Source organism: Streptomyces sp. NPDC051921, from assembly GCF_040680975.1.
Lineage (GTDB): Bacteria > Actinomycetota > Actinomycetes > Streptomycetales > Streptomycetaceae > Streptomyces.
The window spans coordinates 57,672-114,305 of record NZ_JBFAXU010000021.1; the positions used below are offsets into that span (position 1 = coordinate 57,672).

Below are 56,634 nucleotides of genomic sequence, written 5' to 3' on the forward strand. Positions count from 1 at the left end.
CCCGGGACGGACCCCGGCACCCCGGTTCGCCGACCGGACCGCAGCGCTCGGCTGGCTGGACGAGGAACGGGCCAACCTCGTCGCGGTCATCACCACGACGCCCGGCCCCTCGGGGTCGTCCGTCGTCCGGGCGATGGCGGCGCGCATCGGCCCCTACCTCAAACTGCGCCGCGGCTACGCCGAGTTGACGGCCGTCTACGACAGCGCGCTGCAGCACGTCCCCCCGAGCGGCCCCGCCGGCTTCCGTGCCGCGTTCCTCGACGCGCGGGCCGGCGCCCTGAGAGGACTGAGGCGGTTCCCCGAAGCAGTCGCCGCACACGAGGAAGCCCTCCGCGTCCACACGGCGGAGGGATCCGTTCTGGGCGAGGCGGAAGTACTGACCAACCTCGGGTACACCCTGCACGAGATGCGTGACATCGAGCGGGCGGTGCCCCTGCTGCACAGGGCCGTCGTCCTGCAGGGCAGGGCGGGAAACCCCCAGGGTCAGGCCGCCGCGCTCAACAACCTCGGACGTTCCCTGAGCGAGTCGGGCCGCCACGAGGAGGCGGTGGGCGCGTACCGCCGGAACATCGAGATCTGCCGTCTCGTCGGTGACTGGTACAACGAGGCGATCGTCCAGAACAATCTCGGCATGGCCCTCAGGGAACTGGGGCGGGCCGGCGAGGCCGCGACCGCCCACGCGGCCGCTCGCGACGGCTTCCGACGGGCCGACGACCACCATGGAGTCGCCATGGCCCTCAACAATCTGGGTACGGCGCTGCGTGAGGGCGGACTCGGTGACGGGTCGGACGTCCTCGAGGAGGCACTCGCCCTCTGTCGCGACCTCGGGGACAAGCGCGGCGAAGGCATCGCCCTCGGCAACCTGGCGACCGTCCGGAGCGAGGCGGGCGCGCCCGCCGAGGCCGCTCGTCTGCTGACGAGGGCGAGCGACCTCCTGGAGGAGGTCGGCGACCCCCACGCGCAGGCCACGGTGCTGATGAACCTGAGCGACGCGTGGGAGGCGCTCGGGCTGCCGGACCGCGCCGTCGAGGCGATCCGCGAAGCGATCACGCTCTTCCGGGCGGTCCGGGACCGCCACGAGGAGGGGAGGGCACTCCTCCTGCTCGCGTCGGCCGTGCGGGCGACCGACCCGGAGGAGGCCGTCTCGCTCGGTACGGCCGCGGTCGCCGCGCTCGGCGGGACCGACGACGAGGCGCTGACCGAACAGGCGACGGCACTCGTGAGCGCGCTGCGGGAGTCCGGCGAATCCGACGGACTCCCGGCGGGCACCCGGCCCGGCCCGCCGCCGCCGACGGCGTGCGCGCACTGTCGGGGCGACGGGGGGTGAGCCGGCGACCCCTCGCTCCCGGGAGCGAGGGCCAGGGGTGTCCTCGGCACGGGCCCCGCACCCCGCGCTCCGCCTGAGCTCGGGAGGTGGTCAGCCCACGTACTTGTCGGCGGCGTACAGCGCCTGGTCGAGCACGGCCAGTCCCTCGCGGGCCTCGTCGTCGGTGATGGTGCACGGCGGGACGACGTGGATGCGGTTGTAGTTGTACACCGGCCACATGCCGCCCTCCTTGCACGCGGCGACCACCTCGTCGACGGGGCGGGCCAGCTCGCCACCGGCCGCGTACGGGACGAGCATCTCGCGGCTCTCGCGGTCGCGGACGAGTTCCACGGCCCAGAACACGCCCAGCCCGCGCACCTCTCCGACCGACGGGTGCCGGTCCGCGATCTCGCGCAGCCCCGGGCCGATGACCTCCGCTCCTACGCGCGCGGCGTTCTCGTTCACGCCCTCCTCCCGCATCGCGGTGATGGTGGCCACCGCGGCGGCGCACGCCAGGGGGTGGCCGGAGTAGGTGAGCCCACCGGGGTAGGCCACGTCACGGAAGGTCTCGTGCACGGCGTCGGAGAGGACGACCCCGCCGAGCGGCACGTAACCGGAGTTGACCCCCTTGGCGAAGGTGATCAGGTCCGGAGTGACGTTCCAGTGGTCGACGGCGAACCAGGCGCCGGTGCGGCCGAAGCCGGACATGACCTCGTCCGCGATGTAGAGGATGCCGTACCGGTCGCAGAGCTCCCGGACCCCCGCGAGGTAGCCCGCCGGGGGGACGAGGATCCCGGCCGTGCCGACGACCGTCTCCAGGACGATCGCCGCGATCGTGGACGGCCCCTCGAACGCGATGACCTGCTCGAGGTGGGCCAGTGCGCGACGGCACTCCTCCTCCTCGGTCGTCGCGTGGAAGTGCGAGCGGTACAGGTACGGGCCGAAGAAGTGGGCGACGTTGCCGGACGCGCTGCCGGAGTTCTCGTTGGCCCAGCGGCGCGGGTCACCGGTGAGGCTGATCGCGGTCGCCGTTCCCCCGTGGTAGGAGCGGTACGCGGAGAGGACCTTGGGACGACCGGTGTGGATGCGTGCCATGCGCACGGCGTGCTCGTTGGCCTCGGCCCCTCCGTTGGTGAAGAACACCCGGTTGAGGTCGCCCGGCGCGATCTCCGCTATCAGCCGGGCCGCCTCGCCGCGTCGGTCGTTGGCGAAGGTCGAGGCGATCATGCAGATCCGGTCGGCCTGCTCCTTGATGGCGGCGACGACCTTGGGGTGCGCGTGGCCGATGTTCAGGTTGATGAACTGCGAGGAGAAGTCGAGGTAGCGCTTGCCTTCGTAGTCCCAGAAGTAGCGGCCCTCTCCCCCGGCGACCGGCACCGGGTTCACGGCCCCCTGCGCCGCCCAGGAGTGGAACAGGTGGGCCCGGTCGTCGGCGACCACGCGGGCGCCGGCCTCCGGATCGGGCAGACCGGGGACGGGGACGGAGGATCCGGGTGCGGTGCTCTTCATGGGTACCTCGATCGATGGTTGGGCGAACGATGCGCGAGAGGGGTGGGGGGGTGGGAGCGGGTGGGCGTCGGGGGGCGGGTGGCCGGGGAGGAACAACGACTTCTCCCTGGCGAGGAAGTAGTGGATGTCGGCGTGCACCGCCGCCATGCGGGTCCGGGGCGGGCTGTCTTCCGCCGCGTGCGACAGCGCGGCCTGGCGGCGCCGTACGGGGCCCGAGAAGGGCAGGTTCCCGCTGTCCCCGTACCGGATCGCGCCGTGGACGTCGCGGCGCGGGACGATCCCGGAACGGGCGTGGACACTGGCGCTGAACGGGATGTCCAGCCGTCCGTCCCGGAAGGCGCGCTCGATCCCGTCGAAGAGACCGCCGGCCGCCAGCACCGGTTCGACGAGCTCCGCCACCTCGCGTTCGATCCAGTGCTGTTCCTCGGCCACGCGGTCCTCGTCGACCCGGACGAAGTCCAGCAGGTCCGACGCGCCGAGCGCGGTCGTCCGCAGTCCGGAGGCGTTCGCCTCCGCGTCGGGGATGCCGTGCGCCTCCTGCACGGTCTTCGTGATCACCTTGGTCGCCCCGCCGAGCCGGGCGGTCAGCCCGCCCAGCAGGATCAGCCCGCCCGCGTACTCGGGTGTGGTGGGGAAGACGCCCATGAACTCGTGGAGGACGGGATAGATTTCCACGTCCGCGCCGAGGTAGCGGCGGCCCAGGGTGCGCGTCGCACGCAGGGCCGCGACGTCCTGGTGGACCTCGCCGCCCTGGGGGTAGGCGACCGAGAGGCAGCGGACGCCCTCGGCGACGGCGGCGATGCCTTCCAGCAGCGTCATGGCGAGGCTCACCGAGGGCGGGACGAGCACGGCGGTCAGCGTGCCGAAGAGCTCGCGGTCGACGACGACCCCCGAGCGTGCGAGCGTGCCGCACACGGCGTCGACCCGCTGCCAGGCGCGCAGGGAGCGGGACAGCGGAACGTCCTTGGAGTAGGGCAGGTTGTAGCCGATGCCGCCCCCTTCGAACGAGGTGATGCCCGATGCCAGGGAGACGGCGAACAGTTCGCGCGGGTCCGGTGAACCGTGGCGCACCTCCAGCGGCACACCCACCGTGCCGACGAGCTGGCGGCCCCGTCGCCATCCGTGGGTGACGAGCGGGTAGCCGTTGAGTCCGGCCGGGTCGCGGCGCAGCACGTCGCGCGCCGCGTCGAACTTCCGCAACCGGGTGTGCGAGTCGATCGTGACGGACAGGATGTCCGGGCCGGCGCCCTCCAGTTCGCGCAGCAGGTCCCGCATCGGCTCGTGTCCCCCCACTCCGCAGCGCGGTTGGAGGGCGGGGCGCCCCCGCGAGTCCGCGGCGCGCAGGACGTCGACCACGCGGGGCAGCCGCGGTGAGGCGAGATGGGCCACGACGTCGGGCCAGTCGGGGAGCGACGCGACGACGTCCGGGGGCAGTTCGAGTACGTCGAGCTCAGTCATGCTGGAGTTCGGCCGCCTTGCCCGTGCTCAGCAGCCGGTCGAGAAGCAGCACGATCTCGTTGCCGTCGGCGAGGATGTGGTCGACTCCCAGGTCCCGCAGGCGCCCCAGGTGCGCCTCGGTGGTGCGGCTGCCCACGGACAGGTTCCCCCCGACGATCACGGGCAGGCGGAGCCGGCCCGCGGCCCGCAGCTTCGGCAGGTCGCGCAGGTCGTGGTGGGCGTGACCGTTGAGGCTGCCGATGAGCACGGCCTCGGCCTGCGGGTGTGCATCCACGGCGTCGGCGAAGTCGCGGAGCGGGGTGCAGACTCCGAGGTTGACCACGGTGAAGCCGTAGTCCCGCAGTTGCAGGGCGATGAGCTGGTTGGCGACGGCGTGGGCGTCGCTCTCGGCGACGCCGAGGACGACGAGGCGTTCGCCCCGGCCTGGCAGCGCGTGCATCGGCAGCTTCCTCTCGGATTCCGGTGTCCTGCGGACCCGGGTGTGGTCGGTCAGTCTTCGAACGCCATGAACAGGGCGCGGTGGTTGACCTCGGCGAGGCGGTCGGGGTCGAACTCCTCGGGATCGGCCGTCCGCAGCGAGTCGAAGACGTGGTCGATGGCCGCGACCAGTCCCCACACCTCGTGGTACGGGGGCCAGCCGGGCGCTCCCCGACGGTGGTCCTCCTCCCGCGCGAAGAGGTACGAGGCCCATTCCCTGCTCATGGGATGACGGTGGTGGTAGTCGTGCACGACCGTGTCCCCGGTCAGGACCAGATAGCGGGTGGGGAAGTGGACGAGGAGCATCCGGAACCACCAGCGGGCCCAGGCCGCGTGACGCCGCAGCGCCGGGAGCCGCGGCGACGGCGCGCGCTCTCCGACGAAGATGGCGTTGGTGAGGCTCGCGAAGTACGCGCGGCCCCGGCGGGGAGCCTGGCCGGGCTGCGGGAAGCTGTGCTTCACGCAGAGCCGGAAGACGTTGCTGATCTGGAAGAACAGCGTCATCGGCAGGATCCAGACGACGAGGACCGGCACCCACAGGTCCCGCCACGTGACGACCGCCGCCGTGAGCAGGTAGGCCACGGTGGTGCCGGCCCGCCAGGCGGGTGGGGCGTAGGTGTAGTACGAGCGGATCCGGGCGACCAGGAAGCGGACGTGGAACCAGGGCGAGACGCACACCCCCAGGACCCTGCGCCACATCCGGCCGCGGCTCATGCCGGGCCGTAGCTTCAACGTCACCAGGAAGGCCTGGACGGTCGGGTCCCGGGTCGTCATGTGGTGCAGGGCGTGGTGGTCGCCGACGTGCTCGGCGCTGTAGCGGTCGAAGTCCTGGATCACGAGCGCCGCGGCGATGAGCCGGCCCACCAGGACGTCGGGCCTGCGCTTGCGCCACATGTTCTGGTGGGCGCACTGGTGGTAGATCATCATCCGCAGATTGCGGGCGCCGTGCAGGGTCGCCGCCCAGCCGGGCACCAGCAGCACCAGCAGCGGACCGCCGGCCGCCAGCGCGATCGTGCCGAGGGCCACACCGAGGGCGCACGAGACGAGCGCGTTCACCAGGTGCCGGGTGGGCGTGTGGCGGACGGGCCGCTGTCCCGCGTACGGTCGACCGGTCAGCAGGGTGAGCGGTGCCGCGAGGACACGTGGCAGGACCTGCATGGATTCGCGTACGGGGTCCGGCTCGCCAGGGCCGGCCGCGGGCACCGTACGCGGGGCGTTCACCTCGGACATTCCCGTTCTCTCTCCCGTGGACTCTCCCGGCGCGGCACGCGTCGCGTCACGCGTGCTCTCCGGTCTCCTGCTCCTCGGCGGCGGCGAGCAGGTCGTCCAGGACGTGGTCCAGCTGCTCCGGGGTGGTCTCCGGGTTGAGCAGCATGAGCTTCAGGTAGACACGGCTGACGCCGTCCTCGCCCGTGAGGTGGGTGCGGGCGATGAGGGAGCGGCCTTCCTCCATCAGCCTCCGGCGCAGCCGCCCGTTGAACGCGTCGGCCTCCGCGTCGCCGGCCCCCGGCGGGAGGTAGCGGAAGAGCACCGAGGTGAGCGGCGGCTCGGCGAAGAGCTCAAGCCGCGCCTCGCGGTCGATCCGCGCCGCCGCGTGACGGGCGAGGTCGTGGCAGGTGTCCACCATGGCCGCCATGGTCCGGGCGCCGAGGGTGCGCATGGTGACCGCGATCTTCAGGGCGTCGGACCGGCGGGTGGTCTGCAGGGAGCTGCCCTGCAGACCGATGAATCCGGCGCAGGTGTCGTCGTCCGCGCTGAGGCACGTGGTGGGCTGCAGGCCGAAGGACACCAGGGTCTCGGCGCGGCGGACCAGCAGCACGGCCGAAGAGGCCGGGGACCAGCCGAACTTGTGCAGGTCCACGGTGATCGAGTCGGCCTCGGCCAGGCCGTCGAGGAGGCCGCGCAGACGGGGCGAGAAGAGGGCTCCGGCACCGTACGCCGCGTCGGCGTGCAGCCAGACGCCGTGGCGCCGGGCGACGGCCGCCAGTTCGGGCAGCGGGTCGACGATGCCGAGGTCGGTGGAGCCGGCCACCGCGACCATGGCGACCGCGATCCTGTCCTCGGGCAGCTCGCGCAGGATCCGGTCCGCTTCCTCGGGGATCATCCGCCCGGTCTTGTCCACGGGAACGGTGACGATGTTCTCCTCTCCGATGCCGAGGAGGCGCACCGCCCGCTCGACGGAGAAGTGCACACCAGCGGGACAGAGCACGACCGGCTGTCCGGAGCACGCGCGCATCCCGCCGAGGAAGGGGTAGACGCCGGTCTTCTCCGCGAGGACGGTGTCGCGGGCCATGGTCATGGCCATGAGGTTGGACACGCTGCCGCCGGGCGTGAGGGTGCCGCCGGCCTCCTCGGGGTCGTAGCCGGCCAGTTCGGCCAGCCGGGCCACGACCCAGCGGTCGAGCTCCAGGGCGAAGGGACCGCTCTCCCATGCGTGGAGGGACTGGTTGAGCACCGCGGCGACCAGCTCGGCGACGGCGGCGGCGGCGATCGGGGGCGGCTGCATGCGGGCGAGGGCGGCGGGGTGGGTGAGGTCGGCCGACCACTGGGCGTACGGGCGGATCAGTGCCGCCAGGGCCGTCCCGGGATCGGTGCCGTCCTCCGGCAGGAGGGGCCCGGTCAGCACCGCCAGGGCCGCGGCCCTGGCGCCCTCGGGACCGCCGGCCGCCACCGGTCCGGTGCGCTGCGCCGACACCTCCTGGAGGATGTCGAGGGCCGAGTTCATCAGGGTCCGGACGCTCTCCAGACCGGCGGCGGTTCCTGCGGTCCGGAACTGGGGTCCGGGTGCGGACGTGGACACGAGGGATCTCCTCTGCGATGGGGGGTGCGCCGTGCTCGGGGACGAGGACGGTTCACGGCGATGACGAGGAGCCGTGGAGGGCTCCTGCGCGGGACGGGGCCCCGGGAGGGCCGGGGCGGACGCCGCCGCGCGGTGGAACACCGGAAGGGGGCGGGTCACGCCCTCTCGTCGACCGGCTCCGGGGTCGGCTGGGCGGGGAAGTCCTTCAGCTGGGGCACGGGCGAGAACACGATCCACAGGAGGGCCGTCAGGAAACCGAAGGCCGTCACGTACAGGGTGTTGCGCAGGCCGATCGCGTCGCCGAGGAGTCCGCCGACCAGGGCTCCGAGCGGCAGCGGTCCCCACGCGATGAACCGGCAGCCCGCGTTGACCCGGCCCAGCAGGCGGTCGGGGGTGATCGCCTGGCGCAGGCTCACGACGTGGATGGTCGACATCGTCGAGCCGACACCGCAGCAGGCGAAGGCCGTGACGTACATCGCGTACGAGAGCGGCCCCGTCCCGGGCGCCAGCGGGATGAGGAGCGGGGCGGCGCAGCACAGCACGAGTTCGGCGACCACGGCCCGGCCGAGTCCGAGCCGGTTCTTCAGCCACGTCGCGGCGACGGCGCCGGTCAGTGATCCGACGGCGCCCACGCCCAGGACGAGCCCGATGGTGCCGGGGTTCATGCCCAGTTCCCGCGCCGCGTACAGCACGAACACGGTCTGCAGGGACATCCAGCAGAAGTTGTAGGTGCCGGCCTCCAGGGCGATCGCCCGGATGGAGCCGTTGCGCAGCACGACGCCCAGCCCCTCGGCGATGCTCCGCGCGGTGGAGGTCTTCTCGTCCGGGACGTCCGGGGCGGGCTCCGGCCGCCGGATGGCCAGCAGGCTCGCCACGGAGACGGCGTACGAGAAGGCGTTGGCGAGCAGGGCGACCGGTGCCGTCAGCCACCCGACGAGGAGTCCGGCGAAGCCGGGTCCGCCGATCTGGGCCAGGGAACTGCTGGCCTGCAGCTTGCTGTTGCCCTCCACCAGATGCTCCCGCTTGATCAGCGAGGGCAGGTAGGACTGGTACGCGACGTCGAACACGACGGTCAGCAGGCCGACGAGCAGCGCCGTCAGGTACAGGTACTCGATCCTCAGCAGGTCCAGGAAGGCGCACAGCGGCACGCTCGCCACGAGCAGTCCCCGCCCGACGTTGCTCCAGATCATCAGGGGTCTGCGGCGCCGGCGGTCGACCCAGACCCCGATGAAGAGGGTCGCCCCGAGGAAGGGCGCGAAGCCGGCCGCGTTGAGGAGTCCGAGTTGGGTGGACGACGCCTGGAACTGGTAGACGGCGGCCAGCGGCAGTGCGAGCTGGGTGATCTGAGCACCCATCAGGGAGACCGACTCGCCGCCCCACAGCTTCAGGAACTCGCCGTCCCGCCACAGTCCGCCGGGCCGCGGGGCGCTCACGCCTCGCCCCCGGGCTCGCCGGTGACGTGGTAGCAGCAGCCGATCTGGGCCCCGTTGGACATGCTGACGATGCCGACCCGCGGGTCGGGCGTGCCGCGCACCAGCATGCCGGCGTAGGACCCGCCGACCATCAGCACGCCGTAGGCGACGACCATGCGGGTGAATCCGGGTCCGTCCTCGGCCGCGAAGCGCTCCGCGACGGGCAGCACGCGCTGCTGGACGACGAACGGTCCGCCGACCGCGCCCCTGATGTGCTCCTCCCATTCCTCCTGGCTGACCGTCCAGCCCGGGATGACGCCGACCCCGCCGTACAGCAGCGTGGGCTTGAGCGCGAGCTCGTCCTTGTTCGCCAGGACGTACGGGAGCAGGTCCACGGTGGCGCCGGAGCGGTGCACGGTCTCGTCGCGCAGGAACCGGGTCCAGGGCAGGATCCGTTCCACCAGGGCGAGTTCGTCGGCCGTGAAGGCGCTCCGGTTCCGCTCGTCGCTGAGCATGGCGAGGCTGCCCTTGTTGCCGTACAGCTCGCAGTCCAGTCCGGCGAACAGGAAGGTGTGCCCCGCGTGCACGGCGTCGAGGAGCGGGTCGACCAGGTCGCGGCTGCGCTGCTCGTCGGCCATCTCCCCGGGGAGGAAGATCCGGTACACCACGTCGACCTTGCGTCCGTGGACGTGGGGGACGCCGTCGCGGTACTCGAACTCGGCGAGGCTGCACACCACGGCGTCGAAGCCGTGCCGCAGCCAGTCGGGGACGACGAAGTCCAGCCACGGCTTGGTGTAGGTGTATCCGTCGGGCCACTCGGTGAGGGCGAGGACCGGGCGGGCAGGCAGGTCGAACCCCGCGTCGGCGGCCTCGGCGCGCAGCACGTCGGCGATCCGGCCGATGGGGTCCGGATGCGTCAGCCGCTCGGCGTGGACGAAGTCCTGGAAAGCCCTGTTGCGGTCGGCCGGCCGGGAGAACTCGCCCATCTGCCAGCCGCCGAGGGAGCTGCCGGTGTTGAGCTCCATCAGCTTGAAGCCGCCCGGCTCGCGGTACATGTCCGCCCGGGACATGGCGGGCATCCGACGCCCCGCCCCGCGCATGACCAGGTCGACCTGGGTGTCCGTCATGCCGACGGCGCGGGCGAAGGCCCTGCGGTCGCCGTCGAAGAGACGGTCGGGGATGGTGGTCAGCAGCTCGAACAGGCCGTTGAGGTCGGCTTCGAGTGTGACCCGGTCGGAGGCGTCGAGGAAGACGGGACGGTTCAGCGCCTTGCCGCCGCCCGCTCCGTAGCTGTTCCACTCGTTGCGCAGCTCCGGGACGACCATGTCCGCCTGCTCCCGCTCGGTCGACAGGTAGCGCCGGGTGACCGGGTTCTCCATGAGCGCGCCGAGACCGTCGAGGGGGGAGCCGCCGAGGACCGGCCGGATCTCCGCCTCCGCCCGGTCGAGCGCCGTGGTGCAGGCACGCTCGTCCGGGCCGGCCGCGATCAGGGCGGCGGTCCGCGGGGTGAGCGCCTGCGGCGGCAGCAGCAGTTCGTCGCCGGGGCCGGCGAGCGGCACGACGTCCGTCACTCCGGGGACCTCGGCGGCGTGCCCGAGGTCGAGCCGCTCCAGGACGCCGTCGTGCGGCGGGTAGAGGAAGCGCACCTCGGCGCACCCCTCGTGCCGGGGCGAGAGGTCCGGCGTGCGGCCGGCGGCCAGGGCGGCCCCGGCGAGCGTGAGGTCGATCCCTCGGGCGAGCGTGCCGAGGTACGGGATGAGGTCGCCGCCGAGGCGCCCGTTGAGCTCGATGAGGCGGCAGCCGGAGGGGGTCAGGCGGATCTCGGTGTGGGTGATGCCCCGGTCGACGCCCAGGGCCCGGTGGGCCGCCTTGACCAGGGTCTCGACCTCCTCGGCCCACGCCTCGTGCCGCCAGGGCCCGATGAGGTGGCCGACCTCCTCGAAGAACGGGTCGAAGCCCAGGCGCTTGCGGGCGACGAACACCGGCTCCGCCTCGCCGTCGACCACACAGCTGTCGACACTGATCTCCGGCCCGGTCAGGTACTCCTCGACCAGCACGCCCTGCTCGGTGGGGATACCGGGGAACGCGGTGCCCGCCACCTGTCGGTAGGCCTCGGCCAGTTCGGACGCGTCGCGCACCAGTGTCACCCCCATGCTCCCGGCGAGGGAGCGGGGCTTGAGCACGACCGGGTAGCCGATCTCGGCCGCGCCGGCGGACGCCTCCGCCGCGCTGTGGACGAGACGGTGCCGGACGCCGGGCAGGCCGGCCCGGTCGAGCAGGGACCGGGTGGCGTACTTGTCGCGGCACGCCTCGGCCGCCGCGGCGGAGAGGTGCGGCAGGCCGAGCTCCTCGGCGACCCTGGCCGTGGCGATCAAGGAGAGTTCGTCCCAGGTGAACAGGCCCGCCCGAGAGCCGTCACGGTCGGCCTCGGCCGCTTCCGCGTGCAGTTCCTCGACCGCCGCGCGCAGGGTCTCCGCCCGGGTGGTGTCGGCGATCCGGAAGGCGGAGACGTAGGGCTTCTCCCAGGTGAGGTCCTGGGAGGTCACCAGGGAGATGTCGTACTCGCGGGCCAGGGAGGCCATCGCGTACTCGCGGTAGGCCTTGAGTCGGCTTCCCACGACCACGAGTCGGGGGCGGCGCTCTTGCATGCGAAGTTCACACTTTCTGTCGTGGGGGGAGTCAGCAGGGCCGGGGGCGGCAGCTCATGGCGAAGGACTCCGCGGTCTTGCGGATGGCGGCCTCGACGGACCGGCTGGACGGTCCGCGGAACCGGAACCGCGCGGCGACGTGCTCGTAGCCGCCCACGGCGGGGACCACCTGGCCGGGTCCGGGCACCACCTGTGCGTACGGGCCGCTCTCGCCGGCCGCCGTGGCCCAGCTGACCGCGGTGACCTCGCAGGGGGGCGGAACGGGGAGCGGCACCAGCAGCCAGCCGGCGGTCGCGCGGCCGAGCGCGGCCGTCGCGTCCTGCGCGGGAGGGGCGGGCGTGGTGTCGGCGGACCCCGGCCCGACGGAGGCGGCGGCCCCCGGCCCGACGGCGGGCACGGCGGGCCGACGGCCCAGCTGGATGTCCGCGGCCGCGGCCATGAGGTCGAGGCCGTGCACCTCGCGCCACACGAAGGGGATCTCCCCTCCCCCGACCCGGGCTCCCGCCTCCAGGAAGACCGGTCGGGGAGAGCCGTCGGGGGCCTGGCCCAGGAACACCTCCATGTGGAACACCCAGGGGCGGCCGTCACCGAGCGCCTCGGCCGCGGCGGCGGTGAAGTCGGCCAGCGGTCCGAGGACCTCGGGGTCGTCCACCTCGACCGATCCGAGGAAGCTGCCCTTGGTGAACTCCTCGCAGTTGTTGACGTACCGCGAGGCCCGCCAGGCGCCCAGCGCGGCGCCGGTCCAGAGCCCGTCGACGTGCAGGACCGGGTCGGCGACGAAGGACTGCACGATGCGCGGCTCGTGCCGGTGCGGCAGGAAGACCTCCGCGTGGGCGTCGAGTTCGGCCTCCGAGCGCAGCGGGAGCACCCCTCTGCTGGCGGTGCCGCGCCGCGGCTTGACCACCACCGGCCAACCGTGGCGCTCGGCGAAGGCCCGCACGTCCTCGGCCGTGTCGGCGTCGGCGTAGGCCGGCACCCGCACACCGGCGGCGTCGACCAGCCGGACCATGGTCAGCTTGTCGCGGAACCGCTCCAGCTCCGCCGGGGTCTGGCCCGGCAGCCCGAAGGCGCTGCGCAACGCGGCCGCGTTGTCGAGATCGCCCTCGTTGAGTGCCACCAGGCGGCTCGGCGGGCCGAACCGTTCGACCAGCTCGGCGACGGCTGCCCGGGTCTCGACGGGGTCGTCCGTCGCGCCGACGGTCCGTACGGCCGCCGCGTCCTCCGGTACGGAGGAGCGGCCCAGTTCCGTCGTGACGTACGTGACCCGGTGGGCCCGGTGGTCGAGGTAGGCGGCGTACCGGGCGTGCCGGTCCCGCCACCGGTGCAGGACCACGACGTGATCCGGTTCCGTGCCCTCGCGTCCGTTCATCCGCGCGGCTCCTCGTCGGAGGCCGTGAGCCGCGCGTGGGCCACCATGATCTGCCCCAGCGCGATGCCCCCGTCGTTGGTGGGGACCTGCTGCTGGCAGTACGCGCGGAAACCGGCGCGTCGCAGTTCCACCAGGCAGTTCACGAGCAGGAACTCGTTGAGGAAGACCCCGCCGGAGAGCACCACCTGCGCGAAGGCGTCCGCCCCCTCGGTCTCGAGGACGGCCCGGCAGCGCTCGACGACCATGTCGACGACGCCCGAGTGGAACCGTCTGCTGATCTCCGCGAGGTCGAGGCCGTCGGCGAGATCGCGGGCCAGGGCCCGCACCACGGGCCTGGGGTCGATCTCGACCGTTTCTCCGGTGTCGTCGACTCCGAAGCGGTACCGCAGCTCCGGGGCCGCCATGGAGAGGTCCCTGGCGAGCAGTCCCTCCAGTTCGATCGGCCCCTGCGCCTCGTACTCGGCGTGCGTGGTGACGTCCAGCAGTGCGGCGACGCCGTCGAACAGCCGGCCCATGCTGGAGGCGAGCGGCGCGTTGACGCCCCGCCGTGCCATGGTGACGAAGACGTGCAGTTGCTGTTCGTCCCAGCGTCCGAGCACCGGGAACGCACTCACGACGGCCTGCGGGTCGCCCAGGGCGTCCAGGGCCAGCGCGAAGCCGGTCCTGACGGGTTCCTTGACCGCGCGGTCGCCGCCCAGCAGGGGGACGGTGCGCAGGTGGGCGACCCTGCGGGCCTCCCGGTAGCTCCCGAGCAGGAACTCCCCTCCCCACGTGGTGCCGTCGGGGCCGTAGCCGGCCCCGTCGAACACCACGCCCAGGGTCCGGCCGGTCAGCCGGTTCTCCGCCATGCAGGAGGCCATGTGCGCGTGGTGGTGCTGCACCTGGACGACGCGGTCGTAGCCGGCGCCCTCCTCCTTCAGCGCCAGCCTCGTGGCGCGGAACTGCGGGTGCAGGTCCACGGCCGCGTCACGGGGTGTCAGCGCGTGCAGTCCGGCCAGGTGTCGGGCCGTCTGCTGGTGGGACTCCCACGTCTCGTCGTTCTTCAGGTCGCCGATGTGCTGGCTCAGATAGACCCGGGTGCCGCGGGAGAGCGCCACGGTGGTCTTCAGCTCGGCGCCGAAGGCGACCATCGGTCCCAGCTCGACGCCCACCTCGACGGGGTAGGGGGCGTAGCCGCGGGCCCTGCGCAGGAAGCTGACCAGGGGGCCGTCGAGCTCGGGGTGGGTGGAGCAGCGTACGAGCGAGTCGTCGACCCTGATCTCGATGTCGCGGTCGTTGTAGAGGATCACGTCCGCGATGGCGAAGAGGTGCTCCAGCGCCTCCTCGTTGCGGTACGCGATCGGGTACCCCGAGATGTTCCCGCTGGTCATGACCAGCGTGTCCAGGCCTTCCTCGGCCAGCAGCAGATGGTGCTGGGGCGCGGAGGGCAGCATCACGCCGATGTTGGGGTTGCGGGGGGCGATCGCCTCGGGCAGCCCACCGGTCTTCTTGCGGGCGAGGACGATGGGCCGTGAGGACGAGGTGAGCAGGTCCGCCTCGACCGGTCCGATCTCGGCGAAGCCGGCCGCGGTCTCCAGGTCGCGGGCCATGACGGCGAAGGGCTTGGAGTCGCGGCGCTTCCCCGCTCGGAGTCCGCGCACGGCCGCCTCGTCACGGGCGTCCACCGCGAGGTGGAAGCCTCCGACGCTCTTGACCGCGACGACCCTCCCCTCCCGCAGCGCCGTCAGCGCCGAGGCCAGGGCCGCCTCACCCTGCCGCAGGTTCCCCGCGGCGTCGGCCGCGAGGAGCTGGGGGCCGCAGTCCGGGCAGGCGTTGGGCTGGGCGTGGTAGCGGCGGTCGAGCGGATCGCCGTACTCGCCCGCGCAGGCGGCGCACATGGTGAAGTCCGCCATGGTGGTCTGCGCCCGGTCGTACGGCAGCGCCTGGACGATGGAGTAACGCGGTCCGCAGTTGGTGCAGTTGATGAAGGGGTAGCGGTACCGGCGGTCCGCCGGGTCGCGCAGCTCGGCGAGGCAGTCCGCGCACACGTGGCCGTCGGCGGGGACGATGGTGTCCTTGCTGCCGGTGTGGACGCTCGTCCGGATGACGAACTCGGCCGGCGGGTCGGCCGCTACGGGCAGCTCCTCGACCCGGACTCCGGTGACCCGGGCCTGCGGCGGCGCCTGGTCGGTCAGAGCCGCGAGGAACGCCTCCACGGCTGCGCGCGGGCCGGTCACCTCGGTGAGCACGCCCTCCGGGTCGTTGAGGACCCATCCCGTCAGACCGTGCGTGAGTGCCGCCTTGTAGACGAAGGGCCGGTATCCGACGCCCTGGACCACTCCGGTGACACGGGCGAGACGACGTACGGGCGTGGCGCCGGGTTCTCCGGCGGCTCCGCTCGCGGTCGTGGCGGAGTCACCCTGTCGGGTGCCTCCGCTCACATCCTGTTCGGTGGTGGTCATGGGTCAGCAGAGCCGCGGGAGTTCGGCGCCCAGCAGTTCCTCGACGACGGAGTCCCGGCCCTCGGCGTCCCGCATGAGGACGAGCGCGCCGTCCTGCTCGGTGACCTCGCCGATGGCGACGGCGCCGACTCCGTAGGTGTGGGAGCGCAGGGCGTCGAGGACCTTCTGCTCGGCGGAGGGGTCCACGAAGAGGCAGACGCATCCCTCGTTCGCGGAGTGGATCGGGTTGATGCCCAGCATGTCCGTGGCCATGAGGGTCTCGAACTGGATCGGGAGCGCCTCCTGCTCGATCCGGATGGTGCGGTCGACGGCCTCCGCGTACTCGTGCAGGACGGCTGCGAGGCCGCCCCGGGTGACGTCCCGGACGGAACGCACGTCGCCCTCGTCGACGGCCGCGAAGAGCTCGTCGAGCATGCCGTTGACCGGGGCGCAGTCGCTCAGGACGCGCTGCTCGAATCCCAGTCCCTCGCGGATGGAGAGGAGGTGGACCGTGTGGTTGCCGATCGGGCCACTGAGGATCACCCGGTCGCCGGGCCTGACGTTGCGCATCCTCAGCGGAGTCCGCTCGAACACCCCCACCCCGGCGGTGTTGAGGTAGATCTGGTCCGCTTCGCCCTTGCGCACGACCTTGGTGTCGCCGCAGACGATCTGGACGCCGGCCTCTCGTGCGGTCTCCCGGATCGAGGTGAGGACCTGCACCAGGCGCGCGATCGGCAGGCCGGTCTCCAGGATCATGCCCAGGGTGAGGTAGAGCGGCTTGGCGCCGACCACGGCGAGGTCGTTGACCGTCCCGCAGACCGCGATCTTGCCGATGTCGCCGTTGCCGAAGAACGGCGGGTCGACGACGAACGAGTCGGTGGTCATGGCGATCTGCGCGGTGGAGACGGGCAGCATCGCGCTGTCCTCCATCTCGCCGATGTAGACGTCGCCGAGCGTCTCCACGATCAGGGCGAGCAGTTCGTGGCTGAGCTGGGTGCCGCTGCCGTGGTCGAGTACCACTTCACCGAGGTCGGTTGCGGGGGTGGTCATCGGGGTTTCCCTTCGGGGCGTGGTGGGGGTGGGGCGCTGACTGCGCTTCGGAAGGGAGGTGTTACGGGAGGATCTTGACGACCTTGCGGGGCAGGTCGCCCTCGCTGTCGAGCGTGGCCAGGATGGCCTCGGAGTCCGCGACGGTGGCGCAGTAGCCGCTGAGCCACTCGAGGGACCGGTCGCGCGCCTCGGGGTCGCCGGAGACCACGCAGTCGGAGGGGACCCAGATGTTGTATCCGCGGAAGAACGCGTCGGCGGCGGTCGTCTGGACGCAGATCTGCGTCTGCAGCCCGGTGACGAGCACGGTGTCCACGCCGTTCTTCTGGAGCAGGTCGTGCAGTTCGGTCTCGTAGAAACCGCTGTCCTTGTTCTTCTCGACGACGGTGTCCGAGGGGTCGAGGAAGTCCTGCAGGATGGCCGCGCCCTCGCTGCCGCGCTGCAGCGGCAGGGTTCCGTCGAAGTCCCGCTCCACGTTGGGGTCGTCGGGCAGGTTCACCAGCTGGAGGTGGTAGATGCCGTGTCCGCGGCGGCGCATCTCCTCAAGGAAGTGGACGAAACGGGGCTGCGCCTCGGCCATGGCGGCGGTCCGCTCGGGCGTCTTGTGGACGACGTCGGCCTGCAGGTCGTTGGTGAGTACGGCGATGTTGCCCATGCGAATCCTCGTGTGGTTCGGAGCACGGCTGAGCGCGGCCGGCCCGTCCACGGGTGGTGGAGGGCAGGCCGAAGCAGCCATGAATGCTGGTGGCAGACAGAAAGGGTGACGCTCCATCAAGAGCGGCCCGGACACTACTGATTGAGAGGGGCAGCCCTTCCCGGCGCAAAGTGTTGGTCGGTCACGTGCGACCCGAGGCGGAGTGTCGGAGATCCTCAGGCGGGGCAGAGATTTACATATCCTCCATGAACGCGTCAACAACACCACGCAGTTGGGGATTGCGTGGAGACTTCGCGAGGCCGTCGGGGCGGGTCGCGGCGGGACAGGCGCCGGCGGGCGGTCGCGCCGCGGGGGCTCCGGCCGCGACGGTCTCCGCCCCGGGCCTTGACCTGGGGAGCCGGGCACGTGATGATCTCGACGGATCGAGCGAGTCGTCTCCGTACCGTCGCGCACACGCACAGCGACCGCCCCACCCACCACCGGAAAGCCATCCACGCGTGTTACCTGCTCCGGGCGAGTCGTCGCTCACCACCCCTCCGCGCACCTGGCACGCCCCGGTCACGCCGGACGCACGCCGCCGCGGGACGCCCCCGTCCCTCCAGGTCGGCCCGTACACGGTCATCGCCCTCGCCGACGGCGCGGGGCCCTTCTTCTCCCCCAGGTCCGAGGCGTTCCCCGATGCCACCGCCGAGCAGTGGGCGGCGGCCGACCGGTTCGATCCGGGCGCGCTGGACGCCGACGGGAGCTGGTGGCTCCGGTTCCGCGCGTTCGCGATCCGCGGCGACCGGGGGGTGACGCTGATCGATGCCGGGATCGGGCCGGCCGACAGCCCGGCGGCCTCCTGGGCACCCGTGCCCGGGGCGCTCCCGGCTTCGCTGGCCGCGGCGGGCATCGAGCCGTCCGACGTGGACACCGTGGTGCTCACGCACCTCCACACCGATCACGTGGGCTGGGCCGTCGTCGGCGGCGAGCAGGCGCGACCCTACTTCCCGAACGCCGCATACCTGTTGCAGCGGGCGGAGCTCGACGCGGTCGAGGAGATCAACCCGCAGCTGCGGACCGCCGTGATCGACCCGCTCCGGAAGACCGATCAGCTACGGCTGCTCGACGGCGACGCCCCGCTGTGCGGCGGCGAACGCGTGTACGCCACGCCCGGGCACACACCCGGGCACCAGAGCGTGCTCGTCGAGTCCGGTCGCGACCTGGTCGCCGTCACGGGGGACCTGCTCGTGCACGCGGTCCAGCTGCTCCACCCCGAACTCGCCTACGCCCACGAGATGGACGCCGCCCGGGCAAGGACCTCAAGGGAACGGGTGCTCCACCAGCGGGTGGCCGGCACCTTCCATCTCGCGACACCGCACCTGACCGAGCCGTTCATCGCCCGCTGAGGGAGCCCGATGCCGCCGGGACCGCTCAGCCTTCGATGCCGGTGGTGGTGTGGGCGGCGCCGACCGGCTTGGACTCCGGGGAGCCGCGCTGGCGGAGGTAGATGGACAGGACGACCATGGCGGCGACGGCGAGGAGCTCGGACTGCCAGTTCTGCAGGGTGCGGTTCCAGAAGTCGGGGGTGGCCACGTAGCCGGCCCAGCTGACGGGATCCTCGAGTTGACGGAGCTGCCGGTCGTTGTACGCGGCCGTGCCGGCGATGGACTGCGCCAGCCAGGACAGGACGAACAGCGTGCCCATGACCGTGCCGAGGGAACGGGCGTAGAGGGTCTGGCGCCAGTCCTTGGTGCCCGCCCAGCGCGGCGAGTCGGCGCGCGCGTGGTCACCCATGCGTTGCTCCTGCTCGCTTTCGCTACCGGCTTTGTGGACCTTCTTGGACTCCGGGGAGCCTCGCTGGACGAGGTGGACGGTGCCGAAGATGTAGAGGAAGAACTGCAGGAACTCCGACTGCCAGTTCTCGCTGACGTCCACGGCGAAGTCCGAGGACGTCAGGTACTCGCCGAAGCCGAGCGGCTGGAGGCCCTCGACCGTCATCTGTTCGTTGAACTCGGCGTGCCCGGCGACGGCCTGGCACGCGAGCACCACCAGGAAGGCGATGCCGAAGGCCAGGGTCAGGCTGTTCTCCCGCCAGAACCCCCTGCGCGTCTCGCGGCTGTCGGTCATCGCTGGAGCACCCCGATGGTGATGAAGTAGCCGATCCCGCCGAGGATGACCACCAGGGTGGTGACGAAGAGGATCCGCATGCTTCACGCCCCCTTGACCAGGCAGTCGTAGGGCCGGTCGGGCCGCGGCGTGCATCCGGCGGCCACCACCTTCCAGCCGGCGGTGAACAGCGACAGGAACAGGGTGTCACCCGCCATCCGCACCCTCGCCTGCCGCCCGTACGCCTCGACGCCCCGGATCCCGCGCGTCCGGGGCAACTCCTGCGCCGCGAAGGCGGTGGGGCACGCCGCCTGCTCGCCCTGCTCCAGCTGCTGACGGGTCTGCGGAGCCAGCAGTGCGCAGGCCCGGACGTGGTCGCCGGCCGCCACTGCGGCTTCGAAGGCGGCTGCCGCCGCAGCCGCGGCGTCCTGGCGTGCCGCGGGGGCGCCGCACCCGGTCGCCGCGAGCACCGCCGCGACCGACAGGAGCAGCCCGCCCCAGGGCCGGCCGGCCGTCCGGTGCGGCGATCGGGTCACTTCGCGCCGGGGACGGCCAGCGGGTCGCGCGGTGCCCGCTTCCTCCCGGACTCCAGCTCGGCGCCCGGTTCCGGGCGCCTCTCGTCAGGTGTTGACACGGCTGTTGGTGCCGTCATGGCCGTCGGCCTGGTCGTCGTCGAACCAGTGGTCGCCGGCGGCCAGGTAGCGGAAGGAGTGGCCGCTGTGCGCGGGCAGGACGACCGTGGCCGCGCGCATGCCGTCTCCCCGGACCTGCAGTGGGTGTGCGGCGGGGTTCCAGTGGTTGAAGTCCCCCACGACGCTGACCGGACCCTCCGGGCTGTCGGCGGGAAGGACGAAGGTGACCTGCGTACGGCCCTTGAGCTGTTTGCGTTCGAGCACCTGGCACGACTCCTGACGGGTGGGGAACGGGCAGAGGCGAGCACCCTCGCACGGTGCGCCCCGCCCGTGCCCGCCCCCACGCCGCCGGAAGCGAGACCGTCACTCACCTGGAGGCCGGGGCGAAGCCACCCGCGGACCGGCGCCTCGTGGCCGCTCCTCCGCGCGGGCTGTCGGTCGCCCGCCGGACACGTCGTACGAGCCCGCGCGCCGCGAGCCGCTCGCCCACCTCCTCCTGGCCCCCGGGGCCGACACCGGTCTGCGGCCGGGGCATCCGGGCCGGCTTCCGGGTGTCGCCGACGGCCGCGCGGGCAGAAGCCAGACGTCCGGTTTCGACGCCGACGCCGGGGACCACGGAAGGGGCCCCGCTCGACGGCGGCGCCGAGCAGGAGTGAGGAGGCCTCACATGACTCCCGAGTTCGGCTCACCGACGCATCGCGAGGCCGACGATGACGCGCACACCTCAACCGTCGTCCACGTGTCCGGTGAGATCGACCTGCACCACGCGGGTGAGCTGGAGAATCTGATCACGACGGCCCTGTCCGACGCGCAGCCCTCGACGAAGATCGTCGTGGACCTGAGCAACTCGTCCTTCTGCGATTCCGCCGGCCTCAACGCCCTCATTCGGGCACGCGAAGCCGCCCTGCGCACCGGCCACACCCTCAGCCTCGCCGCCCCCAGCCACCAGATGCTGCGCTTGCTGGAGCTGACCGGCACGGCCGCGCTCTTCCCGCTCCAGCCCGCCGTCGACTCGTGACCGGCCCTCCACGGGCCCCGAAAACGATCAAAGGGCCGTTTCAGATTTCTCTGAAACGGCCCTTGACCTGCGACTTCTACAAGTCGGGACGACAGGATTTGAACCTGCGACCCCTTGACCCCCAGTCAAGTGCGCTACCAAGCTGCGCCACGTCCCGGTGCCCGATCGCCTCCGGTTCGTGTCCGGCGGCGGCGTGCAAGAGAACATTACCTCACTTCACGGGGTGGATCACCACACGGGGTGTGACCGAAGGGCGCGGCCGACAATGGAGGGGTGGAGAGCGAACAGGAACGGCACCGGGACCGCGATCAGGAGGGGCGGGCGCGCAGTGCGCGGCCGCGGGACGGGCTGGGGAGGCCGTTGGCGTACGGGGCGGAGGGAGTGGCCCGGCAGCCCGAGGGAGTGGTGCGGGGGCCTGCGGGGACGGTGCGGGAGGCCCAGCGGTTGCTGGACGCCGGGATGCCGTTCCACGCCCACGAGGTGTTCGAGGACGCCTGGAAGTCGGGTCCGGCGGGCGAGCGCGATCTGTGGCAGGGCCTGGCGCAGCTCGCCGTGGGGCTGACCCACGCGGCGCGCGGGAACACGACGGGCGGGGCGCGGTTGCTGCTGCGCGGGGCCGGGCGGGTCGAGGATTACGCGCGGGGCGGGGCCGAGACGTACGGGATCGACGCGGCCGGGGTGGTGGCCTGGGCGCGCGGGCTCGCCGCCCGCGTGGCGGCGGGCGGCGGGGCCGGGGACGTCGACGCCGCGGCGGAGGCTCCGCGGCTGCGGGTCAGCCGGTGAGGAGGAGCTCCTCCGGCGAGCGGTGGATGAGGGTCGGGCGCATGCGGACCTGAGCCGTGTCGGCCGGCCGCAGTCCGGGCAGGAGGCGGGTGAACGCCGTCAGGGTGGCCCGGAGTTGGACGCGGGCCAGCTGGGAGCCGGGACAGCCGTGCGGACCGTGACCGAAGGCGAGGTGTCGGGAGTAGGGTCGGGGCCGGGTGATGTCGAAGCTGTCCGGCTCGTGATGGCGGGCCGGGTCGCGGTTCGCGGAGCCGTACGCGACGAAGACGGTGGCGCCGGCGGGCAGTTCGGTGCCGGCGAGGGTGACCGGGCGCGTGGTGGTACGGCGGAAGCCCTGGACGGCGGTGTCGTAGCGGGCGGCCTCCTCCACGGCGGCCGGAACGAGCTCCGGCCGTTCGCACAGCAGCGCCCACTGCTCACGGTGGCGCATCAGGTGCAGCACCGTCGTCCCGATGAGGGCGGTGGTGGTGAGGTGCCCGGCGACGAGCAGGTTCTGCAGGTTCGAGACCAGTTCGCAGCGCTGGTCGTCGGTGAGCGGGCGCGGTCCCGGGCCCAGTCCCGCGTCGGGGGCGAGCGCGCCGACCAGGGCGCTGACCAGGTCGTCGCGCGGCCGGGCGCGGCGATCGCGGGCGTACCGGTCGAGGAGGTGCTGGAGGGCGAGGACGTCGTTGGCCGCGGCGATCTGCTCGTCCTCGGGGAGGGGCCGGAAGAGGAGCCGCTCGGCGCTGTACGAGCCGTGCACGGCGGCCGGCACGTCCGCGGGGTCCAGGCCGAGCAGCCGGCCGATCACGATGCCGGGGAGGCGGCGGGCGTAGTCGGCCATGAGGTCCGCCCGGCCCTTCTCCGCGATCACCGCGGCGAAGGCCTCGGCGAGCATGTCCGTCTGCTGGGTGACGTACGGGGTGAGGGCGGCGATCCGGGCGGCGGACAGGCCGCTGTTGAGCGGCGCGCGGTGGCGGCGGTGCGCGGCGCCGTCGGTGGACACGACGGTGGGCCGGGCGGCGAAGCCCGCGCCCAGCACGGCGAGCGCGGCCGGCGCGGGCGACACGTCGGGGCGCAGGGCCTGCGCGGAGGAGAAGTCCTGCGGCCGGAGCAGCACTTCGCGGATGTCGGCGTCCCGCGAGACCAGCCAGGCGTCCAGGGCGGGGACGAAGGTGAGCCCGGCGGTGCCGCGCGCCTGGGCGTAGAGGGGGTACGGGTCGCGTTGGAGCTCGTCGAGCTGGGCGTGACGTTTCCGCTGGGCCGGGTCCACGCGGAGCCTCCTCACGGTTCCGGGTGCGGTGCGGTGCCATGACAGGGCGGTCCACGGGGGACGGGGCGATGCGGTGCCGCCCGGTGCGGCCATGGTGGCGGCGGCACGGGCCGGTGAACAGGGGCGTGCGGCGAGGTGGCGGGAAAGGTGCGCTCGGTGCGCCCCTACGGCGCTTCCGCTTCCAGTGCCTCCGTCAGGACCGCGGTGTGGCTGTGCGACGGGTCCTTGGCCGCCGTGAGGAGCGTGACGGGGCCCTCGGCGGCGCGGGCGCGCAGCTCGGTCAGGGCCTCGGCGGCGGCCGGCTCGTCGAGCTCCCTGCCGTAACGGCGCCGGAACTCCTCGAACTCCCCCTCGTCGCCGTGGTACCAGCGGCGCAGTTCGGTGGAGGGGGTCAGGTCCTTCGGCCACACGTCGACGTGCGCGTCGGCCTTGGAGATGCCGCGCGGCCAGAGCCGGTCGACGAGGACCCGCAGACCGTCGTCGGGCTCGGGCGGCTCGTAGACGCGTCGCGTGCGGACCTGGGGACGTGAGGTCTGGGGCATGGCTTCAGGGTGCCGGAAGGACAGGCGCTCCACACCTCGGGGTCGGCGCGCCGCGGGCCGCTCGCGCACCGGGCGGGGCCCGGTGTCACGCGGGGCCGGCCGGGCTCGGTGTCACACCGGGTCCGGGGTGTCACGTCGGGGCCGGGGTGTCACGTCGATTCCCGCCGGGCTCGGTGCCACATCGGGCCCGGGCAGGACCGGTGCCACATCGGGCCCGGGCAGGCCCGGTGCCACGCCGGGGCCGGCCGGGCTCGGTGTCACGCCGGGGCCGGGCGGGCGGGCCCGGCCCGCCTCAGGGCCGTCGCGCCCCGCCGCCCCTCACGCCGACGCCCTCACGCCGACGGCTCGTCCGGTACGGCCTTGAGCGCCGGGAGCAGTACCGCGTCCACGAACGTCCGCAGGGCGGAGGCGTCCGCGAAGCGCTCCTCGAAGAGGCGCTCGATGCGCAACATGCCCATGAAGCAGGGGGCCACGAAGCCGATCGCCGGGTTGTCGGCGGCGATCTCGCCCCGCTCGACGGCGCGCCGGAGCATCGCGTCCAGCGCGGCGACCTCCGGCTCGATGACGGTCTCGCGCAGGGCGGCGCGCAGGTCGGGGTGCTGGATGTACGCCTGGCTGACGGCCTCCATGAGTTCGGTGTCCCGCTCGCGGTGGGAGGCGGCGATGCGGGCGGCCTCGCGCAGGTCGCCGACGAGGGAGCCGGTGTCGATGCCGGTGAAGACGGCACAGCGGCTCCGGCCGAGAGCGGCCGTGACGAGCCGGGGCTTGGTGCCCCACTGGCGGTAGAGGGTCGCCTTGCCGCACTTGGTGCGGGCGGCGACGCCCTCCATGGTGACGGAGTCGTAGCCGCCCTCGCGCAGCAGACAGATGACCGCCTCGTAGAGCTCGGCCTCGCGCTCGGGGGTCAGCTTGCTGCGCCGGGCGGCGGCGGTCGCGGCCTGCGTGGACATCTGTTTCCTCCCGGACGGCCCGACAGCCCGTACCCCACCGGACCTGTGTCTGCACCTACGAGAGTAAGGGGCGCAGAATCGAGACGCAAACGTATCGAGACGCTTGCGTCTCGATGAATCCGGATCTACAGTTCATCCGTTTGCTGTCCGAATTGACGGAAAAAAGGGGCCGAGCCATGGCTGCCGGGATACGCGGGATACGAAGAACTCGTCCTGCAGGACCGGGGGCGACGGCTACCCCCAGACCGCCGCTCCTGCGCGAGCTGCTGCTGGTCACCGCGCTCTTCCTCGTCTACAAGTTCGGCCGGCTCTTCGCCAACGGCCACGAGACCCGCGCCTTCCACAACGCCGACCGCGTGTGGGACGCCGAGCGTGCCGTGCACCTGCCCGGTGAGGGCGCCGTCCAGGCGCTGCTGCTGCACGGTGAGGGCCTGATCCGTGCCGCCAACACCTACTACGCGGCGGTCCACTTCCCGGCCACGATCGTCTTCCTCGGCTGGCTCTACTGGCGCCGGCCCGCCCATTACGTCTGGTCGCGCCGGGTCCTCGCCCTGCTCACCGCCGCCGCCCTCGCGCTGCACCTGCTGATGCCGCTCGCGCCGCCGCGGATGCTGGCCGCGTCCGGCCTCGTCGACACCGCCCGGGTCTACGGCCCCTCCGTGTACGGCGTGACACCGGAGACGGACTCGATGGCGAACCAGTTCGCGGCGATGCCCTCGCTCCACTTCGGCTGGGCCCTGATGGTCGCGATCGGCCTGATCATGGCCACCCGGTCCCGCTGGCGCGCGTTCTGGCTGCTGCACCCGCTGCTCACACTGCTGGTCATCGTCGGCACCGCCAACCACTACTGGTTCGACGCCCTGGCCGCCACCGTCCTCCTCGCGCTCGCGCTGCTCCTCGTACCGGCGCCGCAGCACCGGCGGCACCACGGCGATCCGGATCCGTCCGCCCCGCTCGCGCCGCTGACCCCGGCCACCGCCGCCGCGACCGCCGGAGCCCTGCGATGAACGCCGCCGCCGGGACCGTCGTCGCGGTCCTCCTGTCCCTCGTCTCCGCCGCCGGGTACGCCCTCGCCGCCGTCGCCCAGTCGCGGCTCGCGTCCGCCTCCACCGGCGGCCGGGGCGCCCTGCGCCGACTGCTCGGCCGCCCCCAGTGGTGGTGGGCGGTGGGTCTCAACGCCGGCGGCGCGCTCGCCCATGTCGCCGCTCTGCACTACGGGCCGCTCACCCTCGTCCAGCCGCTCGGCGCGCTGACGCTGGTGGCGGCGCTGCCCATCGGCGCGTACGGAGCGCGGCGGCGGGTCAGCCGGGCCGAGTGGCGCGGAGCGCTGTGGACCCTGGCGGGCCTGGTCGGGCTCGTCGCGGTGACCGGCCCCGTCGCGCCCGACGAGGCCCTGGACCTGCGCGAGGCCCTCGTCGTCACCGTCGTCACGCTGCTCCTGATCGGGGTGCTGGCCCACCGGTCCCGCGCCCGGATGGGCACGGGTGCGCGGGGCCAGGGCCTCGGGCACGCGACCGCGTCCGGCGTGGCCTCCGGGGTCGGCTCGGCACTGACCCAGACCCTGACCGCCGCACTCGCCCGTGACCTCCCGGGCGGGCCGTCGGGCTGGGGGCAGACGGCGGTGCTCGCGGTCCTGATCGCCGCCTTCGCGGTGGGCGGGCTGCTGCTCTCGCAGGCCGCGTACCGTGGCGGCCTCGCCGCGCCGCTCGCGGTGGTCAACATCGCCAACCCGGCCGCCGCCGCCGTCATCGGCGTGGCGCTGCTCGGGGAGACCTTCCGGGCCGGCGCCTGGGGCTGGCTCGTCGCCGCCGGCGCCGCCCTGGTCGCGGCGCGGGGGGTGCTGCTGCTGACCACGGGGCTCGGGACGGAGGCCGGCACCGCCCAGGCGGTCGCCGAGGGGCAGACCGCGGTCGCGGCGGCGGGGCCGGCCGAGGTCCCGGCGCCCGGCTCCGGGCCAGGGCACGGGACCGCACCCGGCCTCGGCGCGGTGACCGCGGGCGCGACCGGAGTCGAGGCCGGAGGCGCGGCCGGGGCCGGATGGATGCCCTCGCCCCGGCGGAACGCGCCCGCCGACCCGGCCCCGTCGCCGCCCGTGGCCGACCCCCGTCCCGTACCGGAGCACCTGCCCGTACGGGACGACCGGGGCGTTCCTGACGTGCTCCCCGAGCCCGCCCGCTGAGCGCCCGACCCCCACGACGCGGAAGCCGCGGCCGACAACGGCCGCGGCTTCCGCGCACATGCACCCGGAGGCTTCGCGTCAGTAGTCGATGCGGTCCGACTTCGCCAGCCAGGCGTCGAACGGCTCCGTGCGGTTCGGCAGCTCCACGCGCTCGACCGGCATCGGCCACAGCGACGAGTCCTTCTTGTCGAACAGGTCGTAGAAGCGGCGGTCGTCGAAGCCGGCGACCGCGGCGTCGTCCCGGTCGGCGGCGAAGATCACGCGGTCGACCCGCGCCCAGAGCGCCGAGGAGAGACACATCGGACACGGCTCGCACGACGTGACCAGGACGCAGCCTTCGAGCGAGAAGGTGTTCAGCTCCTTGCAGGCCGCGCGGATGGCGCTCACCTCGGCGTGCGCCGTCGGGTCGAGATTCGACGTGACCTGGTTGTTGCCGAGCGCGACGATCTCGCCGTCCTTGGCGATCAGGGCACCGAAGGGGCCGCCGCCGTTCGCGACGCTGTCGGTGGCCAGCCGGATCGCCCTTTCCATCCAGGCGCGCTCGGACTCGTGGACGCTGACTTCCTGGGTGTGCGTGGTCACGGGTGACTCCTTCTGGAGAGGGTGGGGATGGGGTCGGGCGGCGCGGGTGCCGGCGGCGGCACCCGCTGGTGATCGGCGGGGCGGGCGGCCCGCGACGAAGGGGCCCGGAGCGACCGGGTGGTGTTCAGGTGGACGGTGCCGCCGTGGCGGCTCGCGCCCGGGGGCAGGCGGCGTGAAAGAGGGTGGCGGCGTGGCTGACGCCTGCGGGGGTGTGCGCCTCTCCGTAGGGGCCGGTGGCGGGGGCGTGCGGACGCGGAGCGCCCGCCGTGATCGAGGCCGCTCCCGGTCCGAGGGCGCCCCGCTCACGTGGGAGGGTGTCGGCTCGGGCTTCGGCGGTGCGCTTCGGCCTCGTGTTCCCGGTGGGGCGGACTCGTAGCGTCTCGGCCATGACCTCCTCCCCCCGTCCGGCAGTGTTTCCACGTTGTTGCAACGTGCTTCGTCCCGTTCCAACCTGTCCGAGGAGTACACATCCGACCGGGCGGAGTGAGCTAGGAGCGGAAGACATGAAAGCGCCCTCCGGCTGAAACTCGCTCTTTGTAGACTTCTCCAAGAGGCGGCTCCGGCCTGCGGCTTTGATCAGCCCTTCACGCTCCCGTGACATGCCCCGACCGGGTGGGCAAGGTGCTGGAGGCGGGTCGGCGGACCGATGGAGGGGACTCGCGCGCCCGTCTCGCCTCCCGGGCCCCGTCCGCCTCGGCCCGTCACTTCGGCCCCCGGGCCCGAGCCCCGCGTCACGAACCGGCCGCCCGGCGGTGGCGGGCGGCCGGAAAGCGACTTCCACCACCGGGTGAAGGCGGCCGGAAAGCGACGGGACGGGAACGGGACCGCGCATCGGCGGCACTATGCTCGCCCGGCCAGGACCTCCCCCGCGCCCCCGACGAAGGGATCCCCATGACCCTCCGCGTCTCCCCCGCCTCCCTCCAGGACTGGGCGCTCGTGCGCGAGTGGGCCGCGGCGGAGGGCTGGAACCCCGGGGCGGCCGACGCGGTGGCGTTCTTCGCGCAGGACCCCGAGGGGTTCTTCCTGGGCCGGATCGACGGCGAGCCCGAGCCCGTCTCCGCGATCTCGGTGGTCAACTACAGCGACGACTACGCCTTCCTGGGGTTCTATCTCGTACGCCCCGAATTCCGCGGCCTCGGCCACGGCCTCGCCACCTGGCGGGCCGCGCTCGCCCACGCGGGCGGTCGCACGGTGGGGCTCGACGGGGTGCCGGACCAGCAGGACAACTACCGCCGCTCGGGCTTCACGCTCGCGTACCGTTCCGCCCGCTATGTCGGTGAAGTACCGCTTCCCGACCGGCCGGTGACGGGTGTGACGGCCGCGGAACGAGTGGATCCGGCCGTCCTCGCCGCGTACGACAACGCCTGCCATCCGGCCGACCGGCCGCGCTTCCTCACCCCGTGGCTCACCACGCCGGGCCACCGGGCCCTGGTCCGGGTCGTGGACGGCCGCGCGACCGGCTACGGGGTCGTGCGTCCCGCCGAGGCGGAGGCCCGGATCGGCCCGCTGTTCGCCGACACCCCCGCCGACGCGGCCGCCCTCCTCGACGCCCTCGCCGCCGAGGCCCGCGCCTTCGGCGCGCCGCGGATCGCCGTCGACATCCCCGGGGCCAACCCGGCCGCGGCCCGGCTCGCCGAGGCCCGCGGTCTCGAGCCGACCTTCGAGACGGCCCGGATGTACACGGGCCCGATCCGCCCCGTCGCGCAGCGGCGCGTCTTCGGCGTGACGACCCTCGAACTGGGCTGACCGTCCGGCGGACACCGCCTCCGTACGCCCCGGCGGTCGCACCCGGGCCCCCACCCCCGGCTCGCGAAGCGGTCCCCGACGGCTCATGGGGGCGCGCGACGGCCGCCCGGCCGACCCTCACCGCCCCCCGCCGCACCGCCACTTCACCCCTCCCCACCCCTCCCCCTCCCTCCCCCGAGGGGTGACAAGGGTTTTCCCCGTATCGAGTTCACTTCGGCGTTCCCTACTGTCTGCCGCATCGGCAGATCACTCCCCACCACCTCCTGTCAGGTGCATGAGAACGAGTGGGTAATGTTCGCCGGTGGCGGCCTTGACCCCGGCCGTCGCGCCGGTGGCGGCGCACGGGCCCCCACGCCCAGGGAACGACGGATCGCGACCCCACTTCGCCCCGACGGTTCCCGCGCCGCCGCCACTGCTCCACCCACGTCGTACTCGAAAGGGCCCACCTTGAACGGTTCCAGGCGGAGAGTCATATCCGTGGTGGTAGCGAGCGCCGCGATCCTCGGCGCCGCTGCCACCACCTCCGGGGCGTTCGCCGCCGTCCCGGCCGCACCCTCCCCGAAGCCGGCCCCGGCTTCCCAGGCGATGACCGCGCTTCCCAGCGCTCCCGTCGAGAAGGTCATCGTCACCTACAAGTCCTCGTCCGCCGAGGCCGGCTCCAACGCCGCCGTGAAGAGCGACACGGCCGACAAGGCCGTGAAGACCGGTGAGAAGCTCTCCTTCGAGCGCCGCCTGGCCGGCGGTGCCGCGCTGGTGAACCTCGGTGGCTCCGCGAGCAAGCAGGACGTCGCCGAGGTCATGGCCGCCTTCAAGGCCGACCCGCAGGTCGCCTCCGTCGAGCCCGACATCCGGGCCTACGCGATGGCCGTGACCCCGAACGACACCGACTACGCCAAGCAGTGGGACCTCTTCGAGGCCACCGGCGGCATGAACGTCCCCACCGCCTGGGACAAGACGACCGGTTCCGGCGTCACCGTCGCCGTCATCGACACGGGCTACGCCGCCCACTCGGACCTGGCGGCCAACGTCATCTCCGGTTACGACTTCATCTCCACGTCCGCCGACGCCCGCGACGGCAACGGCCGTGACGCGGACGCCAAGGACGAGGGCGACTGGAACGCCACCGACGGCGAGTGCGGCACCGGTTCCAAGGCCTCGAACTCCTCCTGGCACGGCACCCACGTGGCCGGCACCATCGCCGGCGTCACGAACAACACCAAGGGCATCGCGGGCATCGCGTACAACGCGAAGATCCAGCCCGTGCGCGTGCTCGGCAAGTGCGGCGGCTCGTCCGCCGACATCGCCGACGCGATCACCTGGGCCTCCGGCGGCACCGTGCCGGGCGTCCCGGTCAACCCGACCCCGGCCAAGGTCATCAACATGAGCCTGGGCGGCGCCAGCGCCAGCTGCCCGAGCGTCTACCAGACCGCGATCAACGGCGCCGTCTCGCGCGGTACCACCGTCGTCGTCGCCGCGGGCAACAGCAACGCCAACGCGTCCGGCTTCACGCCCGCGAACTGCTCGAACGTCATCACCGTGGCGTCGACCAGCCGCGAGGGCAACCGGTCGTACTACTCCAACTACGGCACCATCGTGGATGTCGCGGCCCCCGGCGGCGAGACCCGTCGCTCGACCGACACCCCCGGCACCGTGACCACGCCCGAGAACGGCATCTACTCCACGCTGAACTCCGGCACGACGGTCCAGTCGACCGAGAACTACAAGCCCTACCAGGGCACCTCGATGGCGGCCCCGCACATCGCCGGTCTCGCCGCCCTGCTGAAGTCGGCCAAGTCGACCCTGACCCCGGCCGAGATCGAGTCCGCGATCAAGACGAACGCCCGCCCGCTGCCCGGCACCTGCACCGGCGGCTGCGGCACTGGCATCGCGGACGCCGCCAAGACGGTGAACGCGGTCACCACCACGACCCCGCCGGCCGGCAACGTCTTCACGAACGCGACCGACGTGGCCATCGCGGACAACACCACCGTGACCTCCTCGATCGCCGTCACCGGCCTCGCCGGCAACGCCCCCGCCACCCTCAAGGTCGGCGTGGACATCAAGCACACCTGGCGCGGGGACCTGGTCATCGACCTGATCGCCCCCGACGGCACGGTGCGCAACCTGAAGGCCTCCTCCTCGTCGGACAGCGCCGACAACGTCCTCGCCACCTACACGGTGGACGCGTCGAGCGAGCTCGCCAACGGCACCTGGAAGCTCCAGGTCCGCGATGTGGCCTCGGGTGACACCGGCTACATCGACTCGTGGAGCCTGACCTTCTGATCGGCCGCTGATTCACTTTCGAATCGCGCTCGAACCACCCCCCACACCAGCATCGTTGCTGGTCAGCGAAGCGCCCGTGGTCTACACCACGGGCGCTTCCGTGTGCCGGTCACCCGCCGGACACGCACGGTTCACCGGGGTGTGCTGTCCGTATGCCGGACACAAGGCCTGGACTGGGGCGATCAGCTCCGTATTCTCTGCGCAACGGGGCTCATGGGCCGGGCCCCGAGCGCGGGAGGGTGGTGGACAGATGACGACAGCGCCGCTGAGCCCTGCGCCAGTGGGCCGGGAGGAACTCCTCGCCCGACTCGAACGCGTCCTGCAGGCACGGGGGCGCGCGTTGCTCACCGGTCCGGCCGGAGTCGGCAAGACCGAGGTGGCCGTGGCCGCCGCCGCCCGCGCCGAGGCGCGCGGCGAGACCGTCCTGTGGCTGGCCACCCTGCCCGCCGACCGCGACATACCCGGCTCGGCAGCCGCCGCCCTGGTCGCCTCGGTGGCGGCCACCATCACCTGGGCCGCCGCCCCGGCCTCCGCCACCGCCGGTCCGCGGCCCCCCGCGGCCCCGGACGAGAGCGCTGCGACGGACCGGACCGCGAAGGACGCCGGTCCGACTCCGGCCGACTCCGCCGGCCACCCCATCGGCGGCCGCTCCTTCGGTCTCGGGGCGACCGGCATCGACGCCCCCGAGGGCGACGTCCTCGCCGCCTCCCTGCCCGCCCAGCGCACCCCTGCCGGGCCGGCCTCCCCATGCCCCCACGGGCACGACGACGCCGCTGCCGGGCTCGGCCTGGGCGTCATGACCTCCGGGGTGTTCGACGGGCTGCCGGGCCCGCAGCGCGCCGCCGTCGCCATGCTCTGCCGTGAGGCGCCGCCGCAGGACGCGGGTTGGGACCCGATCGCGCTGCGGCTCGGGATCGCCGGCATCCTGCGGGCGCTGACCGCCCGCGGGCCCGCGCTGCTCGTCGTCGACGGAGTGCAGCACATGGACCCGGACAGCGCCGATCTGCTCCGTTTCGCCGTGCACCTCGCGCCGGCCGCCCTGCGGGTCATCTCCGTCGAGACGCCGGAGGCGTACACGGCGTACGGCACGCGGGACCCGCACGACACCCGGCTGTGGGTGCCGTCGGAGGCGGACGTGCTGCTGGTGCCGCCGCTGCACGCCGACGAGATCGCCGAGCTCCTCATCCACCACCGGCTGCCGTCCCGGATGGCCGGCCGCATCCACAAGGCGAGCGGCGGCAATCCGCGGCTCGCCCTCGCCGTGGGCCGCTCGCTCGCCGACGCCCGGACCCCGGTGCACCACGCGGAGGCGCTGACCCTGTCCGGGCGGGCCCGGGACCTGGCGCGGCAGCTGCTGGGCGCGGCGCCGCCCGACGTGCGCGAGACGCTGCTCCTGGCGGCGCTCGCGCTGCGGCCGACCGCGACCCTGGTGCGCCGGGCCGGGCGGCCCGACGCGGAGGCGGACCTCGCGGCGGCGGAGCGGGCCGGCCTGGTGTCGCTCGCCGAGGACGGCACGGTCGCCTTCACCGCGGGGCTGCTGCCGTCGACGCTGGTGCACGACGCCTGCTGGGCCGAACGCAGCGCGGGCCACGCGGCGCTGGCGCGGGTCGTGGACGATCCGGTGGAGGCGGTCCGCCACCGGGCGCTCGCCACGGACGCGCCGCAGGAGGAGCTGGCCGCCGAGGTCGCCGAGGCGGCGGACCTCGCCCGGCGGCGGGGCAACAGCGTGCTCGCCGCCGAACTCGCCCTGCTCGCGGCCGAATCGACGCCCGGCGCGCACGGACAGCGGCGGATCGCCCGTCTCGTGGACGCCGCGGAGGAGGCGGCCCGGGCGGCGCGAGCCGATCTGGCGATGCGTGCGGCGACCGATCTGCTGGCCCGGGACGCGGCGCCGGCCGACCGGGTACGGGCGCGGCTCGCGGTGCTCGACACGGCGGGGCAGGGGCTGACCGGGCTCGACGAGATGTACGTGCACGCGATGGAGGACTCCGAGGGCGACACGGCGCTGCGGGCAGCCGTACAGCTCCGGCTGGCCGTCAAGTACGTGCTGGCCGACGGCGATCCGGCGCGTTCACGGGCGGCCGCGATGGAGTCCGCGGCGCTCGCCGCGTCGATGGGGGATCCGCGTACGGCGGCGCAGGCCCTGACCGTACAGGCCCGGATGGAGCGGGCGCTCGGCTCGACGGACGCGGACGCGGTGCTCGCGCAGGCCCGGGCACTGGAGACGGCCGAGCGGCCGGCCGGGATCCGTAACGCCGCCCAGATCCTGACGATCCGTCACGCCTTGTTCGACGGGCGGCTCGCGGACGCCCGGGCACAGCTCAACGCGCTGCTGCCGCTGGTGCAGCGGCGCGGTTCGGTGGAGGACGCGATCGAGCTGCTGAGCACGCTCGCGGAGATCGAGTCGCGGGTCGGCCCGTGCCCCGCGGCGCTGGCGCACGCCGGGCAGTCGCTCGGGCTGACCCTGGAGGCAGGGCTCTCGCCCGGGCCCGCCTGGTACGCACTGGCACTCGCGGAGACCGCCGGCGGCAGCTTCGCCCGGGCGGCCAGTTACGCGCGGCGGAGCGTGCAGGCCTCGGAGGAGGAGGGCGACCGGGTCTTCCTGTCGCGCAGCCTGTACGCGCTCGGCCGGGTCCAGCTGGTCAACGGGGACGTCGCCGCGGCCCTGGAGACGCTGCGCCGGGTCGAGGCCAACGAGCGCGCCCAGTCGACGGTGGATCCGTCGATGCTGCGCTGGCACGAGGAGCTGGCGGAGGCGCTGCTCGCGCACGACGAGGTGGAGGAGGCCCTGGCGGTCCTGGCGGCGGTCCGCCCGGTGGGCGAACGCCTGGGCCGCACGACGGTGCTGCTCGGCTGCGACCGGGCGTACGCCCTGTGCCTCGCGGCGGAGGGCCGGACGGACGAGGCCGCGGAGCTGCTCGCGGGGACGGCGGGCCGGTTCGCGGACGCCGGACTGCCGCTGGAGCAGGGCCGGGCGCTGATGTCGCTCGCCCGCGTGGAGCGGCGCCGGCGGCGGCGCTCGGCGGCGCAGGCCGCGCTGCAGTCCGCGGCCGCGGTGTTCGAGCGCGTCGGGGCGGCGCCGTGGCTCGCGCTGACGAGCGAGACGCCGGCCGGTCCGGCGGGCGACGTGGGCCCGGTGGGCGAGGACGCGCTGCCGGCCCTGTCCACGCTGACGGAGGCGGAGCTGCGCCTGGCCCGTCTGGTGGGGCAGGGCGCCAGCAACCAGGAGGCGGCGGCGAAGCTGTACCTGAGCGTGAAGACGGTCGAGGCGCGACTGACGCGCATCTACCAGAAGCTCGACGTCCGCTCGCGGGCGCAGCTCGCCACCGCACTCCGGCCGTAGGAGCCCCGTCGGGGTGCCTGCGGCACCCGGGGTCTCAGACGGTGAACGGACGCTGTCCCAGGAAGGCCTCCGTCGGGGAACCGGTGGTGTAGAGGTTGGGGCTCTGGGAGGGCGGCAGTTCGCGTTGGATGGCGCGGTGGAAGGTGCGGTAGTCGCCCTGGAAGACACCGTTGTTCCATACGCCGAGAAGCGCCCCGGTGAAGGCGCCGTTGACGTCTCCGTCGGCGGCGACCTGGTTGTCCTGGCAGGCGGAGACGAGGATCACCGGGGGCCCGTGTCCGTTGCCGGAGGGGGTCGCGGCCTTGGCGAGCGAACGCTGGAGGTCGTCGTAGAAGTCCCGGTCCTGCTCGTACAGCTCGATCTGCTTCGGTTCGGGCACGAACCGTCCGGACACGGCGGGGGCGCCGGGCAGCTCGATGTTGGTGCCGCTGTGGCAGCAGTCGGCGAGATCGAAGATGCGGACGCCGGAGTCGAAGCGCAGGAACTCCTGGTGGAGCTCGTCGTCCAGGAACTGGCGGTCGTAGAACACGAGGGTCTCGTCGCGCCGGTCGGGTTCGTTGTCGTCCCCCGTGACGTTCGGGACCTGGCCGCCGTGGCCCGAATAGGTGAAGAGCAGGATGTCGCCGGCGGCGAGCCGTTCGGCCGCCGCGCGCAGTTCGGCGGTGATCCGGTCGACGGTGCCCTCCTCGGTGAGCAGCACGGTGTCCGAGAAGCCGGCGGCGCGAGCCAGCCGTGCCATGTCGCGGGCGTCGTTCTCGCAGGCCACCAGGGTGCCGTCCCAGCCGCCGTAGCGGTCGGGGTCGACGCGGTTCAGTCCGACGTGCAGAGAGATTCCGGTGGGCATGGGGTGCCTCCTTGGACGGGTGGAGGGGGCACCGGGGGGCGTCTGTTCGAGTGGCCTACGGGTCCGGTGCCGTGGGCAGCCCTCCCCCGCGCGGTACTTACATCGTATGAACACAAGCGACTTCCGGCACGACCAGTTCGGCGACCGCACCGGCTACGACGAGAACTTCCTCGGCCCGACGGTGCCGCTGGCGCTGCCGGCCCGTGCGTCGGTGAAGACGGTGGTCCTGCCCTACACGCACTTCACCGTCGTCTTCCGACCCGACCGGCGGCTCGCCGCCTCGACCGCCGTCTGCATCGAGGGGCGGGAACTCCTCGAGGACGTGCCGCGCGACGACGTGTGGCTGTTCGACCCGCGACTGCCCCGCGAGCAGCAGGCGGGCGACGACATCTACCGGAACAACAGCCTGGACCGCGGCCATCTGGTGCGCCGGCTCGACCCGGTGTGGGGCGCGGCGGCGGTGGCGGGCCGGGCGAACACGGACACCTTCCACTTCACCAACGCGGCGCCGCAGGCCGACGTGTTCAACCAGGGCAAGCAGCTGTGGCAGGGCCTGGAGAACTACCTCCTGGACCACGCGGCCGAGTACGACCGCAAGCTGACGGTGTTCACGGGGCCGGTGCTGCAGGACTCCGACCCGCCCTACCGGGGCATCCAGGTGCCGCTGCGCTTCTGGAAGGTGGCCGCGTTCATGCAGGACGGGGCGCTGGCGGCGACGGCGTACGTGCTCGACCAGAGCCCGGACCTGAGCCGGGACGCGGACCGGGCGCTCGCCGGGGCCACGGCGGGCGCGCCGCCGCCGCTGGGCCCGTTCCGCACCTACCAGGTGCCGGTCTCGGACGTCGCGGAGATCACCGAGCTGGAGTTCGGGCCACTGCCGGACGTGGACCTGATGCCTCCGACGCGCGCGCCGGAGGAGCGCTGGCGGCGCCTGGAGTCGTACGACGACATCATGATGACGACGTGACCCGAGGACGCTCGGCGCGCGGGCCGGCGCGGCGGCCACGAGCCGCGGCGCCGCCCGTGCCACCGGGGGGCGCGGTCAGCGATTGCGGCGGCCGCCGCCCGGCGGGACGATGACAGCAGCGTAGTCGTCCCCATCGGCGCAGGGACGATCGGGCAGGTGCGTCATGCCTCTCACCGAGACGGAGTGGGGCCTCGTCACCAGCTGGGTGCGGGACCATCTCCTGGACGACCCCGATCCCCGGACGCGGCTGCTCCGCACCGCCCTCACCACGGACTTCGTGGCGGATCTGCCGCTCACTCCGGACCGGGACGCGAACGCGCGGCTGATCGTGGGGGCGGCCCGCAAGGACATCGCCCATCAGCGGCGGCTCCTCGACGCCCTGGCCCGCCTGGACGCGCTCGACCGCCTCGACGCGGCCGACGCGGTCGGGCGGGGCATGGAGGTGCGGGCGCTGCTGGGCCGGCTGCGCGAGGACGAGCAGGCACGGCTGGCCGCGCTCGACCCGTTCGAGGCGGTGGTGCTGCGGCACGGCACCGAGGTCTTCATCGACCGGGCGGAGCTGCGGGGGACGCTGCGCCGGTTCGTGACGGATCCGGAGCTCTCGGTCCTGGTGGTGGACGGCGAGCCGGACAGCGGGCGCTCGTACACGTACCGCCTGATCCGGCATCTGGGGCAGCACACCGGCTTCCGTCCGGTACGGGTGACCCTGTCGCGCACGTCGACGGCTGCCCGTCTTGTGGGCCGGCTGGCCGAGTTCGTGTCGGGCCCGGAGACCGACGGCTTCCCCTTGAACCCGACACAGTTGAACGATCCACTGCCGTCGCTCGACGACGCGGTCCACCGGATCGTCCGCCGGGCCACCGCCGCCGAGGACCGCTTCTGGCTGGTGCTCGACGAGTGCGACGCGCTCGACCCGAACTCCGACGTGTGGGACTGCATCGGCAAGCTCGCCCTCGCCATCTACGAGCACACCCCGGTGCGCGAGGAGACGGTGCCGCGGCTCGTGCTGCTCGGGTACGCCACCGCGACGCACCAACTCCCCTACGACATCAGGAAGAGCGAGTGCCGGGACACCGCCCGCCCCGCGGGCCCCGACGAACTGCGGGACTTCTTCACCCGGTTCTTCGCCGGGACGGCCGCGATGACGGGCGGCCCGGCGGACCCGCCGCCGCCGGGGCTCGTGGAGACGACCGTCACCGAGGTATTGCGGGCCGTGGAGGCGGCCGATCCGGCGGACAGCCACATGCGCCGCGTGTGCACGGCGGTGGAGGAGGCCGTGCGGCTCCACCAGAGCCTGGCACCGGGCGAGGACTTCGCCGACCGGCTCCGCACACTGCGCACCCCCGCGCCGCCGGTGGTGCCCGCCATGCCCCAGCTGCGCCGGGCCTATCGCGAAGCGGCTTGCCTGCTCGACGAGTTCGACCCGGCGCTGCTGCGGCTGCCGGGTGAGCCGGCGCCGAGCGGCACGGCGGGCCTGGAGCTGGTCGGCGACTGCACGGCCCTGGCCAGCCCGCAGCGCTCGGTGCGCTGGGTGCTGACCCCGGAGGTGCGCGCGGCGACCCTGAAGGGGCTCGGGGGCCCGGAGGCCGCCCGGGCCGCGCTCGCGGCCAACGCGGACTCCTTCTCCGGGGAATCCGGAGTGGCCCGCGCCGCGCTCGGCCTGCTGTCGGGTGTCCCGGCCGGTCCGGCCACCCTCGCGAACGCGGACGTCGAGGAGCTGTCCGACCTCCTCCAGGCCGTGCTGTGGCTGGAGCAGGTACCCGGCACGGCCGGTCTCCTGCCGACCGTCGACGACATCCAGCGGCGCCTCGAGCGGGCCCGTCTCCTGCAGCCGCTGCGCCTGCTCGTCCGGGACACCTTCCACGGCCGCCTCCGCGAGCTCGACGCGCTGCGCGCGTACCTGGCGCTGCCGACCGAGCCGGCCGAACCCCCGGTGCTGCTGCACGGCATCGGCGGGATCGGCAAGAGCACGCTGCTCGCCCGCTTCCTGCTCGACAGTCTGCGTGAGGCGCCGGACGGATTCCCCTTCGCCTACATCGACTTCGAACGCCCGACGCTCTCCATCCACGAACCGGCCACGGTGATCGCCGAGTCGGCCCGGCAGCTCGGCATCCAGTACCCCGACCACCGCGAGGCGTTCGACGCCCTCGCCGGCCGCTGCGGGGCGACCGCCGACGCGCAGCGCGGCGAACTCAAACAGATCGACGACCTGTCCCGGCTCTCCGCCACCCGAGCCACCCTCAGCCGCGACTACTCCGCCGGATTCCACGCCGAGGCCAGCGCCCGCGAGCAGGAACTCGCGCGCGAGCTCGGCACCCTGGTCGCCAAGGCGGTCGCCGCCCCGGCCGACGGCATGGATCCGCCGCTGGTGATCGCGCTCGACTCCTTCGAGGAGGCGCAGTACCGGGGTTCGCCGATCATCTCCCGCATGTGGGCCGTGTGGACGGCGCTGCGCGCCGAGTACCCGCGGCTGCGCTGGGTGGTCGCCGGGCGGGCGCCGATCGAGCACCCGGCCAGGGTCCTCAACCCGCGCACCATGGAGCTGTCGGAGCTCGACGAGCAGGCCTCGGTGGACCTCCTGATCTCCTGCGGCGTCGACGACGAGACGGTGGCGCGCAGCCTCTACGCCCAGGTCGGCGGCCATCCGCTCAGCCTCAAGCTCGCCGCGCGCACCGCGGTGTGTCTCGGCGAGGGGTCCGAATCGCTCGGCGACCTGCTGCGCAGCCTGACCTCCCGGCGGCGGCTGCACAGCAGCGTCGACCAGATGCTGATCCAGGGCACGCTGTACGACCGGATCCTCAAGCACATCGCCGACCCGGAGGTGCGCGCCCTCGTCCAGGCCGGGCTCGCGCTGCGGGTCATCACCCCCGAACTGGTCCGCGACGTGCTCGCCGGGCCGGCCGGGCTCGGGGATCTGTCGACGGCCGACGCGGGCCGGCTCTTCGGCCGGCTGGTGTCCCGGCTCGACCTGATGGAGTCGGCGGGGCCGCAGGCGATCCGGCACCGGCCCGACCTGCGCTCGATCATGCTGCGGCTGTCCGACGAGGCACGCACCGACCTCATGCGCGCGGTGGATGCCCGGGCCGTGGCCCACTACGCGGCCCGCGACACCCTCCGGGACCGCGCCGAGGAGATCTACCACCGGCTGCGGCTCGGCGAGAACCCCCGCACGGTGGAGGACCGTTGGCAGCCCGGCGTGGAGAACCACCTGGCGGGCGCCGACCGCGACATGGCACCCCGCTCGGCGGCCTTCCTGCTCGGCCGGATCGGCGGACACGTACCGGACCGGATCATGGCCGAAGCCGACCAGGAGGACTGGGAGCGGATCGCCGCCCGCGAGGTCGAGGACCTGCTCACCCAGGGCTATCCGGAGGTCGCGGCGCGACGGCTCACCGAACGGCAGCCGTGGACGCCGTGCAGCAGGCTGCACGCGCTGCTCGTGGAGACACTGGCCCGCTCCGGGCGCGTCGAGGACGCCCGGGAGACCGCCGAGCGGGCCGTGGACCGGGCGGAGGAGGCGGGCTGCGCGGAGACCCGCCTGGAGCTGCTGCAGCTGTCCGCACGGCTCGCCCAGGACGTGGGCGACTTCACCGAGGCGGACCGGGCACTCCAGGAGGCCGAGGGCGTGGCGGCCGGTCTCGGGCTGCCCTACGAGTCGATCGGCGTCCTGGTGGCCCGGTCCCGGCTCGCCGCCGCCGCGGACACGGACTCCGCGGAGACGGACGCCCGGCTCGCGCACCGGTTGCGCGGGCTGAACGACGAGGACCTGGCCGCGCAGCCGGCGCTGGCCCGGGCGGCGGCCGTGTCGGCCTGCCGGGTCGACCCGCCGGCCCTGGCGCGCACGCTGCGCCTGGTGGGGCTGCCCGGCGACGACGACGCCGTGGTGGCGGCGCTGGCCCGGTGGATCGAGACGGCGATGGCCGACGAGCCGCAGCTGCGCGAGCCGTTGGCCCGCATCCTGGAGTCGGCGGCGGCGGGCGCCGTGCCACCGGGCACGACCGCGCCGGCCCGGCCGGCCCGTGCCGCGTACGCGGACCCCTACGCCGAACCGTCGGCCGACGCGTACGGCGGTCCGTCCGCCCGGCCGATGTCACGCGAGCGGATCGAGGAGGTGCTCGCGGAGGCTCGGCGGCACGGCACGCTGGACAGTCTCGCCTGGCGGGCGCTGACCCTCGGCGACCGCAGCGGCGATCTCCTGCTCGGTGTGGCCGCCGCGCTCGACGCCGGCCCGGGCCCGCGCGAGCGGGGCGGCATCCCCGGATACGGCCCCGCGCCCGGCGGAACGGCCCTGGTGGGCGTCACCCCGCCGCCGGACCACGCCGAGGCCGCCTGGCGCGAGGAGCCGTACCTGTCCGCCGAGGAACTGCTCGCGGTGGAGAACGCGGCCATGGAGGCGGGGCTCGCCGACCGGGAGCTGCGGGGCCGGCTGTTCGCGGGCGTCCGGGACCACTTCCGCGCGGCCCTGCCGCCGCAGCCGACCCCGTTCACCCAGACCCAGTCCGACCTGCGGATCATGAACCGGGTCGAGCGCCTGATGGAGGGCGAGGTGCCGCTGGAGCTGTGGCTGCGCAACGCGATCGCGCTCGCCGCGGACCGCGGCCCGGTCGCCGTCTTCCAGCGGGCCCTCGACCACGTGGTGCGCGACGCGGCCGGCGAGCCGGAGCTGCCGGCCGAGTTCCTGTCCGCGGAGTTCAAGGAGGAGATCGTCATCCGGGACGACATGGTGCCCTTCGAGTTCCTGCACGAGGGCTTCGTCGCCGGCGCGGCCGTCGCCCGGGTCACCGTGCCGCCCTACGAGTCGGGCACGCAGCTCCAGCCGGCGTACCCGCACGTGGGCACCGGCTGGCTGATCGCCCCGGGCCTCCTGGTCACCAACCACCACGTGGTGAACGCCCGCAACGGCATCGGCGGCGGCCGCAAGCAGGTCGCCGAGGAGGACCTCCAGCTGCAGGTGCGCAACTCGCGGTCGCGCTTCGACTACGGCGCCGACCAGGCCGAGACCGAGGAGGCCACGGCCTCCGGCCTGGTCGCCTGGGACGAGGAACTCGACTACGCCATCCTGCGTCTGACGACCGCCCAGCCGCAGCGGATGGTGCTGCGGGTGGCCACCGCGCCCTGCGAGAGCCGGGGGAACGCCCCCCAGGCGGTCAACATCATCCAGCACCCCAAGGGCATGCCGAAACGGGTCGCGCTGCGCAACAACCTCGTCTACCAGGCGGACGACGAGAACCTCGCCTACTTCACCGACACGCAGGGCGGGTCCTCCGGCTCGCCGGTGTTCACGGACCGGTGGACCGTCGTCGCGCTGCACCGCGGGGCGCGCCGGGTGACCGGTGTCGAGTACCAGGGCCGTTCGACGGCGGTGGTGAACGTGGGCACCCAGATGAGCCGGATCCTCGCCCATCTGCGGGAGAACCGGCCCGAGTTGTACGCGGAGATCATGACAGCGCAGTCGAGGCTGCCCCAGGAGCAGGACCTGTGAAGGGACGGGCGACGGACCGACCGGTGAACGGCTGAACGGCGGAGGCGCGCGGCGCCAGGCGGAGGTGGCGGGAGATGACGTACGGATCACGGAGCGGATCGCACAGCGGATCGCCGGTGGCGACCGGCCCCGAGCAGGTCTTCGGCGATCTGGGCGAGGTGGCCGCGCGGGTGCGGTCGCGGCTCGAACAGGAGCTGGAGATCCAGGAGTCGGCAGAGGAGCTGCCGCCCGGCGTCGCCCCGGCCGTCGAGATCGAACGCTTCGCCCAGGAGGAGCGGGCCAGGGTCCTCGAGGCGGGTGCCGCCGGCCTGGAGAAGCTGGCGGAGGGCAAGGCCGACGAGGTCGACGAGGACGAGTACTTCGGGGTGGAGGCGATCGTCCTGCTGGAGGGCCGGCCCGCGATCCTGGTGCAGGGGCAGGACTTCGCCCCGCAGCAGGGCGACTGGGCGGTGCTCGACGCGAGCCGGGCCGCGATCCACGAGTCCATCGCCCGGGTCGGCCGGGTCGAGGTCACCGGCCATCCGAACCTGGACTGGATCGGCACCGGCTTCCTGGTCGGCCCGGAGGCGGTGATGACCAACCGGCACGTGGCGGCCGAGTTCAGCCGCGCCCAGGGCGAGGGCTGGACCTTCCAGCAGGGCATGACCGCCCGGGTCGACCCCGGCGAGGAGCTGCCCGCGCACCCCGCACCCGGCCCGGTGCCGGCCGCCGGCACCCTGCCGTACGAGATCACCGAGGTCATCGGGATCCACCCGGACGTGGACATGGCCCTGCTGCGGATCGCCCCGCCCGACGGCGAACCGCTGCCGACCCCGCTGGCGGTGGCGGCGGACGCCCCGGCGAGCCTGCCGGGGCGGCCTGTCTACGTCATTGGCTATCCGGCCTGGGACGGGCGCCGCAACGAGCCGGAGTCGATGCGGCGGATCTTCATGGACATCTACAACGTGAAGCGCCTGCAGCCGGGCATGGCGACCGAGTTCGAGCCCGGCGGCCGGGTGATGAGGCACGACTGCTCGACGCTCGGCGGCAACAGCGGCTCCCCGGTCTTCGACCTCACCGACCACCGGGTGCTCGGGCTCCACTTCGGCGGGCGCTACCGGATCGGCAACGTGGCCGTGCCGCTGTGGGAGATGGTGGACGATCCGCTCCTCGAACAGGCGAAGGTCAACTGGGTGTGACCGCGGCCATCATGGCGAGCAGCGGGCCGAGGTCGCGCTCGAAGGTGTACTCGCGCAGGAGGGTGGTGGGCCGGCCGCCCTCGACGCGCCAGACGAACTGGTAGAGCGCGGGGACGCCGTCCTCGACCCGGTGCATCACGACGGAGCCCAGGTCGCCGCAGAGCCCGGCGTGCGGGAACGTCACGTCGTCCACGGAATCCCCCAGGCTCTGGCCGGCCTCCTTCAGGGCGCGGAACCTGCCCATGAAGTCGGCCTTCGTCAGAACGACCGTGCGGCCCCCCAGGTCGACGCGGACGTTGGTGAACGCGGGGTCGTACAGCGCGTCGAGGCGGTCGACGTCCAGGGCGAGACCGGCGTCCAGATAGGCGCGCATGCGGGTGACGAGCAGCTGTTCCACGGCGAGGATCCTCTCGGTGGGTGAAGTGGCGGGACTCCGACCGGTGCGCCGGCTCCGGAGTGCTTCCACCGTGGCCGGCCCCACCGACGGACCGCCCACCGATCACCGACGGATCACCGACCCGTCACCGACGGACGGCCGATCCCCCCGTGCTACGCACCGTCGCCGCCGAGCAGACCGAAGACCGGGAGCAGACCGTGCGGACGGCGGTCGACGGGGAGGTGGTCGACGAGGTGCACATGGGCACCGAGCGCTTCGGCGCCGCCGTCGGCCCTGCGGTCGTCGCCGACCATCAGGGTCTCGGCGGGAGCGAGGCCGAGCCGTTCGCAGGCGAAGCGGAAGATGGCCGGGTCCGGCTTCTGCACGCCGACCTCGAAGGACAGGGCGTAGACGTCGACCCACTCGTCGAGGGCGTGGGCGCGGAACACCGGCCGCAGGTCCCAGCCGATGTTGCTCACCACGGCGACGGCGACGCCGCCGCGGCTCAGCTCGCCGAGGGTGCGGGCGGTGTCGGGGTACGGGTGCCAGGCCTCGGGGGCCATGTGGCGGTCGTAGAGCGCCCGGACCAGGGACCGGTCGGTGACCCCGGCCTCGCGGATCAGCGCCGTGTACGCGGCGCGGTGCCGCTCGGCGTCGAGATCACGCTCCGCCCACAGCTTCTTCAGCCGGGCGGGCACCTTGTGGGGGGCCGGGCCGCCGGGCAGGGCGCCGTGGAAGGTGAGCCGTTCCACGGTGTGGGCGAACTCGTCGCCGGAGAGCCGGACCTCGGCCTCGCCGAGGACCGCGTCGAGCCAGTGCGCGACGGACTCGACGCGCAGCAGTGTGCCGGAGAAGTCGAACATGACGCCTTTGATCACCCTCCGATCGTACGAACGCCTCGCCGGGAACTCCAGGACCCTCGGCCGCGTTATACCCCCTACGGGTATCCTGAGGAGGAGGCACAGTGCGACGACTGACCGCGCTCGAACCGGAGCAGGCCGCCGGAAGGGCGCGCGAGCTGCTCGCCGACATCGTCGAGCGACACGGCGCGGCGGGCGAGATGGTGTCGACGATGGCGCACTCGCCGGCCGTCCTGGAGGGCTACCTCAGCCTGTCCCGGGCGATGAAGCGGGTGAAGATCCCGCGCGCCCTGAGCGAGAAGATCTCGCTCGCCGCGCAGGAGTGGATCGGCTGCGGCACCTGCCGCGAGGCCCACGTGGCGGCGGCCCGCGCCGCGGGCCTGAGCGGGACCGACATCGAGCTGGCCCGCCAGGGCACCTCGACCGACGCCCGCGAGTCCGCCCTCATCGCGGTCGCCCTGCGCGTCCTCGCCGAACCGAGCTCCCTCGGCGACGAGGACGTGGCGGAGCTGCGGGCGCACGGCTGGAGCGACCGGATCATCGCCGAGGTCGTCGGGGTGGTGACGCTGAACATGCTGACGGGCGCGTTCAACCTGCTGGCCGGGATCCAGCCGGAGGAGGACTGAGGGGGCGGCGGCGGGGCGGGCCGACGGGGAGAGACGTCTCCGGGAAGCGCCAGGCACCCGGACCACGGTGATTTGCCCGGTTCGTCAGCCGATGCGGTAATGGAGGCCCTGAGACTCGACGTTTCCACCGGCTACCTGGGAGCAGGAATGACCGACGGCCCCGAGCCCATCAGTGACGACGCCCTCCGGGCGCTCCAGCGGGAGCTCGCCGAGCTGCGCGCGGAACGCGGGAGCGCGGCAGCGACCCTGCGGGACCCGGACGACGTCGGCGACCGGGCCGACGAGGCCGACGAGTTGCAGCGCGCCGAAGTGGTCGCCCGGCTCGACCGGCGGATCGCCGAGATCGAGGGGCGGATGCGGGAGGCGGGCGTCGCCGGGCCGCCGTCCTCGGACGTCGTGGGGGTGGGCAGCACGGTCACCGTACGGTTCGAGGACGGCGCGGAGTCGACCGTGCACGTCGGCGAACTGGCCGACGCCGACGACCCGGCCCTGGTGACCTCCGACAGCCCGCTCGGACTGGCCCTGATGGGGCGGCGGGCCGGGGAGAGCGTCTCCTACCGCACGCCCGGCGGCCCGGCCACCGCGCTCGTCGTCTCCATCAGCGCCTGACGCCTCACCCTCCTGACGGGCTCGGCCCGGCTCAGCCCGAGCCCGTGAAGACGGTCTCCACGGTGGCGACGGCGGCCGGCGCGGCGAGGGCCGCGCCGGCCACCAGGCCGACGCCCGCGCCGACCGCGGCACCGATGGCCGGCGCACCGGCCATCCGGACGATCGCGGACTGCGCAAGCCAGGAGCGCGGCGTCGGACCCCTCAGTGCTGGAGCACGACGACGGCTTCGTCCGTATACGCCAGGAACGTCAGCGTCTCCTGGAAGTACAGCTCGATCCCGTGCCGGTCGTGGGACGTGTAACCGATGGCCAGGTCCTGGCCGAGCCGCAGTTCGAAGTCGCCGCCACGGGTGGACAGGACGAACGCGCCGGTGAGGGCCGGCGCCCAGATCGGCGGCCCGTCGAGCATCCTGCCGAGGTGGGCGGCGATCGGGTAACCGTGGTCGGAGGTCTCGCTGACCGCGCGGTAGTCGTCGGCGCCCAGCAGCAGGGCGTACGGGCCGTCGACACCGGCGAGCCGCAGCTCGGTCAGCGCGCGGCTGACGGCGTCGGGGTAGTCGCGGGGTTCGGCGGGCAGCGCGACGACCGGGTTGGAACTGCGGTCGCGCAGCCCGTCGACGCCGGCCGCCGGATATCCGTCGAAGACGGCGCGGTCCTCGGCGAAGGCCATCGCGCGCGCCGCGTCCTTGACGGGCTGCCAGTCGGAGTCGTTCGAGCCGCGCTCGACGTCGTCCACGGCCGCCCTGCTGACGGTGAACGGCACGCGCAGCTCGACCAGCGGCTTCGCCTCGCGCAGCCGGGCGGTCACCCCGGGGGCGGGCGGGGCGATCTCGGTGAGGTGGCCGGTGCCGACGGCGGCGAGCTCGGGGCCCACCGGGTCGGGTACGTCGACCACCCGGCGGCCGGCGACATGGCGCCGGAACGTGCGCCGGGCCTCCTCCTCGATCTGCGCCCAGGCCTCCGCCGTCACGGGGGCGAGTTCGCGGTGCAGGTTGTTGGTGGCGGCGGGGTCGCCGGAGGACGTCATGGCGCTCAGGCTCCTTTCAGGCTGCCGATGCCGAGGGAGCCGACCGGAAGGGTGTGCGGGGGAACGGCTTCGGTCCGTTCGCCGGGGGCTCCGGCGGGGAGGGCGTCGGCAGGGACGGCTTCGACGGGCACGGATGCGGTGGGCGGGTCGGGCAGGTCGTCGAGGAAGTCGGCGCTCGGCACGAAGAAGAGGCACCCGGTCAGGGCCGTGGAGAAGTCGAGGATGCGGTCCACGGCGCCCGACGGGCCGCCGAGGAACATGCGGTCCAGCATCCGCTCGGTGACCTCGGGCGTCCGGGCGTAGCCGATGAAGTACGTGCCGAACTCGCCGCGACCGACCGTCCCGAACGGCATGTTGTCGCGCACGATCTGCCGCTCGGTGCCGTCCTCGTCGACGATCGTGTTGAGCGCGACGTGCGAGTCGTCCGGTTCGACGTCGTCGGGCAGCTCCACGTTGGCGCTCTTCGATCGGCCGATGACCCGTTCCTGCTCCTCGACGGGGAGCGCCTGCCAGGCCGCCATGTCGTGCACGTACTTCTGCACCACGACGTAGCTGCCGCCCGCGAACTCCGGGTCCTCGTCGGCCACCAGGACCGCGTCGGCGGCCGCCGCGCCCTGCGGGTTCTCGCTGCCGTCGACGAAGCCGAGGAGGTCTCGCTCGTCGAAGTAGCGGAAGCCGTGCACCTCGTCGACGACCGTGACGGCGCCGCCGAGCCGCTCGCCCACCAGCCGGGTCAGCTCGAAGCAGAGGTCCATGCGGGCGGCTCGTACGTGGAGCAGGAGGTCGCCGGGGGTGCCCGGTGCGGTGTGGCGGGGGCCGCGCAGGGGCCGGAAGGGGTGGAGGTCCCGGGGCGCGGGGCCGCCGAAGAGGCGGGGCCAGACCGCCGCACCGATGCCGACGACACCGGTGAGGCCGTCCTCGGGCGACCGGAAGCCCACGGAACGGACGAGACCCGCGAGGTCGCCGAGCGCCTCGCGCACCGCTTCCTCGCCTCCGGGGTTCACGGTGGCGACGAGGAACACGGCGGCTTTCGCGGGAGGGGCGAGTACGGGCTGCGGGGTGGCCACACGACTCCCTGGGGCATGTCGGGCATTCAGGATCTATCGGACGTCTGGGTCGAGGCCAGCGTATCCGCGGCGGCAGCCGGTCGCAGTCCGGGCGGCGGCACGCGGGCCGGAGGGGCGCTCCCCGACCGGTACGGCAGTCGGCGCCCGGTGCGCGGGGCGCTGTGACGGTGCCCTCAGCGGGCCCGACCGTCACCTTGACGTGCTTCATGATCGGCTGGTCGCTCGCCGCACGATCCAGACCGAGCCCGACAACCGCATCGCCTCGCTGCTCCTGGGCGGGGAGGCGGAGCCCGGGGACACCATCGTCGCGGACGTGGTGGACGACTCCCTGCACGGGTCGGCTCATGGGCACCGCGAACCCGGCATTGACGGCACCACATCCCGGAAGCGGAGGTTCCCGGCGAGCGTCCGGGGTAGGCGCGAGCGGGAGAGAGGCGTCCCGTCGACGAGGAGTCCGAGGTGGAGGCCATGGGGCGTGAGCGCGCGCTGAAGGAGTACCGACGGCGCCGGGACTTCGGCCGTACCGCCGAACCGGAGGGCGAAGACGCGGCGGCCACGCCGGACGGGGAGCCGTCGTTCGTCGTCCAGATCCACGACGCGACCGCGATGCACTTCGACTTCCGGTTGGAGGTGGACGGGGTCCTGAGGTCCTGGGCGGTGCCCAAGGGCCCCTCGGCCGATCCGCACGACAAGCGGCTCGCGATGCCGACCGAGGACCATCCGCTGGAGTATCGCGACTTCGAGGGCGTGATCGAGTCCGGCGAGTACGGCGCCGGTACGGTCATCGTCTGGGACGAGGGCACCTACCGGAACCTCTCCGAGGACCGCGCGGGACGGGAGATCCCGTTCGCCGAGGCCCTCGACCACGGCCACGCCTCCTTCCGGCTGGACGGGAAGAAGCTGCACGGCGGCTACGCGCTGACCCGTGTCCGCAGCGGTGACGACGGCGGCCGGGAGGCGTGGCTGCTGGTCAAGCACGCCGACCGGAGCGCCCACGGGAACGGCGGCACCGATCCGCACCGCGCCCGCTCCACCCGCAGCGGCCGTACCCTCGGACAGGTGTCCGGGAGCGCCTCGTGACGGCGAGGACGACGGTCCGGGCCGGCCGGCGCACCGTCGAGGTGACCCGGCCGGACAAGGTGCTGTTTCCCGAGGACGGCATCACCAAGGCCGATCTGGCCGCGTACTACCACCGCGTGGCCGACCGCATGCTGCCGCATCTGCGCGACCGTCCGCTGATGCTGGAACGGCATCCCGACGGCATCGACGACTCCGGCTTCATGCAGAAGGACGTCCCCGAGTACTTCCCCGACTGGCTGGACCGGGCGGAACTGCCCAAGGAGGACGGGACGGTCACGTACGCCCTGTGCGACGACACGGCCTCGCTGGTCTATCTGGCGGGCCAGGCCTGCGTCACCCCGCACCGCTGGCTCTCCAGGGCCGACCGCCCCGGGCATCCGGACCGGCTGGTCTTCGATCTCGATCCCCCGGGCGACGACTTCGAGGCCGTACGGCGGGCGGCCCGGCGGCTGCGCTCCCTGCTCGACGAGCTGGAGCTGCCTTCGCTGCCCATGACGACCGGCTCGCGCGGCCTGCACGTCGTGGTGCCGCTGCTGCGCCGGGCCCCCTTCGACGAGGTACGCACCCTCGCTCGGGACATCGCGGAGCTGCTCGCCGCCCGGTACGAGGACGAGCTGACGACGGCGGCCCGCAAGCGCGACCGCCGGGGCCGGCTCTACCTGGACGTCCAGCGCAACGGGTACGGACAGACCGTCGTCGCCCCGTACGCCGTACGGGCCCGCCCCGGCGCCCCGGTCGCGGCACCGCTGGCCTGGGCGGACGTCGACGATCCCGCTCTCACCGCCCGCCGCTGGACCCTCGCCGACGCCGACGAGCTCCTGTCCCGCGACCCCTGGCGGGGCGCGCCGCGTGGGCGCTCCCCCTCGGCGGCGCGCCGACGGCTCGCCGAGGCCCGGGCCGGAGGAGGGTGAAGTTCCCGTGACGCGTGTGGCGGTGGAAGGGGACGAGGTCGTCGTACGGCTCGGTCCGCGCGAGACGTTGGCGGCACGGCGGCGCACGGTCCGGGTGCCCGTCCGGGCCCTGCGCGGCGTGGGCGTCGAGACGAGCTGGTGGCGGGTGCTGCGCGGGGAGGCCGGCCCCGGCAGGTGGTTGCCCGGCCACTGCGTGGGCACCCGGCACGGGCCGGACGGTACGGACTTCGTCGCCGTACGCTCCGACGGTCCGGCCCTGTACATGGACCTCGCGGCCGACGCGCCCTTCCGCCGCGTCGCGGTCTCCGTCCCGCACCCGGCCGAGACGGAGCGCGCGCTGCGCGTGCTGATGCCCGGCGAACCGGAACCTCCCGGCGACGCGGGCGGACGGTGATGCGGCGGACGGTGACGCGGGCGGACGATAGGGATGCTGCGAAGAACTGACGTCGAAGAGCCGGGGCGGATCGAAAAGCCGGGGCGGGGGCCGGGCAGGGGGACCGTCGGCGAGCGGACCGTCTATGCGGCCCGGGCGGCGTCCTCGGCGGCCAGCGCCTCGATCAGCTCGCCGCGGTTCATTGCGGAGCGCCCGCGGATGCCGGCAGCAGCCGCCTTCTCGTACAGCTCGGCCTTGCTGAGCTCGTCGAGGCCCGCCTCTGCCGGCCCGCTCTTGGTCGGCCTGCCCTTCCCGCTCGCCTTTCCGTTCGCCGTTCCTCTCGCCTTTCCGCTCGCGCCCCGGGCCCGTTCGACGCTCGCGCGCAGGGCTTCGGACAGGTCGATCACGTTGGTGGCCTCGGGGGCGGGTTCCGACTTCTCGACGGCCTCGCCGGACTCCTTGGCCTTGAGGAGGGCCGCGACCTTGTCCCGGTAGGTGTCGTGGAACTGCTCGGGGTCCCAGTCCATGGCGAGCGTGTCGATGAGCTGCTCGGCCATCCGCATCTCCTTGGCCCCGGCCCCGGTGCGCCCGGTGGGGAGGTCGGGGACCTCGTCGCGCGGGTCCCTGATCTCGTCGGCCCAGTGCAGCGTGTGGAGGGTGAGGATGCCGCCCTCGGACTTGAGGGCCACCAGATACTCCCGGCCACGCATGACGAAGGTGGCGACACCGGCCCGGCTGCTCTTCGCCAGGGCCCTTTCCAGCAGGGCGTAGACCTTGGCGTACGCCTTGTCCTTCGGCCCGAGGTAGTAGGTCCGGTCGAAGAAGATCGGATCGATGGCGTCCAGGTCCACGAACCCGCTGATCTCCAGCGCCTTCGAGCGCCCGGGCGCGATCTCGTCGAGCTCTTCGGGCTCGACGAGGACGTACGCGTCCCCCGCGTCGAAGCCCTTGACGATGTCGTCGGGCTCCACCTCCTCACCGGTCCGCTCGTTCACCCGCCGGTTGCGGATCCGGTCGGAGGTCCCTCGCTGCAACTGGTGGAAACGCAGCGTGTGCGCGGACGTGGCGGTGTACAGCCCCACGGGAACGCTGACGAGCCCGAAGCTGAGCACCCCGGTCCATATCGGTCTGGCCATCCCGCTCACCACCACCGCAGCCGTACGGCCCCCGCTGCACCGCGACTGCCCCACCGGGGTCGAGCAGAAACGGCCCAGCCGTCCGTTCCGGATCTTGGCCGGGTCCGCGGTGTCCGGCCCTGATACGAAAGAAACGACCTAGCCGCGCAGGCGCACGGCGAGGGAGGTGAGCCAGGCACCGGGGGTGAGGGAGGCCGGCGGCACGACCTCGGCACCGAGGGCGGCCAGGGCCAGGGCGAGCTCGTCCTCGTCGAGGCCGAGGGCGAGCAGGTCGTGCAGCTCCCCCGTCAGCTGGGCCACCAGGCCGGGGTCGGTGCCCTCCAGGTAGTCGGCGAGCGCGGACTCGTGGTCGCCGAACTCGTCCGGCATGTCCTGGGTGAACCAGCCGCCGAGCAGCTGCGCCAGCTCGGGGAAGCGGGCCCGCCACTCCCAGGGGGTCGCGGGCGGGCCGGGCGGCGGGGCCTGGCCGGTCGCCAGGCTCTCGTCGAGCCGGTCGGCGAGGCCCGCGAGCCAGTCCCGGATCTCCTCGGGCGGCAGGCCCAGGTCGGGCAGCCGGTAGTACTCGCCGAGCCGCAGCCGGAGCCGCCCGGGAGGGTTGTCCGCGAGGGTGCGCAGCTGCTCGGCGGCGACGGCGATGGCCCAGGGCCGGGTGCGCCAGGTCTGCCGCAGATAGCCGTCCACGGCCTCGGGAGCGCGCGCACCGAGGCCCAGATGAGAGCGGACGACCTGGTCGAGCTCGCCGTACTTGCGGTCGTGCTCGGCGGGGTTCAGGGACACGGGAGCCTCTACAGGACGACGGGCAGGGAGGAGTGCACGGTGAACGGGTGCGCGCCGGGCTCGCCGGACACGTTCCGGCGGAGCACGACCCGGGCGGCGCGCACCGGGACGGGCTCCTGGCCGGCCAGCGCCATCCCGGTGGTGAGCAGCGTCCCCACGGGATCGGGACGCGAGGGCCAGGCCGCCTCGATCACGAGCCGCCGCCGGGTGGACTGGGCGAGCCAGCGGTGGATGACCTGCTCGTTCAGGTCGATCACCTGCTGGGTGGCCCACTGGGCGGTCACCCGGTCCGGGAAGGTCGCGGCGCGGTCGGCGCGGGCCGGGACGGGCGGCACGGAGGGCTTCGACATGTCAGGGCCCATGTCAGGCTCCGCCCCAGCCGCGCAGCGTCGCCCGCTGGGCGGCGGAGTAGTTGGCGTGCCCGGTGGCGACGATGGCGTGCAGCCACTTCTGGGCGGCCTGCAGGTCCTCCACCTGCCGGTCCCAGCGGTCGAGTTCGTCGACGAAGGCCTCGCGGGCCTCGCCCTGCCAGGCCAGCACGACCGGCACCGTGCGGTCGTACAGCGCGGTCAGGCGCTCGGTGAGCCCCTTCAGGATGTCCTCGAGGTCGCCGGCGATCTCTCGCAGCGCGACCAGGTCGACGGTGATCGAGCCGTCGTCGTTCACGTTTCCCCCTGCCTCACGGACGTGCACCCGCACGTTCAGATGTCGTTGATCCTGCTGGTCGGCGCCGCTCCGCCGCCGGGGCCCGCGCCGCGCGGTCCTTCGCCGGACAGTCCGCGTACCTCCGCGTCGATGTCGACCTTCTTCATCTCGGCCCGGAACTGCCGCAGGATGTCCAGCTCCTGGCGCGTGAACCCGTCCCGGCTCATCCGCACCGCCTTCGCCAGGACCCCCAGGATCTCCCGGACCCGCACGGCGTCCGCGCCGGCCTGCCGGTGCAGCTTCCGGTACGCCGTCGCCGCCTCGCTGCGCCACCGGGCCTCGGCCCGGTCGACGATCGCGTCCATGCGGCGCACCTGCCCGTCGATGTGCGTGCGCATGGCATCCAGGTCCTCGGCAAGGCGCTTCAGGTCCTCGTCCGTCACGTCGAGGTTCGGCTCGGTGGCCATGGCGGCGGCTCCTTCCGTGGCGATGGGGTGGTGGTTCAGTGCTGCTCGGCGAAGTGGGCGTGGACGGCGTCGAGGAGCAGTCGCAGCCGGGCGCTCGTCACCGACGGCATCACGGGCGCGAAGGCCGCGTCGAGATCTTCGGGCGAGCGGAACATGTACAGGACGCGCTGGAGCTGGCCGGCGAGATCGGCGATCCTGCCGTGGCAGTCGGGGTGGTCCATGGCGACCAGCTCACGCGCCTCCGCCTCCGGGTCGCTGCCGTACTCTCCGGTGGGCAGCTGGGACGCGAACTCGTTGACGACGTCGAAGCGGGCGAGCGCCTCCCACTGCGAGAGCGGCAGCTCGTCGTAGCCCGGGCAGTCGGCGAACCACGGGTCGCGGACGAGTTCCGCCAGGGAACGCAGGAAGGCGTCGACGGGTTCGTCGCCGGCCGCCCGGGCGAGCCGGTCACGGAACACGGCCGGCCGGGTGCCGAACCGCTCCGTGCCGTACTCGTCCGCCAGTCCGTCGAGGAGCGAGGCCACCACGTCGAAGGGCATGATCCAGGCGATCGCGTGCGAGTCCTGCATCAGCCGGGAGAAGCGCTGGAGTTCGTCCTCCAGCGGGGCGGCTCCCGGGTTCCGCGAGGTCACGGCGAGATCGACGAGGCGGGCGAGTACCCCGCTGGTGAGGACGGCGTCGGTGGGTTCGGTCACCTGACGCATGTTAAGGGGCCTTCGGATAGGCGGTGAGCACGTAGAACGACTTCGACTCGGGCGAGTAGGCGAGGACCACGTGCACCGTGTGGACGTTCTTGGCCTGGGCCGAGTAGCCGGACGCGGCGAAGTCCGCCTGGCTCACGGAGGTGCCGACGGCCACCGGCTGCCCGTTCGTGTCCGTGACCGGGAAGTCCCAGGCCTTGACGGATCCGGGCTTGAAGGTGCCGTCGGCGACCTTCCGCTCCTGGTTGCGCATCCAGGTCTCCAGCTCGGTCTTCTTCGACGGGTCGTTCACCGCGGTCTGCACGTACCGCTCGGCGGACGAGAGGTCGCGGAACGTCGACGCGTCGGCGCCGCCCTGGTCTCGCAGCCGGTGCATCAGCTGCTCCGGGGTGAGCCCGATGTGCTTGTCGATCGTGTGGGCCTCCTTCCCGGGCCGCAGCGCCTCGGGGGGCGGGGGCTGGAAGTCGTTGCGCTCCCACTCCATCGACGCGAGGTCGATGCCGAACCGGGCGTTCGGGTCCCGCGACTGCTCGTTGAGCGGGACGATCGACCGGTCGAACTCGAAGAGCGAGCGCGCTCCGAACGCCTCGGCCCGCGCCGACTGCGACTGGAAGGTCGGCACCGCGCGCGAGGCCTCCCGGAGCGGCTCCAGCAGCTTCTTCACCACGTCGATCTGCGTCCGCAGCGAGGCCTCGTAGGTGTCGACGGCCTTGTTCACGGCGTCCGTGTCGATACTGGCCATCACCGCGGCGCCCAGGCCCTTCCACAGCTTCTTGAGGCGCTCGCCGAAGTTCTTGAAGAAGTCCTTGGGGTCGGTCAGGTCCAGGAGGGCCAAGGCGTCCTTGATGGCCTTGTACAGGATCCCGCGCAGCTCGGTGCGGACCTTCTCGGCGGCCTCCGCGTAGGAGCGGATGGCCTGGGCCAGCATCTGGGCCGTGGTGCTGAGGACGCCGAAGACCGGGAGGCTCGTGCCCGCGCCGGTCGGCGGCTTGTGCCCCCACTCGTAGCCGACCGTGCTCTTGCCCCAGGCCGTCGTTCCCCACAGCGACGACACGAACTGGAGCATCGCTCCGTGCCAGTCCCCGTTGGAGTGGTCGGTGATGGCGTTGACGGTGCCGTTGAGCTGCCCCTGGATGGTGCCGATGCCCGTCTGGTACGGCAGCCACGCCTGCGAGAGCTCGTTGACCCGCAGGTAGTTCGGGAGCGGCAGGATCTCCAGCGCGCGGCCGGTGCGCAGCGCCTCCTCGATCACGGTGCGCATCAGGGAGCCGGGGATGTCGCCGTCGTCGAAGATGTCGGCGAACTCGTCGACGGCGTTGCCGTCGCGCACGCCGAACGGCGGCGGGGCCGCGTACCCCGGCGGCGCGGTGATGACCTGCGGCGGCGCCTGCGGCGTGAAGGGCAGGTTGAGGGGGTGGGTGGCCGCGTCCGCCTGCCGGAAGTTGTTGGCCGTCGTGGTGAAGCCGACCGCCGCGCCGCCGATGGCGACCACCGCCTTGGCGTGGACCTCCAGCAGCAGGGCGAGGACCGCGGCGTACTGGGTGGCGAACTCGACCGTGACGGTGCCGGAGCCGCCGACCTTGGAGTAGCCGGCGTGGACGTCGAGGAACTGCGTGAGCGCCTTGTGGAACGACTGCTGCTCGACGGCGAGGGCGTTCGACACCTGGTAGAGGTGGAGCGGCTGGACGTCGAAGCCGCCGGGGCCCGTGAACGGGTTGGTCACGGTGGGCGGGGTCGCCGGAGGCAGCTGGGGCGGCGGGCCGGACTGCGGCGGGCTCGGCGACGCGTTCGGGCTCGGCGACGGCGTCGGCTGGGGGCTGGGTGTGCCCGAGGACGGACTCGGCGACGGCAGGTGCGTGGTGCCGGGTGTCGGTGTCGTCGTGGGCTGGGGGCTCGGACTCGAGCTCGGGCTCGGGCTCGGGCTCGGCGACGCGGTGGCGGTGGGGCTCGGCGTGGGCGTGCTCACCGGCGGCTCCCGGCCGTGCCGCTCGTTCCGTACGCCGCGCGGAAGCGCGCGTGCGTGGCTGTGCCCCGTCTGTGTCCCATGAGTCCCCCGGCTCCGTATCAGACTGGGGCCGAAGCTAACAAGGAAGTCGCCGAAATCCCAAAAGCAAAGAGGAGGTTGGCCGGATCTGGCGCATGACGAAGCCGGGCCCGGCCGAAAATCGGTCGGGCCCGGCTCCATTCCGCCGGTGGGGCGGCGGTCAGACGCGGTCGGCGGCGATCAGGACGTACTGGAAGGAGCCGTCCTTGTAGGACTCGATGAAGGCCTCTTCGATGCCGGTGACCAGCGAGGACGTGGCGCGCAGCTCCCAGTAGGGCAGGGTGTCGGGCGTCAGGTCGATGACGGCCTGGGGCACGAGCCGGTTGTCGGCCATGGCGCGCAGGTACTCGCGGCGGGAGTGGATGTTGCACTCGAAGTGGGCGTTGATCTGGGACACCCACTTCGAGGGCTGGCCGTACTTGGGGTTCCAGCAGCCCGTGATGGTCACGTAGCGGCCGCCCACCGCGAGGATGCGGGAGTGCTCGGCCATCAGGTCGTGCAGGTCGACGTACATGCTCGACTCGTTGTTCCACGAGGCGGCGGCCTGGCCGGTCTCGAAGGGGGTGTCGAGCATGTTGCACACGCGGGCGTGGACGTGGTCCCCGATGCCCAGCTCCTCCGCGCGCCGGTTGGCGAAGTCGGCCTGCTTGGCGGAGAGGGTGACGCCCTCGACCTTGCAGCCGAAGCGCTGGTGGGCCATGACCATCGAACCGCCGCGGCCGCAGCCGGCGTCCACCAGTGTGTCGTCGTGGCCGATGGGGCCGAGGTGCTCCAGGAGGACGTCGGTCTGCGCCGACTCCAGCCGGTGGAGCTCGGCGACGAGCTTCTTCTCGTACGCGCTGTCCTCGCGGTCGCCGAGGGCGGCGTGGTCGATCTCGCCGATGCCGTAGTGGTGGTGGTAGAGCCCGTCGACGTCGCCGAGGCGCAGGTTCACGGGCCTGGCCTCGTTGTTCCAGTAGCGGGCGA

The 56,634-nt window shown here is 73.2% G+C and carries 49 protein-coding genes, 1 tRNA gene and 1 pseudogene (2 of these 51 running past the window's edge); 18 read left to right on the plus strand and 33 right to left on the minus strand.

Features of this window, described 5'->3' with window-relative positions; all coding sequences use genetic code 11:
• Nucleotides 1–1,327, plus strand: the end of a protein-coding gene (locus AB0M16_RS25990; RefSeq protein WP_365346894.1) for a tetratricopeptide repeat protein. The gene continues 1,868 nt to the left of window position 1, outside the view; 1,327 of the gene's 3,195 nt are visible here — the last part of the coding sequence; its start codon lies beyond the left edge, outside the window; its stop codon occupies nt 1,325–1,327.
• Nucleotides 1,328–1,417: 90 nt separating this feature from the next.
• Here the strand turns inward: AB0M16_RS25990 and AB0M16_RS25995 are convergent, their stop codons facing one another.
• The 11 genes and pseudogenes from AB0M16_RS25995 to AB0M16_RS26045 all read right to left on the minus strand — a co-directional run bounded on the left by AB0M16_RS25995 (nt 1,418) and on the right by AB0M16_RS26045 (nt 17,101).
• Nucleotides 1,418–2,815, minus strand: a complete 1,398-nt coding sequence (locus AB0M16_RS25995) for an aspartate aminotransferase family protein (protein WP_365347085.1) — start codon at nt 2,813–2,815, stop codon at nt 1,418–1,420.
• 207 nt (nt 2,816–3,022) lie between these two features.
• A pseudogene (locus tag AB0M16_RS26000) lies at nt 3,023–4,273 on the minus strand (methylaspartate mutase); the annotation flags it as partial.
• Complete coding sequence (locus AB0M16_RS26005; protein WP_365346896.1) at nt 4,266–4,712, minus strand: cobalamin-dependent protein; 447 nt, start codon at nt 4,710–4,712, stop codon at nt 4,266–4,268. The gene AB0M16_RS26005 and the pseudogene AB0M16_RS26000, both read right to left, overlap by 8 nt.
• A gap of 50 nt (nt 4,713–4,762) precedes the next feature.
• Complete coding sequence (locus AB0M16_RS26010) at nt 4,763–5,980, minus strand: fatty acid desaturase (RefSeq protein WP_365346898.1); 1,218 nt, start codon at nt 5,978–5,980, stop codon at nt 4,763–4,765.
• A 46-nt stretch (nt 5,981–6,026) separates the two neighbouring features.
• Nucleotides 6,027–7,550: a pyridoxal-dependent decarboxylase gene (locus AB0M16_RS26015; protein WP_365346900.1), complete on the minus strand. Its 1,524-nt coding sequence runs from the start codon at nt 7,548–7,550 to the stop codon at nt 6,027–6,029.
• Between the two features lie 155 nt (nt 7,551–7,705).
• Nucleotides 7,706–8,983 (minus strand): MFS transporter, encoded by a 1,278-nt coding sequence (locus tag AB0M16_RS26020; protein ID WP_365346902.1) that lies wholly within the window; start codon nt 8,981–8,983, stop codon nt 7,706–7,708.
• Nucleotides 8,980–11,580, minus strand: a complete 2,601-nt coding sequence (locus AB0M16_RS26025; protein ID WP_365346904.1) for an ATP-grasp domain-containing protein — start codon at nt 11,578–11,580, stop codon at nt 8,980–8,982. Before AB0M16_RS26025 ends, AB0M16_RS26020 begins: the two co-directional genes overlap by 4 nt.
• A gap of 61 nt (nt 11,581–11,641) precedes the next feature.
• A complete protein-coding gene (locus tag AB0M16_RS26030) occupies nt 11,642–12,979 on the minus strand; it encodes a biotin carboxylase (RefSeq protein WP_365346906.1) in 1,338 nt (445 codons plus the stop codon).
• Nucleotides 12,976–15,420, minus strand: coding sequence for a carbamoyltransferase HypF (gene hypF, locus AB0M16_RS26035; protein ID WP_365346908.1), 2,445 nt, complete (start codon nt 15,418–15,420; stop codon nt 12,976–12,978). The genes AB0M16_RS26030 and hypF overlap by 4 nt, the downstream gene beginning before the upstream one ends.
• 3 nt (nt 15,421–15,423) lie before the next feature.
• Complete coding sequence (hypE, locus tag AB0M16_RS26040) at nt 15,424–16,449, minus strand: hydrogenase expression/formation protein HypE (protein ID WP_365346910.1); 1,026 nt, start codon at nt 16,447–16,449, stop codon at nt 15,424–15,426.
• Between the two features lie 61 nt (nt 16,450–16,510).
• Nucleotides 16,511–17,101, minus strand: a complete 591-nt coding sequence (locus AB0M16_RS26045; protein WP_365346912.1) for a cysteine hydrolase — start codon at nt 17,099–17,101, stop codon at nt 16,511–16,513.
• 620 nt (nt 17,102–17,721) lie between these two features.
• Between AB0M16_RS26045 and AB0M16_RS26050 the strand changes: the two genes are divergently transcribed.
• A complete protein-coding gene (locus tag AB0M16_RS26050; protein ID WP_365347087.1) occupies nt 17,722–18,489 on the plus strand; it encodes an MBL fold metallo-hydrolase in 768 nt (255 codons plus the stop codon).
• A gap of 25 nt (nt 18,490–18,514) precedes the next feature.
• Here the strand turns inward: AB0M16_RS26050 and AB0M16_RS26055 are convergent, their stop codons facing one another.
• The 3 genes from AB0M16_RS26055 to AB0M16_RS26065 form a co-directional block, all read right to left on the minus strand.
• Entirely contained in the window at nt 18,515–19,210 is a 696-nt protein-coding gene (locus AB0M16_RS26055; protein ID WP_365346914.1) for a DUF6766 family protein, read from the minus strand.
• Nucleotides 19,211–19,293: 83 nt separating this feature from the next.
• A complete protein-coding gene (locus AB0M16_RS26060; protein WP_365346916.1) occupies nt 19,294–19,725 on the minus strand; it encodes a hypothetical protein in 432 nt (143 codons plus the stop codon).
• Between the two features lie 84 nt (nt 19,726–19,809).
• Nucleotides 19,810–20,085: an isoamylase early set domain-containing protein gene (locus tag AB0M16_RS26065; protein ID WP_365346918.1), complete on the minus strand. Its 276-nt coding sequence runs from the start codon at nt 20,083–20,085 to the stop codon at nt 19,810–19,812.
• Between the two features lie 403 nt (nt 20,086–20,488).
• Here AB0M16_RS26065 and AB0M16_RS26070 point away from each other — a divergent pair, with 403 nt between their 5' ends.
• The gene (locus AB0M16_RS26070) at nt 20,489–20,839 is read left to right on the plus strand and encodes an STAS domain-containing protein (protein WP_365346920.1); all 351 of its coding nucleotides are present in this window, start codon (nt 20,489–20,491) and stop codon (nt 20,837–20,839) included.
• Nucleotides 20,840–20,922: 83 nt separating this feature from the next.
• Here the strand turns inward: AB0M16_RS26070 and AB0M16_RS26075 are convergent.
• A tRNA-Pro gene (locus AB0M16_RS26075) sits at nt 20,923–20,996 on the minus strand.
• A gap of 116 nt (nt 20,997–21,112) precedes the next feature.
• Between AB0M16_RS26075 and AB0M16_RS26080 the strand changes: the two genes are divergently transcribed.
• A complete protein-coding gene (locus AB0M16_RS26080) occupies nt 21,113–21,622 on the plus strand; it encodes a DUF309 domain-containing protein (protein WP_365346922.1) in 510 nt (169 codons plus the stop codon).
• Here AB0M16_RS26080 and AB0M16_RS26085 read toward each other — a convergent pair.
• The 3 genes from AB0M16_RS26085 to AB0M16_RS26095 all read right to left on the minus strand — a co-directional run bounded on the left by AB0M16_RS26085 (nt 21,612) and on the right by AB0M16_RS26095 (nt 24,366).
• Nucleotides 21,612–22,874 (minus strand): cytochrome P450, encoded by a 1,263-nt coding sequence (locus AB0M16_RS26085; protein ID WP_365346924.1) that lies wholly within the window; start codon nt 22,872–22,874, stop codon nt 21,612–21,614. The genes AB0M16_RS26080 and AB0M16_RS26085 overlap by 11 nt on opposite strands.
• A 164-nt stretch (nt 22,875–23,038) precedes the next feature.
• On the minus strand, nt 23,039–23,416 hold the full coding sequence (locus AB0M16_RS26090) for a DUF488 family protein (protein ID WP_365346926.1): 378 nt from the start codon (nt 23,414–23,416) through the stop codon (nt 23,039–23,041).
• 332 nt (nt 23,417–23,748) lie between these two features.
• Nucleotides 23,749–24,366 carry a TetR/AcrR family transcriptional regulator C-terminal ligand-binding domain-containing protein gene (locus tag AB0M16_RS26095; protein WP_365346928.1) on the minus strand — a complete coding sequence of 206 codons (618 nt, stop codon included), beginning with the start codon at nt 24,364–24,366 and terminating at the stop codon, nt 23,749–23,751.
• A gap of 176 nt (nt 24,367–24,542) precedes the next feature.
• Here AB0M16_RS26095 and AB0M16_RS26100 point away from each other — a divergent pair, with 176 nt between their 5' ends.
• Both AB0M16_RS26100 and AB0M16_RS26105 read left to right on the plus strand, forming a co-directional pair.
• On the plus strand, nt 24,543–25,373 hold the full coding sequence (locus tag AB0M16_RS26100; RefSeq protein WP_365346930.1) for a phosphatase PAP2 family protein: 831 nt from the start codon (nt 24,543–24,545) through the stop codon (nt 25,371–25,373).
• Nucleotides 25,370–26,545 carry a DMT family transporter gene (locus tag AB0M16_RS26105; RefSeq protein ID WP_365346932.1) on the plus strand — a complete coding sequence of 392 codons (1,176 nt, stop codon included), beginning with the start codon at nt 25,370–25,372 and terminating at the stop codon, nt 26,543–26,545. Before AB0M16_RS26100 ends, AB0M16_RS26105 begins: the two co-directional genes overlap by 4 nt.
• Before the next feature lie 78 nt (nt 26,546–26,623).
• Here the strand turns inward: AB0M16_RS26105 and AB0M16_RS26110 are convergent, their stop codons facing one another.
• Nucleotides 26,624–27,127, minus strand: coding sequence for a nucleoside deaminase (locus AB0M16_RS26110; protein ID WP_365346934.1), 504 nt, complete (start codon nt 27,125–27,127; stop codon nt 26,624–26,626).
• Nucleotides 27,128–28,018: 891 nt separating this feature from the next.
• Between AB0M16_RS26110 and AB0M16_RS26115 the strand changes: the two genes are divergently transcribed.
• The 3 genes from AB0M16_RS26115 to AB0M16_RS26125 all read left to right on the plus strand — a co-directional run bounded on the left by AB0M16_RS26115 (nt 28,019) and on the right by AB0M16_RS26125 (nt 34,499).
• Nucleotides 28,019–28,873: a GNAT family N-acetyltransferase gene (locus AB0M16_RS26115; protein WP_365346936.1), complete on the plus strand. Its 855-nt coding sequence runs from the start codon at nt 28,019–28,021 to the stop codon at nt 28,871–28,873.
• A gap of 585 nt (nt 28,874–29,458) precedes the next feature.
• The gene (locus AB0M16_RS26120) at nt 29,459–31,156 is read left to right on the plus strand and encodes a S8 family serine peptidase (protein WP_365347089.1); all 1,698 of its coding nucleotides are present in this window, start codon (nt 29,459–29,461) and stop codon (nt 31,154–31,156) included.
• Between the two features lie 250 nt (nt 31,157–31,406).
• A complete protein-coding gene (locus tag AB0M16_RS26125; protein WP_365346937.1) occupies nt 31,407–34,499 on the plus strand; it encodes an AAA family ATPase in 3,093 nt (1,030 codons plus the stop codon).
• Nucleotides 34,500–34,533: 34 nt separating this feature from the next.
• Here the strand turns inward: AB0M16_RS26125 and AB0M16_RS26130 are convergent, their stop codons facing one another.
• The gene (locus AB0M16_RS26130) at nt 34,534–35,343 is read right to left on the minus strand and encodes a caspase family protein (RefSeq protein ID WP_365346939.1); all 810 of its coding nucleotides are present in this window, start codon (nt 35,341–35,343) and stop codon (nt 34,534–34,536) included.
• 106 nt (nt 35,344–35,449) lie between these two features.
• On the opposite strand from AB0M16_RS26130, the gene AB0M16_RS26135 reads away from it, so the two are divergent.
• The 3 genes from AB0M16_RS26135 to AB0M16_RS26145 all read left to right on the plus strand — a co-directional run bounded on the left by AB0M16_RS26135 (nt 35,450) and on the right by AB0M16_RS26145 (nt 42,970).
• Complete coding sequence (locus AB0M16_RS26135; protein WP_365346941.1) at nt 35,450–36,310, plus strand: DNA/RNA non-specific endonuclease; 861 nt, start codon at nt 35,450–35,452, stop codon at nt 36,308–36,310.
• Between the two features lie 163 nt (nt 36,311–36,473).
• Nucleotides 36,474–41,792, plus strand: a complete 5,319-nt coding sequence (locus AB0M16_RS26140) for a trypsin-like peptidase domain-containing protein (RefSeq protein ID WP_365346943.1) — start codon at nt 36,474–36,476, stop codon at nt 41,790–41,792.
• 74 nt (nt 41,793–41,866) lie between these two features.
• Entirely contained in the window at nt 41,867–42,970 is a 1,104-nt protein-coding gene (locus AB0M16_RS26145) for a serine protease (RefSeq protein WP_365346945.1), read from the plus strand.
• On the opposite strand, the gene AB0M16_RS26150 is transcribed toward AB0M16_RS26145, so the two are convergent.
• Together AB0M16_RS26150 and AB0M16_RS26155 are read right to left on the minus strand one after the other, a co-directional pair.
• Entirely contained in the window at nt 42,957–43,367 is a 411-nt protein-coding gene (locus tag AB0M16_RS26150) for a hypothetical protein (RefSeq protein ID WP_365346947.1), read from the minus strand. The two genes, AB0M16_RS26145 and AB0M16_RS26150, sit on opposite strands and share 14 nt — an antisense overlap.
• A 152-nt stretch (nt 43,368–43,519) precedes the next feature.
• Nucleotides 43,520–44,209 carry an HAD-IA family hydrolase gene (locus AB0M16_RS26155; RefSeq protein WP_365347091.1) on the minus strand — a complete coding sequence of 230 codons (690 nt, stop codon included), beginning with the start codon at nt 44,207–44,209 and terminating at the stop codon, nt 43,520–43,522.
• Between the two features lie 101 nt (nt 44,210–44,310).
• Between AB0M16_RS26155 and AB0M16_RS26160 the strand changes: the two genes are divergently transcribed.
• Both AB0M16_RS26160 and AB0M16_RS26165 read left to right on the plus strand, forming a co-directional pair.
• On the plus strand, nt 44,311–44,832 hold the full coding sequence (locus tag AB0M16_RS26160; protein ID WP_365346949.1) for a carboxymuconolactone decarboxylase family protein: 522 nt from the start codon (nt 44,311–44,313) through the stop codon (nt 44,830–44,832).
• Nucleotides 44,833–44,979: 147 nt separating this feature from the next.
• Nucleotides 44,980–45,441, plus strand: a complete 462-nt coding sequence (locus AB0M16_RS26165; protein ID WP_365346951.1) for a GreA/GreB family elongation factor — start codon at nt 44,980–44,982, stop codon at nt 45,439–45,441.
• A 31-nt stretch (nt 45,442–45,472) separates the two neighbouring features.
• On the opposite strand, the gene AB0M16_RS26170 is transcribed toward AB0M16_RS26165, so the two are convergent.
• Genes AB0M16_RS26170 through AB0M16_RS26180 form a run of 3 tightly spaced genes read right to left on the minus strand, consistent with a single transcriptional unit; the run spans nt 45,473 to nt 47,534 of the window.
• Complete coding sequence (locus AB0M16_RS26170) at nt 45,473–45,595, minus strand: hypothetical protein (protein WP_365346953.1); 123 nt, start codon at nt 45,593–45,595, stop codon at nt 45,473–45,475.
• A gap of 47 nt (nt 45,596–45,642) precedes the next feature.
• Nucleotides 45,643–46,467: a family 1 encapsulin nanocompartment shell protein gene (locus AB0M16_RS26175; protein WP_365346955.1), complete on the minus strand. Its 825-nt coding sequence runs from the start codon at nt 46,465–46,467 to the stop codon at nt 45,643–45,645.
• Nucleotides 46,468–46,472: 5 nt separating this feature from the next.
• Nucleotides 46,473–47,534, minus strand: coding sequence for a Dyp-type peroxidase (locus tag AB0M16_RS26180; protein WP_365346957.1), 1,062 nt, complete (start codon nt 47,532–47,534; stop codon nt 46,473–46,475).
• Between the two features lie 468 nt (nt 47,535–48,002).
• On the opposite strand from AB0M16_RS26180, the gene AB0M16_RS26185 reads away from it, so the two are divergent.
• The 3 genes from AB0M16_RS26185 to AB0M16_RS26195 are packed head-to-tail and all read left to right on the plus strand — an operon-like array spanning nt 48,003 to nt 49,919.
• On the plus strand, nt 48,003–48,614 hold the full coding sequence (locus AB0M16_RS26185; protein ID WP_365346959.1) for a DNA polymerase ligase N-terminal domain-containing protein: 612 nt from the start codon (nt 48,003–48,005) through the stop codon (nt 48,612–48,614).
• Nucleotides 48,611–49,525, plus strand: a complete 915-nt coding sequence (gene ligD / locus AB0M16_RS26190; protein ID WP_365346961.1) for a non-homologous end-joining DNA ligase — start codon at nt 48,611–48,613, stop codon at nt 49,523–49,525. Before AB0M16_RS26185 ends, ligD begins: the two co-directional genes overlap by 4 nt.
• A 7-nt stretch (nt 49,526–49,532) precedes the next feature.
• Nucleotides 49,533–49,919, plus strand: coding sequence for a hypothetical protein (locus AB0M16_RS26195; protein ID WP_365346963.1), 387 nt, complete (start codon nt 49,533–49,535; stop codon nt 49,917–49,919).
• A gap of 122 nt (nt 49,920–50,041) precedes the next feature.
• Here the strand turns inward: AB0M16_RS26195 and AB0M16_RS26200 are convergent, their stop codons facing one another.
• The 7 genes from AB0M16_RS26200 to AB0M16_RS26230 form a co-directional block, all read right to left on the minus strand.
• A complete protein-coding gene (locus AB0M16_RS26200; protein ID WP_365346965.1) occupies nt 50,042–51,034 on the minus strand; it encodes a Ku protein in 993 nt (330 codons plus the stop codon).
• Between the two features lie 138 nt (nt 51,035–51,172).
• Nucleotides 51,173–51,811 (minus strand): contact-dependent growth inhibition system immunity protein, encoded by a 639-nt coding sequence (locus AB0M16_RS26205; protein ID WP_365346967.1) that lies wholly within the window; start codon nt 51,809–51,811, stop codon nt 51,173–51,175.
• Nucleotides 51,812–51,819: 8 nt separating this feature from the next.
• Complete coding sequence (locus AB0M16_RS26210; protein WP_365346969.1) at nt 51,820–52,173, minus strand: RNase A-like domain-containing protein; 354 nt, start codon at nt 52,171–52,173, stop codon at nt 51,820–51,822.
• 1 nt (nt 52,174) lies between these two features.
• The gene (locus AB0M16_RS26215) at nt 52,175–52,477 is read right to left on the minus strand and encodes a WXG100 family type VII secretion target (RefSeq protein ID WP_365346971.1); all 303 of its coding nucleotides are present in this window, start codon (nt 52,475–52,477) and stop codon (nt 52,175–52,177) included.
• A 35-nt stretch (nt 52,478–52,512) separates the two neighbouring features.
• On the minus strand, nt 52,513–52,923 hold the full coding sequence (locus AB0M16_RS26220) for a WXG100 family type VII secretion target (RefSeq protein WP_365346973.1): 411 nt from the start codon (nt 52,921–52,923) through the stop codon (nt 52,513–52,515).
• Nucleotides 52,924–52,958: 35 nt separating this feature from the next.
• Complete coding sequence (locus AB0M16_RS26225; protein ID WP_365346975.1) at nt 52,959–53,618, minus strand: hypothetical protein; 660 nt, start codon at nt 53,616–53,618, stop codon at nt 52,959–52,961.
• 10 nt (nt 53,619–53,628) lie between these two features.
• Nucleotides 53,629–55,347 carry an RNase A-like domain-containing protein gene (locus tag AB0M16_RS26230; RefSeq protein WP_365346977.1) on the minus strand — a complete coding sequence of 573 codons (1,719 nt, stop codon included), beginning with the start codon at nt 55,345–55,347 and terminating at the stop codon, nt 53,629–53,631.
• Between AB0M16_RS26230 and AB0M16_RS26235 the strand changes: the two genes are divergently transcribed.
• Nucleotides 55,331–55,672 carry a hypothetical protein gene (locus AB0M16_RS26235; protein WP_365346979.1) on the plus strand — a complete coding sequence of 114 codons (342 nt, stop codon included), beginning with the start codon at nt 55,331–55,333 and terminating at the stop codon, nt 55,670–55,672. The genes AB0M16_RS26230 and AB0M16_RS26235 overlap by 17 nt on opposite strands.
• A gap of 156 nt (nt 55,673–55,828) precedes the next feature.
• On the opposite strand, the gene AB0M16_RS26240 is transcribed toward AB0M16_RS26235, so the two are convergent.
• Nucleotides 55,829–56,634: the 3' portion of a geranyl diphosphate 2-C-methyltransferase gene (locus AB0M16_RS26240; protein WP_365346981.1), read on the minus strand. The gene runs 79 nt beyond the window's last position; the window shows 806 of its 885 coding nt (coding positions 80–885); its start codon lies beyond the right edge, outside the window; it ends in the stop codon at nt 55,829–55,831.

What these genes read in the sequence shown, in the direction of transcription:
- AB0M16_RS25995 (WP_365347085.1), bottom strand. Translation starts at nt 2,815, where the DNA reads ATGAAGAGCACCGCACCCGGATCCTCCGTCCCCGTCCCCGGTCTGCCC.
- AB0M16_RS26005 (WP_365346896.1), bottom strand. Translation starts at nt 4,712, where the DNA reads ATGCACGCGCTGCCAGGCCGGGGCGAACGCCTCGTCGTCCTCGGCGTC.
- AB0M16_RS26010 (WP_365346898.1), bottom strand. Translation starts at nt 5,980, where the DNA reads ATGTCCGAGGTGAACGCCCCGCGTACGGTGCCCGCGGCCGGCCCTGGC.
- AB0M16_RS26030 (WP_365346906.1), bottom strand. Translation starts at nt 12,979, where the DNA reads ATGAACGGACGCGAGGGCACGGAACCGGATCACGTCGTGGTCCTGCAC.
- hypF (WP_365346908.1), bottom strand. Translation starts at nt 15,420, where the DNA reads ATGACCACCACCGAACAGGATGTGAGCGGAGGCACCCGACAGGGTGAC.
- hypE (WP_365346910.1), bottom strand. Translation starts at nt 16,449, where the DNA reads ATGACCACCCCCGCAACCGACCTCGGTGAAGTGGTACTCGACCACGGC.
- AB0M16_RS26045 (WP_365346912.1), bottom strand. Translation starts at nt 17,101, where the DNA reads ATGGGCAACATCGCCGTACTCACCAACGACCTGCAGGCCGACGTCGTC.
- AB0M16_RS26055 (WP_365346914.1), bottom strand. Translation starts at nt 19,210, where the DNA reads ATGACCGACAGCCGCGAGACGCGCAGGGGGTTCTGGCGGGAGAACAGC.
- AB0M16_RS26070 (WP_365346920.1), top strand. Translation starts at nt 20,489, where the DNA reads ATGACTCCCGAGTTCGGCTCACCGACGCATCGCGAGGCCGACGATGAC.
- AB0M16_RS26090 (WP_365346926.1), bottom strand. Translation starts at nt 23,416, where the DNA reads ATGCCCCAGACCTCACGTCCCCAGGTCCGCACGCGACGCGTCTACGAG.
- AB0M16_RS26095 (WP_365346928.1), bottom strand. Translation starts at nt 24,366, where the DNA reads ATGTCCACGCAGGCCGCGACCGCCGCCGCCCGGCGCAGCAAGCTGACC.
- AB0M16_RS26100 (WP_365346930.1), top strand. Translation starts at nt 24,543, where the DNA reads ATGGCTGCCGGGATACGCGGGATACGAAGAACTCGTCCTGCAGGACCG.
- AB0M16_RS26105 (WP_365346932.1), top strand. Translation starts at nt 25,370, where the DNA reads ATGAACGCCGCCGCCGGGACCGTCGTCGCGGTCCTCCTGTCCCTCGTC.
- AB0M16_RS26115 (WP_365346936.1), top strand. Translation starts at nt 28,019, where the DNA reads ATGACCCTCCGCGTCTCCCCCGCCTCCCTCCAGGACTGGGCGCTCGTG.
- AB0M16_RS26120 (WP_365347089.1), top strand. Translation starts at nt 29,459, where the DNA reads ATGACCGCGCTTCCCAGCGCTCCCGTCGAGAAGGTCATCGTCACCTAC.
- AB0M16_RS26125 (WP_365346937.1), top strand. Translation starts at nt 31,407, where the DNA reads ATGACGACAGCGCCGCTGAGCCCTGCGCCAGTGGGCCGGGAGGAACTC.
- AB0M16_RS26130 (WP_365346939.1), bottom strand. Translation starts at nt 35,343, where the DNA reads ATGCCCACCGGAATCTCTCTGCACGTCGGACTGAACCGCGTCGACCCC.
- AB0M16_RS26135 (WP_365346941.1), top strand. Translation starts at nt 35,450, where the DNA reads ATGAACACAAGCGACTTCCGGCACGACCAGTTCGGCGACCGCACCGGC.
- AB0M16_RS26140 (WP_365346943.1), top strand. Translation starts at nt 36,474, where the DNA reads ATGCCTCTCACCGAGACGGAGTGGGGCCTCGTCACCAGCTGGGTGCGG.
- AB0M16_RS26145 (WP_365346945.1), top strand. Translation starts at nt 41,867, where the DNA reads ATGACGTACGGATCACGGAGCGGATCGCACAGCGGATCGCCGGTGGCG.
- AB0M16_RS26155 (WP_365347091.1), bottom strand. Translation starts at nt 44,209, where the DNA reads ATGTTCGACTTCTCCGGCACACTGCTGCGCGTCGAGTCCGTCGCGCAC.
- AB0M16_RS26165 (WP_365346951.1), top strand. Translation starts at nt 44,980, where the DNA reads ATGACCGACGGCCCCGAGCCCATCAGTGACGACGCCCTCCGGGCGCTC.
- AB0M16_RS26170 (WP_365346953.1), bottom strand. Translation starts at nt 45,595, where the DNA reads ATGGCCGGTGCGCCGGCCATCGGTGCCGCGGTCGGCGCGGGCGTCGGC.
- AB0M16_RS26175 (WP_365346955.1), bottom strand. Translation starts at nt 46,467, where the DNA reads ATGACGTCCTCCGGCGACCCCGCCGCCACCAACAACCTGCACCGCGAA.
- AB0M16_RS26185 (WP_365346959.1), top strand. Translation starts at nt 48,003, where the DNA reads ATGGGGCGTGAGCGCGCGCTGAAGGAGTACCGACGGCGCCGGGACTTC.
- AB0M16_RS26200 (WP_365346965.1), bottom strand. Translation starts at nt 51,034, where the DNA reads ATGGCCAGACCGATATGGACCGGGGTGCTCAGCTTCGGGCTCGTCAGC.
- AB0M16_RS26210 (WP_365346969.1), bottom strand. Translation starts at nt 52,173, where the DNA reads ATGGGCCCTGACATGTCGAAGCCCTCCGTGCCGCCCGTCCCGGCCCGC.
- AB0M16_RS26220 (WP_365346973.1), bottom strand. Translation starts at nt 52,923, where the DNA reads ATGGCCACCGAGCCGAACCTCGACGTGACGGACGAGGACCTGAAGCGC.